The sequence below is a fragment of the Actinophytocola xanthii genome, from assembly GCF_001921205.1.
In the GTDB taxonomy this organism is placed as follows: domain Bacteria; phylum Actinomycetota; class Actinomycetes; order Mycobacteriales; family Pseudonocardiaceae; genus Actinophytocola; species Actinophytocola xanthii.
Genome location: NZ_MSIE01000014.1, coordinates 114,243 through 170,493, shown reverse-complemented (window position 1 = coordinate 170,493; position 56,251 = coordinate 114,243). Strand labels below are relative to the sequence as shown.

Below are 56,251 nucleotides of genomic sequence, written 5' to 3'. Positions count from 1 at the left end.
ACCGCGGAGAGCCGCGGTCCGGAGGCGGCGAGACGAACGCGGTCGCGGCCCAAGTCCTTGGCCTCGTAGAGCGCGGCGTCGGCGGCGAGCAGCAAGCCCGTGCGGTCGGTGCCGTGCTCGGGGAAGATTGCCGCACCGACCGAGGCGGTGAGCCCGCCGATGACCCGCTCGGTGCCGTCGAGGTCGGGGGTGGTCACCTCGACCGCGGCGATGGCGCGCCGGATCCGCTCCGCGGCCGGGAGCGCGTCGTCGACGCCGAGGCCGGGCAGCATCACCGCGAACTCCTCACCGCCGTACCGGCCGACCATGTCGTGCCCGCGCACCGAGTGCCGGATGGCCTCGGAGACCGCGCGCAGCACGGCGTCGCCGGCGAGATGCCCGTGCTTGTCGTTGACCCGCTTGAAGTGGTCGAGGTCGATGACGAGCACGGCCGCGGTGTCACCGAGCCGGCGAGCCCGGTCGAGCTCGTCGGTGACGAGCTTCGCCCAGAACACCGCGTCGAACAGCCCGGTCTTGGAGTCGTTGCGACTCGCGTCGCGGAACTGCGGCAGCAGCAGGCCCATGTGCAGCCCGAGCACCGTCAGCACGAGCAGCGGGGTGAGCCATGGCTGCACGGTCATCACGACCGAGACCCCACCGCCGAGGCCCACCGCGCCGGCCATCATCAGCTGGTCGGTCGCACTGCCCAGGGCGTTGCGGGCCGGTCGGTCGAGGTTGGTGGCGAGGATGGCCGCGACCACGAGCACGTAGTTGACGAGCCGGTAGACCACTGCCGCGGTGACCACCGCGAGCAGGCCGACCGGACCGTCCAGCACCAGCGCGAACGGGTGGTCATGCCCCGGGTAGATCGCGGACAGCACCAGGTAGGCGCCAATGCACGCGATCACCACCGTGGCCGCCGAGAACACCTTGCGGTACACCAGGGCCCGGCGGCGGTAGACCCGAACGTAGGCATGCACGTAGCCGACGCCGATCAGCAGCGCGGTCAGCGACGGCGGCAGCAGGAGCACCCCGGCGAACAGCCAGACCGAGAGCAGGTGGTTGTACGGCGCTCCCTCGTCGGCGACCTCCCGGACGCGCTCGATCCCCCGGGCCGCCTCCTGGTAGGCGAGGGCCGCCCCCAACAGGAGGGCGAACCAGATCCAGTCCTGGCGGGCGAGGGAGTCCAGGCTCCCGCTGACCGGGATGGAGACCAGCGCGATGGCCTCGACCGCCAGGACATATGCCAACATAGGTCGCGACAACGACCAGACACGCCAACGACGGGGCGAGATCCTCTCCCACCCTCGGCCAGGGTCGGGACGATCCTCTCCGCGCACCACCGAAGCCCCCTTCGCGACGGAAGATCCAACGGTAACCGCTCGGACGCGTACTGTCAGGGCTCCAAAAGAGTGACCGCAGCGCACCTACCCCCCAGGAGATGCCATGTTCGCAACAGTGACCACTAAGACCGGCCGCCCGCGCGACCACCGCACCGGCCGTCCCACCGAGTGGCGCTGAGCTGAGTCGACGACAGGGCGCGCGCCGCCATCCGGGGAGCGGCCGTACGCCCCGTCAGGCAAGGCCGAGCGGGAGGCGGGCCAACGGCTCGACCAACTCCCGCTCCTCGTAGGACAGGTGGGACAGCAGGGTGTCGGTGAGCAGATCGACCGCGTCGCTCAGCTCGCCGATCCCCTCGGGGCTGCTGACCGTGGCCACAAGCGCCGCGTCCACCCGGTCCAGCACGTCATGGATCACCCGGTGCTCCTCGGACAACCGGTCGAGCACCGGGCCCAGGCGCGGGTCACCGCGCCTGATCTGGGGGAAGAACGACTGGTCCTCGAGGGTGTGGTGCATGGTCACCACCCGGCAGTAGCTCTCGCAGAACGCACCGAGCGTCCAGTTGTTCTGCCGCATCGTCATCTGGTTGATCTCCGAGCGCGCGGCGCCGACGTCCAGCGTGCCCTCCGCGACCTGCGCGACCAGTGCCCGGACCCGGGTCAGCTCCTGGCGCAGGTGGTCGTGCACGTCTATCAGGTGCTGCGCCCCGGCCCGACCGCTGTCGGTGTAGGTGGCGTCGGCCTCGGCCGCGGGGCCGGTCGGTCGCCGCGACTCGTCCCACACCCGGGTACCGGAGCGCCGGACGCCGTCGTCGGGGGTCGGGGTCACGCCGAGGTGCTCCGGCAGTCGGGAGGTCACCGGCTCCGCCTGCGCCTGCGGCTCGGCGGCGGGCGGCGGCTCGTCGTCCTGTGCGCGTTCCCGCGCCACCAGCTCCCGCACGCCCGGCGCGACCTCCTCGGCGAAGCGACGCAGGTCCTCGTCGCCGTCGGGCTCGACCATCAGCACGAACCCGGAGATCCCGTCGGTCAGCGCGAGCTCGGCGAGCTGCTCCACCCAGACCTTGGCCGGCCCGCGCAGGAACTCCGTGCCGCTCCCCTCGAAGGTGCCGGCGATGTTGTAGAGCCGGCGGATCGCCGACGGGGACCGACCGGCCTCGGCGGCCGCCTCGTCGATCACCTCGTTCATGCCGGCGAGCTGCTCGGGCGGCGCGTAGGGCGCGCTGGGCAGCCAGCCGTCGGCCAGCCGGCCGGTGAGCGTGAGCATCCGCTTCCGGTACGCCCCGAGCCAGATCCCGATGTCGTGCGCGGGGAACGGGCCGGGATGCGCGCCGGCCAACCGGTGGTGGCGTCCCTCGATCCGCACCCCGCGTCCCGGCGTCCACAGCGCGCGGATGACCGCGATGGCCTCCTCGAGGGCGGTGACCGCCTCGCCGGGGGTGCGCCGCGGACCGCCCATCGCCGCGATGGCGTCCCAGAACGCGCCGGTGCCCAGGCCCAGCTCGACCCGGCCGCCGGAGAGGATGTCGAGGCTGGCGGCCGACCGGGCGAGCACCGCGGGGTCCCGTAGCGGGAGGTTGGCGACGTTGGGAAACACGTGTACCGACGTGGTGCTCGCCGCAATCACCGACAGCAACGTCCACGCGTCGAGGAAGGCCGCCTGGTAGGGGTGGTCCTGCACGCTGACCAGCTCGAGGCCGAGCCGGTCGGCGATGCGGGCGAGCGTGAGCGTGTCGCCGGCGTTCTCCGCCGCGGGCGGCAGGAAGACACCGAACTCCAGGGGGTGGCCATAGTCGGGCATGGCATCAGTATGCCACGAGATATTCTGTCTGACAGACGTTCTAAGAAGCCGCGTATTCTGGGCTCATGCCCGCACTGGACGGCGACCTCGGTTGGACGCTCGGCGTCGTGTTCCGCGCCTACCTCAAGGCCAGCGACCGGGTCATCGCCGACGTGCCGGGCGGGCACCGTGGCTACCAGGTGCTCACCGCGGCCGCGCGGGACGAGGCCCCTAGCCAGTCCGCGCTCGGGGAGCGACTGGGGATCGACCGGACCGTGCTCACCTACCTGCTCGACGACATGGAGCGGGCGGACCTGGTCGCCCGTCGTCCCGACCCGGCCGACCGGCGGACCAGACGCATCGAGGCGACAGAGGCGGGCCGCGCCCTGCTCTGTCGACTCGAGGAGCGGCTGCACCACGCCGAGGCACACGTCCTCGCCGGCCTACCGCTCGAGGACCAGGCGACGCTGAAGGCACTGCTCACCACGCTGGCAGCCCATGTCAACGCCCTCGACCCGGTCCGCGACACGTGCGCCGTGGTCGAGGACGTCACAACCAGGTGAGGCGGCCAGCCCCGGGAGCGGCGGCGCTCAGCGCCTGTAGCGGCGGCGCGACCCCGTCGCCGGAACCTCGACTGCGGTGTGCTCGGTCACACAACCATCCTGCCACAGGACCAGTTCCTCCGGCCATGTGCAATTGGTCTAGACCCTTGACAAGGAACAGCCGGACTGTCTAACTGGCATGACGGACAACGATCCCCAACGGGGAGGAGATCGCCGTGTCTCGCCGAACGCTCGGCCTGCTCGCGCTGCTGGCCATGCTCGCGCCCTTCGCGCTCATCGCCCCGGCCACCGCCGCACCACCGACGGCGGCCGCCACCCACGGCCAGCTCCACGTCTGCGGGGTGAGACTCTGCGACGACCAGCGTCGGGCAGTACAGCTGCGCGGGATGAGCACGCACGGCCTGCAGTGGTACTCCCAGTGCGTGAACGACCGGTCGATGGACGCACTCGCCGGCGACTGGGGCGCCGACGTCATGCGAATCTCCATGTACGTCCAGGAGGACGGCTACGAGACCGACCCGGAGGGCTTCACCAACCGGGTCAGCACGCTGATCGACGAGGTCACCGAACGCGGCATGTACGCCATCGTCGACTGGCACATGCTCGACCCGGGCGACCCCTACCACAACCTCGCCCGCGCCAAGACGTTCTTCACCGAGATCGCCCGGCGGCACAACGCGAAGACCAACCTGCTGTACGAGATCGCGAACGAGCCGAACGGCGTCCCGTGGTCGCGGATCAAGAGCTATGCCGAGGAGCTGATCCCCGTTATCCGCGCGGTGGACCCGGAGACGCCGATCCTCGTCGGCACCCGTGCCTGGTCCTCACTCGGCGTCTCGGACGGCGCGAACGAGTCCGAAGTGGTCGCTGATCCGGTGAACGCCTCGAACATCATGTACACGTTCCACTTCTACGCGGCCTCGCACCGGGACGAGTACCTCGCCGCACTTTCCCGTGCGGCTGACCGGATCCCGGTGTTCGTCACGGAGTTCGGCACGCAGGAGTACACAGGCGACGGACCGAACGACTTCACGATGGCCCAGCGCTACCTCGATCTGATGGCCGCCAAGCAGATCAGCTGGACCAACTGGAACTACTCCGACGACTTCCGCTCCGGTGCGGTGTTCGAGACCGGCACCTGCCCGAACGGTCCGTTCACCACGCCCGAGCGGCTCAAGCCGTCCGGGGAGTGGATCCGAGCCCGAATCAGGTGAGCGCAGTGCTGCCCGCGCTGCTCCTGCTGACCGGCCTCGTCACCCCGCCCGCGCCCAACGCGGCGGAGGTGGTCGAGGTGCACGACGCCGCCTCGCTGCGCATCGCCCTGCGCGAAGCTGGTCCAGGCGACCAGATCCGGATGGCCTCGGGTGTCTACAACGGACGTTTCATCATCGAGGTGGACGGCACGTCCGGGGCACCGATCACGTTGACCGGCCCTCGGAACGCGGTGATCGACGGCGGTGGCACGGCGTCCGGCCGCGTGGTCACCCTGCAGGCCGACCACTGGCGGCTGAGCGGTTTCACCGTGACCAACGGCCAGAAGGGCATCATGGCCCTGGGTGCCAACCACACCGTGCTGGAGCGGTTGCGCGTGCACCACATCGGCGACGAGGCCGTCCACTTCCGGGACAACAGCTCGGACAACGTCGTCCGCGACTCGGAGATCAGCGACACCGGCCTACGCGAGCCCGGGTTCGGCGAAGGTGTCTACTTCGGACAGGCCGTGAGCAACTGGGTCGACGGCCGGGCCGACCGCAGCGACCGCAACGCCGCGGTCGGCAACCACTTCGGACCGAACGTGCGGGCCGAGGCGGTCGACGTCAAGGAGGGCACCACCGGCGGTCAGGTGCGCGGCAACACCTTCGACGGCACCGGGATGACCGGGGCGAACTACGCGGACAGCTGGGTGGACCTGAAGGGCAACGGCTACCTCGTCGCGGACAACCGCGGGACGAGGGCGCTGCGGGACGGCTTCCAGACCGGCGTGATGCTGGACGGCTGGGGTCGGGGCAACACCTTCCGCGGCAACACCGCCGACGTGCGAGGACCCGGCTACGGGTTCAACATCAAGCTCGTCGGCGGGGACCCGCTGGGCAACGTGGTGTGCTCGAACAACGTGGTGACCGGCGCCGCGTCGGGCGTCGCCAACATCGCTCGCACGTCCTGCTGAGAACGCCCGGGTGGTGTTGACTGGGACCATGCCGTTGCAAGGTGAGTACGAACCCAGCCCCTCCGACTGGGCGCGTGAGCAGGTCGAGCTGTACGAGAGCTCCGGTGGCACCGAGGGCACGACCCTGCGCGGGATGCCGGTCGTCGTCATGACCACGGTCGGCGCCAAGAGCGGGAAGCTGCGCAAGACCCCGGTCATGCGGGTCGAGCACGAGGGACGCTACGCCGCTGTCGCCTCGCTCGGCGGCGCGCCGAAGAACCCGGTCTGGTACTACAACCTGGTCGCCAACCCGCACCTCGAGCTCCAGGACGGCCCGGTCAAGAAGGACATGGTCGCCCGCGAGGTCACCGGCGAGGAGAAGGCCGCCTGGTGGGCCCGAGCCGTGGAGGCCTACCCGGACTACGCCGACTACCAGAAGAAGACCGACCGCGAGATCCCGGTCTTCGTGCTCGAACCGGTGTCCTGAGGCCGGAGCCGGTGGTCGCGGGCCCGACGCTCATCGCGCCGCGCCCGCAGCCGCCGGCATCCCGGTGCGGATCAGTGTCAGGCCGGCTCCCGCCACCAAGGCCAGCGCGACCGCGGCCACCTGGCGCACGGCCTGCTCGTCGGCCAGTGCCCACAGCGCCGCACCGGTCGCCACACCGAACGCGGCACCGAGCTGACGGACCAGGTTCGACGTCGCCGCGGTCAGCCCGAGCCGAGCACGCGGGGCGTTGCCCATCAGCAACACCTGAAGCTGTCCGTTGAACAACCCGAACCCGGCGCCGACGACGGCAAGCCGCCAGAACAGGTCACCCGGCCCACCGCCGGCCAGGAGCAGCAGCACCAGTCCCGCCGCGACCACCACGACCCCGGCCGCCGCCACCGGCCGCGTGCCGACCCGGTCGGCGACCAGACCCGCACCGTAGCTGGTGAGCAGGGCGGCCACCGGGAATGCCAGCAGCACCAGGCCGGCGGCACCCGGCGTCGCGCCGAGCCCGCGTTGCAGGAAGAACGGCAGGACGAAGGTCACCGCGAACAGCCCCGCGTAGACCAGGACGAGCGCCACGTGCGGACCGAGCACGCCGCGCGTGCCAAGCAGCTCGCGCACCGGCCCCGAGTCCGGGCCGGCGACCCAGGCTCGCAGGAGCGGGACGGCCACCAGAGCCACCACGAGCCAGACCCAGCCCTGACTTACGGAGAGTGACAGCGCGAGGAGTACCGCGACCGCGCCTCCACCGAACGTGGCCGTCTCGACCAGCCAACGACGCGCGGGCCAGGTCAAGTGATCGCCGAGCGGCAGGTTACGAGCGGTGAGCAGTGCGACAGCGGCGACAGCCGGAACAGTCAGGGAGAAGACCCACGGCCAGCCCCATGTCTCCACTATCCAGCCCCCCATCACGGGTCCGGTCATGCCGCCGGCGGTGCCGAAGAGCATGACGGTGGCGAAGGCTCGCCCCCGGATCTCGGGCCGCACCGAGACAGTGGCGAGCACCGGCGAGAGCGCCAGCAGCACGGCGGCGAACGTCCCCTGCACCACCCGGGCGGCGATCAGCCAGCCGATCCCCGGCGCGAGTGCGGCGGCGAGGGTGGCCGCACCGAAGCCCAGGCAGCCCAGCCGCATCGCACGTCGCCGGTCGACGGCGTCCACCCACCGCCCCGCACACAGGCCGAGCGCGATGACCGGAGCGAGGTAGCCCAGCACCACCCACTGCGCGAGCGCGGTGGAGGTGTCCAGCGAGTCCTCGATCGACGGCAGCGCCACGTTGACGATCGTGGCGTCCAGCTGCGCGACGAACACCGCGAGCCCGGCAGCCACCACCAACCCCCACCGGTTCCGTTCCACCCCGACTACCCTCCAGCTGCCCGGACAACTTTGCTTTGCAAGCAAAACTATTAGGAAGACAGAGCTATTGTCAACGGACGGACTAGAGCTGAAGGACGCCGTACGAACCCTGCTGCTCCTGCTCCCCCGGGTGGTTGGGCGCCTCAAGCGCGCCACCCCACCGCCGGAGCTGGCCGGCTTCACCCTGGCGCCGCGACACCTGTCCCTGTTCTCGTACCTGTTGTTCGACGGCCCGATGCCGGTGAACGAGCTGGCCAAACGGCTCCAGGTGGCGCCCGCGACGGTGAGCCTCATGGTCGGCGAGCTGAGCCGCCAGGGGATCCTCGAACGCCGAGAGGACGAGGCCGACCGCCGCCGCACGATCGTGAGCATCCCCGCGAACCGTCGTGGGGCGGTGGAGAACTGGGTCGCCTCAGCGGCCCGGGCCTGGCACGCGGCGCTGGAGCCCCTCTCCCCCGAGCAGCGGAGGCTGTTCGTGGAGACCCTGGGGGTGTTCGAACGCGAACTGAACCGGGACGGGTAGGAATAGACCATGAATCAGGAGCAGTGGACCGCGGTCGACGAGTACATCGCCGATCTGCTGGTCGCCCCGGACCCCGCACTGGACCATGCCCTGGCGGCGAGCGACGCCGCCGGCCTCCCCGACATCGCGGTGGCGCCCAACCAGGGCAAGATGCTGTACCTCCTGGCCAAGATCCACGGCGCCTGCCGAATCCTGGAGATCGGAACCCTTGGCGGCTACAGCACCATCTGGCTGGCCAGAGCGCTCCCCGAGGATGGTGCCCTGGTAACCCTGGAGTACGAGGAGAAGCACGCCCAGGTAGCGCGAGAGAACATCGCGAGGGCCGGCCTGTCCGACCGGGTTGAGGTGCGTGTCGGACCCGCCCTGGACACCCTGGCGGTTCTCGGCCACCAGGAGGTCGCCCCCTTCGACCTGGCGTTCATCGACGCCGACAAGCCCAACAACCCCGGCTACCTCACCTGGGCTCTCAAGCTGGTCCGCCCCGGCGGCGTCATCATCGTCGACAACGTGATCCGCAACGGAAAGGTGGCGGACGCGACCTCGACCGACCCGGCGGTCCAGGGCACGAGAGAACTGGCCAGGATGCTGTCCGAGGAGAAGCGCGCCACCGCCACGATGGTCCAAACCGTTGGCAGCAAGGGTTACGACGGCTTCGCCCTGATCCGCGTGGAGGAGTAGGGCACCCAGTCGCATGGTGCGGCCCAGGTCGGCGGCGTTCGGATCAACGGCCGAGAGAGCACCACGAATTCCCGAAACTTCCGAAATCGCACCCCCCGAACGAGTGATCACCCGACGGAGCGGACCGGCTCGGCAGCGGAACCCCCTTCGCCCCGCCCGCCGGGGCCCGCCCAGGTCGGTTGGGCGGGCCGGCTCAGCGGTCGGTGCCGCCGCCGCCGAGCCGGCCGCGGAAGTGCCGCAGCATCGAGAACGCCGGCACGGGCGAGCTCGCCAAGCACGGCTCGCACGGCATACCGGTGGGTGATGCCAGCACTTCCCCGGACCCGGGCGCGATGCGCAGTCCGCAGTATGCGGTGAGGAACCGCGGCATCGCGTCAGCTTCCGGCAGCGGCACCAGATGGCACGTCCGCCGGGCCTCGCCGATCATCGACCCGTCCGGCTGCCGGGGTTTCAGTCGAACCAGGATCAATGCCCGGGTCATGTGAGAAGATTAGGCCTTCAACAACCCGGGGCGAAAGGAAATTTCTCCAAATTTCTTCTGCCCTGGAAATCTCTCGCCGCGCCGCGAGACTATTCACTGCCGGACCCCATCTCTGCCGAAAGATCTTCGATGATGCGCTTGATGATCTCTCGTGCTTGCCGTCCGTAGGACGCCGCGGTCGCCATCGACTCGAAGATCGCCCGGTACAACTCGATCTCCTGGGGCTGGGCCAGGTTGAGCTCGGCGGAGAATATTTCGACCATCACCCGCTCGTCGTCCAGCAACCAGAACCCGTGCGTGGGGGCCACAGCGTAGGGTGTCTCGAAGCCGATGATGCCGAACTTCACGTTCGGCAGCGCGGACAGCGCGATGAGCCGGTCGAGCTGGCCGAGCATCACCTCGGGCGGGCAGAGCCGGTATCGGAGCGCGGCCTCGGTGAGGACAAAATGAAATCTTTTGTCCGTCCGATACAAAATTTCCTGGCGCCGAATTCTCGCCTGCACGGCCTCGTCAACATCGGTTCCGACCTTCAACACCTTCACGCTCTGCGAGAAACGGGCGCGGGCGTATTCGGCCGTTTGCAGCAGTCCGGGAATGAACGTGCATTCCAGGGCGCGGAACAAGCGCGTCTTGGCGTCGAGCGCGGCGAGCTCGGTCTGGTGTGACCGGAGCCCGCCACGCAGCTGCCGCTGCCACTCGATGTGTTGGACGGTGAGCATGTGCAGCGAGGCGAGCAGACCCTCCATCTCGTCGTGGCTGTCGGTCGCCCGGATCCACGCCTTGATGTCGTCGTCGGTCGGGGCCTGCCGCCCGTTCTCGAGCTTGGAGACCTTCGACGGGGGCCACGCAAGCGACTCCGCGAGCTGCCGCCCGCTCAGTTCGGCATGACGGCGCAGCTCGCGGAGTCGCTTGCCAAGTGCGAGCCGAGCCTCGTGCAGGCTCGACACCCCGCTCGTTCTGTTAGGTGGCACGGAGCATGTCCTGTCGCCCGGCGCGGTGCCCGCGACAGCGCGCCACGGATGATACCTACACAGCGTAGCGGCCGAAGGGTGCCATCAAGAGAAATTTCTCGGAATATCTTACCGATACTCCCCAACCAGAGCACGGCCGTACATGCGGAGCACGTCCTCGGGTATCTCGATGATCGCCTCCCCGGCCGGCACGGGACCCACGTCCGCGAGGGCCTGGGGATCGGTCACGACCCATCCCTGGGCGATGTAGGTGCGACGATCCGTCCGGTCGGTCGCGAACAGCGTTGGCGACTGACCCTCCTGCGACAGCGGGTCCTTGCCAAGAAAGCGCGCGCGCACGGTGATCTCCGTTTCTCGAAAAGCTGGGAAATTGCCTAGATCGTGAGCGTCGTGGCGGCGGACGTCAAACCGGACCGGCCCCCCTGCGCTGAGCGGTACCGATCGTGGAGGTCGACCGCACGTATTCGGCGGGTTGAAGACCGCTCAACGAAAGAACCCATGTGTGTCACACGGGCATAGTTTGAAACGGTGCCGGCTCCTGCGTCGGCATCGACGTGAGCGAGGCGAGCATGGAGCACTGGACAGGCGGCGAAACCTGGCGAGGACGCGCCGGCCACCCGACCCTGCGCGCGGTCGCGGGCCACGCGGTGCGCGTCCTCCCCCGGCGTGACGACGGGTCGATCCACCACGACCTACCCGGCGACGACCGGCCCCGGCATCCGTCGGTCACCCCGGTACCGGCCGAGGACGACGCGCCCACGGGCATCCGCGTGCTGGTCGTCGGGGACGACGTCCTCGCTCGGCGAGGGGTGCTCGCGGCGCTCGACGCCGAGCCCGGCATGGTGGTCGTCGGTGAGCACGGCCCGGGCCCGGCAGTCCTCACCACGCTCGCCGAGCGGGAGCCCGACGTCCTGTTGCTGCACAGCCTCCGGGCCGACGCCGCGGCACCAGTACTCACCGCGGTACAAAACCTGGTGCGCCATTCGACCCGGGTAGTCCGGGTGCTGCACATCGGCGTGCGCGCCGGTGACACGCTCCCCGGACCGGAGGACGCCGTGTGCGGGAGCCTGCCTGCCTCGGCGACCCCCGAGGAGGTCGTGGCCGCGGTCCGCGTCGCCGCCGCGGGCTTCGAGCTGACCCGTCCCGGTCCGCCCCGGACACCGACCGGGGGCACCGACCGAGGACGCGAGCCGGCCGGCCACGACGGGTTGAGCGACCGCGAGTGCGACGTGCTCACGCTGGTCGCCAAGGGGATGTCCAACGCGGAGATAGCCGGGGCGCTCACGGTCTCCGAGCACACAGTCAAGTCGCACGTGCGCAACCTGCTCGGCAAGCTCGGCCTGCGCAACCGAACCCACGCTGTCATCTACGCGTTCGAGTCCGGGCTCGTCGCCGCCGAGCAGAGGGCACCGCGCTGAGATGCGGCTGGAGATCCTCGGACCTCTCGATCTCTACGACTCGTGGGGCGAGCTCGTCGAGGTCACGGGAGTCAAGCAGCGTGCCCTGCTCGCGACCCTCGCGGTACGGGCCGGGCAGGTCGTGTCGGCCGAGCGGCTGATCGCCGAGGTGTGGGGCGAGCACCCGCCGGCCAACTCGGCGAACGCGCTACAGGCTCACATCCGCCGGCTGCGCAAGGTCGTCGAGGTCGCCTCCGGCGAACCGGACCGGATCGTGACCCGGCCGTCCGGCTACCTGCTGCACCTGCGCCCCGGTGAGACCGATGCCGCGGAGTTCCTCGCCCAGGCTGGGCGGGCCAAGGAGATCGCGGTCGCCGCTCCCGGAGCGGCGATCCCGTTGCTGCGGGGGGCTCTGCGCCTGTGGCGAGGTCCGGCGCTGGAAGGCTCGGTGACCGGCGACGTGTGCGCGCGGGAGGCCGTCGCACTCGAGGAGCACCGGCTGACCACGCTGGAGTCGCTGTACGACGCGAGCCTGCGCGAGGGCCGGCACGCCGAGGTGGTCGGCGAGCTGACCGAGACGACCGCCGGCAACCCGATGCGCGAGCGGTTCTACGAGCAGTTGATGGTGGCCCTGGCCCGCAGCGGGCGGCAGTCCGACGCGCTGGCCGTGTACGACCGGGCGCGGCACCGGCTGCTGCACGAGCTGGGGGTCGAGCCGGGACCGGCGCTGCGGGCCAGGGCGCGCTCGCTCCGGTCCGACCGGGCACCCGAAGCCGCGGAGGTCCACGCCCGGGACGTCGCCGACACCGTCGACCTGAGCCGTGAGCTCGCCGAGTTGCAGCAGCGGCTCGAGACGCTGGCCGAGCGCCAGGAGGTACTGCTGCGGTCGCTGCACGAGCGCGGGCACCAGCAAGCCGACCAGCGCGGGAAGTAACAGTGCACGCCGCAGGACACGGGTTCGCCCACCCGCCGGTGAGGGGAGATCGTCCCCTCACGGACGGGTGGGCGAGTTCCTCCAGGAGTACGAGGCCAGGGACGCCCGCCGGTGTGACGGGGGCGGTGCGCCTGCGACGCAGGTCGTGCGTCCTCGCGAGTGCCCGAGCCTCGGCCGGAACGGCGGTCTCAGGGGGTGTACAGGTTCAACGTCCCGTCGACCATGCGGACACCGCCCTGGTCGAAGGCGAGCCGGACGGTCGACGTGCCGCTCATCGGCACCGCGGTGACCGTGCACGGCTGGTCGAACTCGATGTAGTGGTGGAAGTCGAGCTCACCACCCACCGGGATCGCGTTGGGCTGGTTGCTCACCAGCAGGGCCGCCTGGCGCCCCGCCTCGATGATCGCGTTGCCCGGGACGTGGTCCATCGGGTGGTCGTAGATGACGTCGTGCTCCGGGTCCACCCGCAGCAGCCAGGTGCTCCGGGCTGCCGTCTCGGCCAGCATGACGTCGATCGGGGCGCACCGGCCCACCAGGTCGTGCGGCACGGGGGAGCTGTCGGCAGGAGCCGCGGGCACGGCGTCGCGATACTGCCCGCGCAGCCGCGCGTAGCCCGGAGCCGACACGCAGCTCCAGCGGTAGGCGGCGGAGCCGATCAGTACCCCGTCGCGGTAGCACTCGGCGTCGAACAGCATCCCCGCGAAGCTCCTGGCGCGCCGCTGGATGTCGCGGGCGGTCACCACGAGCGTCACGTCGACCGGGTCGGAACCGTTGGTGCGCAGGCCCTCCGGGTCCGCCACGTGGAACCGCTTGTCCCGGGTGAGGAACTTGCACGCCCTGGGGATCTCGTAGCCGGCGTGGGCGATCAGCACCCCCGCCTCCCGCACGCTCTCCAGGAACAGCAGCGGGTCGTGCAGATCAGCTGCCACTGGGCGGTAGAAGCTGTGCGAGCCCGGCCAGCGGACTCCAACCTCGAACTTGTCCTCGGCGAGCACGCCGAGATACGTCACGAAGACGTCGCTACTGTTGATCCGGCGAATCAGGCCGGGCGGAACGGACTGCGTGATGAGCAGCGGTCCCGCGCTCCATAAGTCCGCCTTCGACGACTCAGCCTGGCCTTTGGTCATCGTGGTCATGCCGAACCTCTCATGAGTCTGTGGCTTCACTGCCCGGTGGCTGGATGGCAAGCCGAGCGGCGCGGCTGTCGGGGTGCGCCGGCTCTGCGGTGAGTCGGGGCCAGTCGGATCTGCCGCTCGAAGTTCGGTTAGTTTCGAACGTGGCGTTGGCCACAACAGAACCATACCTACCACCCGGTTTTTTTTCGAGGGGTCATTGTGCCGCTCTTGAGCTACTCTGGAGCGGAGGTCGACCGGCACTCGGGACTTCTGGGTGACGCGATCGGCCCAGCGTCCAGAGGTGGCATGCTGGGGGCCGGCGCACGACGCGACGCCACCAGAGGGAGGTGCGGCTTGGCGCGGCAAGACCGGGCAGAACGCACTAGAAACGCGATTCTCGACGCGGCAGCGGAGGTGTTCGACGAACGCGGCTTCGACGGGGCCAGCCTGTCGGACATCCTGGCCAGGGCCGGCGTGACCAAGGGTGCCCTGTACTTCCACTTCTCCTCGAAGGAGGACCTGGCCCGGGCGCTGGTCTCCGAACAGTGGGGCGCGATCGACACGCCGCTCTCCGAGGAGGCCGGCCTCCAGGACGTGATCGACATGAGCCACGCCCTGGCGCACAGCATGTGGACGAACGTCCGCGTCCGCGCGGGGAACCGCCTGGTCATCGAGGCGAACTTCGCCTCGCCGGAGGCCGCGGTGTACGAGCGCTGGATCGACATCGTCGACGAGCTGCTGGTGAAGGCCAAACGACGCGGTGACCTGCGCCAGGAGTGGGACACCCGCGACGTGGCGAACTGGGTCTCGGCGACGTTCATGGGTGTGCAGACCCAGTCCGCCGTGCTGACCGGCCGGGACGACGTGCACGAGCGCCTCACCATCATGTGGCGGATCGCCCTCCCCGGCCTGGTCCCACCCCGCCGGGTAGCCCGCTTCGTCCCCGCGGGAACCATCACCTGGGACAGCGAACCCAGCTCCACTGCCGCCGCCACGGCCTGACCGGCGCGACCTCGCACCGGCAGCCGAGGTCGCCCGTCCTCATCCGGTAGCGGCGGTCTCGTTCGCGCTCCCACCGTGTCTGTCACCCGAAGCGCACGGACCGTGGCTCCCCTACCGCGGCTCACCCTCCGGCGTTGTGGAGACAGCTGTACCCACCTCATCCCGACAAGGGTCCATCTGAGACCGCACGCGTACACCGTTCAGCCGTCGGCGGCCCGCCGTTCGGCTCCCCCAAAGAAAATCCTATACCGTGCCGACGCGGAACGATCTTGGCTCAGCTCCCCCCGTTCACCACACGACGATGCGCCGTTCAGCTCACCGCGTCCCCGCTGTTCGCCGAGCGAGCCGTGCACCGAACGTCGGACGGTCTCACGCCGGGCCGTAGCGCTCCCGGTGCACAAACCTCGCCAAAGGCTTACGTCCCACCGGTAACCGCTCCAGCGGCAGCCGGTTGTCGACCGTCCGCTCCACGCTCACCAGGCGCGCGCCGGCATCCGCCGGGTACCCGGCGACCACCACCCTGGGCATCACCCGGTCCGCCGGAACACCCAGTACCGCCTTGGCCGCTGCCTCGGCGCCGTCCTTGAAACCCACCAGGCTCGCGCCGAGCCCGTGGGCCGAGGCGGCCAACAGCACGCGCTCACACAGCCGCCCGCCGTCGAAGCCGGCCGCCGGCGAGTCCAGGACCACGGCGATCACCAGTGGCGCGTCGACCAACGGGGCGTGCCCGGGGCTTCCACCGGCCTCCGCGAGGGCACGTCGCGTCGCCGGGGACTCGACCACGACCAGCTCCCAGGGCTGCCGGTTGGCCGAACTTCCCGTCCAGCGAGCGACATTCAGCAGATCGTCTACCACTTCCGCCGGCACCGGTCGGTCCGTGTAGCGGCGCACGGAGCGCAGGTCACGCAGAAAGCGAATACGATCTTGAGAAGTGCCCATCGTTTCCTCCCAGAACTGCCCTGTGGGCGCCAAAACCGGACTACCATGCCGACCGGTACGTAGGTACGTCAAGGAGTTGACCCCGGTGGACTACCCTCCACTCGGCCGATCCGGCCTCCAGGTCTCCCGGGTCTGCCTCGGCACCGCCAACTTCGGCACCGCCTGGGGACTGGGGGTACCGGAGGAGGAGGCGCGTCCGATCATCGACGCGTACCTCGACGCCGGCCACAACTTCCTGGACACGGCGGACAACTACAACGCCGGCGAGTCCGAGCGTATCGTCGGGGCCGCCGTCAGGGATCGGCGCGACGCGGTGGTGATCGCCACCAAGGGGTACCAGCCCCACGGTCCCGGCCCGAACCGCGGCGGGCTGTCCCGCGTCCACCTGACGCGCGCGCTGGAGGCGAGCCTGCGCCGGCTGGGCACCGACTACGTCGACCTTTACCAGTGCCACAAGTGGGACCCCGGCACCCCCATCGAGGAAACCATGGCCACCCTCGACGGCTTCGTCCGCGCGGGCAAGGTCCGCTACCTCGGCGTTTCCAACCTGACCGCCGCCCAGCTCGTCGAGGCGCAGTGGGCCGCGGAACGGGTCGGCGGCACGCCCGCGGTCAGCCTGCAGGCCCAGTTCTCCCTGGTGTGCCGGGACATCGAGGCGGAGATTCTCCCGGTGTGCGCGGCCCACGGGGTGGGCGTCCTGGCCTACGGCGTTCTCGGCGGCGGCGTTCTCGGCGGGCGTTACCAGCGGGACGCCGCGCCGGCGCCCTCCACCCGGCTGGGAAAGGTGCTCGCCCTCGCCACCGACACCGCGCGCCGGTGGGTGGACGACCAGCTCAACGAGCGCCGGCTGGCGGTGGCCGAGGAGGTTCACCGCGTGGCCGACGAGCTCGGCACCACGCCGGCGGCGGTCGCCGTCGCCTGGGTGCTCGACCGGCCCGAGGTGACTTCGGTCGTGCTCGGCCCCCGCACGCCCGAACAGTACGAGACGTCGTTGCCCGGCTTCGAGCTCGACCTGCCTGTCGAGGTGCGCGCCCGCCTCGACGGGGTGTCCGGCCCCGCGCCCGTACCCGTCGACGGTCGACTCCCCCTGCCCTGGTGACACGACAACGGTCACCGAACCGGTCAGTTGAGGGCGACGCGGCCTCTCGGATCGATCTTCTGCACATCACCCTCGGCCGCGAGACCAGGCAGGATCAGCGTCCACATCTCGCGCAGGCTCTCGCGGACGCTGCCCTGCCTGATCCCCGACCACCACAACATCTCCACGCCAGCGCACATCGTGAGCACCAGCGTGCTCGCCTGCTCGATCGCCACCGACTCGTGGAGGTCCCCCGCCTGCTCAGCACTGATCAGCATCGTCTCCACCGCCGAGAGCAGATCGACGTAGAAGTCCAGAAAGGGAGCACCGCGGTGTCCGCACTCCCGCGCCGTGCGCAGACTCGCCCGCACGACCGGCTCGTGTTCGAGCCAGTGCCCGATCTCGTGGGTCAGGTCGACCAGCGACTGCAGCACGTCGGCCCCGTCACCGAGGGCGCGGTAGACCGCACCCCGCAACATCGTGCACGCCTCCGCCTGGATCGCACCCGCCAACTCGTCCTTGGAGGAAAAGTGGAAGTAGAAGGCCCCCTTGGTAACCCCCGCGGCCCGGCTGACATCCTCCAGCGTGGCACCTGAGAACCCGTTGCGGTCGAACAGCTCCGCCGCCGATCGCACGAGGTGCAACCGGGTGTTCTCAGATCTTGACTGTTTGGTCACGACACGTCCCGGGCCACTATCCGCTCAACGGATGAACGGAATCTCCATGCGAGGGATCACTCCCTGGCTCATATGCCGAAGCAGGACGCGTCGCCGCGACCTTACCCCCGGTCCGTCCGGCGGCGCCAACGGGTCATCCCGCCCGGTCCAATGCCGCAGGCTCGGTGCCCACCTCGGCCAACCGCCGGTCCGACATCAGGATCGCGTGCTGCAACCGGCGCAGGCTGGGCGACGGCTCCAGCCCCAGCTCGTTCACCAACCCGGTACGCATCCTGCGGTAGACGTCGATGGCCTCGCCACGCCGACCCGACCGGTACAGCGCGAGCATGAGGTGCGCGTGCAGTCCCTCATGGGTGCGGTAGCGCCCCACCAGCCCGGCCAGCTCGCCGAGCAGCTCGTGGTGGCGGCCCAGCCGCAGGTCCGCATCGATGCGGCGGTCGAGGACGTTGAGCCTGGCCTCCTCGAGGCGGTGCGACTCCACCTCGAGCAGGGGACCGGTCTGCACGTCCACCAGGGCGCGGCCCCGCCAGATCGCGAGTGCGTCACAGAAGTGGCGCGAGGCGGTCTCGTAGTCGCCCATCTCCCGCGCCCGGTGCCCCAGCGCGGCGAGCCGGTCGAACTCGCGCACGTCGACCCGTCCCCCCATGGTGTCCAGCAGGTAGCCCCCGGGGTAGGTGACGAGGACTCGCTTGGCGTCGGTCGGTCCATCGGCGTCCGACTGGTCGAGCGCGGTGCCGATGAGGTTACGCAGGTGCAAAATGTAGGTCTGCACCGTGGTGTTGGCGCTGCGCGGGATGTCCTCGCCCCACAGCTCCTCGAACAGAGACGCCATCGGCACGACCTGGTCGGCATGCACGGTGAGCATCGCCAACACCTTACGGGGCTTCGCGGCGGTCGGAACCACCGACGTGCCACTTTGACGCGCGACTAAGGGCCCTAATACGTCAATGTCCACTTCGGTCTCCTGTGGCCTGTGGCGACCGCCTGCCAACCGGTTTGATCGACATCGGCTCGGCCGCGCCTCAAGACTACAAAACCGACCGACCGGTTTGTCAATAGAAACCGACCGATTGGTCTTTTTACCTCTGGGTTAAGGATTCCGCAGGTCAGCGCAGTAGTCACCCTGCGCGGTTACCTCTCGGTAGAGCCGCGCAGGGTGTCACTATGGGTTGCTCAGGTTGCTACGACAACCACTTATCCGAACGCCTGCCGCCGCCCTCCGTCCGGGCGGAGGTCCAGGGACGGGTCGTGGTTGAGGATCGCCTGCATCCGGTCCTGGAGCATCGAGGAGGGCTCCATCCCCAGCTCGTCGACCAGCCGACGCCTGACCAGGTTGTACTCCCGCAGGGCGTCGGCCTGGCGGCCGGACCGGTACAGCGCGACCATCAGCATCTCGGCCAGCCGCTCCCGCCACGGGTAGAGCATGGCCATCTTCTTCAGCTCGCTGATCACCCCACCCTGGATGCCGGCGACGATGCTGGCCTGGAACCGGTCCTCGACGGCGGCCAACCTGCTCTCCTCGTAGTGGAGTACCGAGCTGTGGCACATGGGACCGCCGGAGACGCCCTCCAGAACCGGGCCGTCCCACAGCTCCAGCGCCTCGCCGAGCAGGTCACGGGCACGGACCGGGTCCGCGGCCAGCTCGGCGTGAGCCAGGGCGACCAGCCGTTCGAACAGCTTGGCGTCGACCTCCTCCGGTTCGGCATGCAGTACGTAACCGGTGGGCAGGGTGACCAGGCGCTCCCGGGCGAAATCGTCACCGAAGGTACTCCTGAGGAGTTTTCGCAATCTGGTGATCAACGCCTGGAGCGCGTTGTTGGCCTTCGCCAGCCCTCGCCCCTCCCACAACTCCTCGAAGAACTGCTCCTTGGTGACGACCTTTCCGGAATTGATCAACAATGTCGCAAGCAACGTGCGCTGACGGCCGCCCTGAATCGCGAGCAGCCGCCCATCCCGCACCAATCCAACCGAACCAAACAACTTGAAGATCACCGTGCGCTCCGGCACCGGTGACAGGTGCCTGTCCTCCATCACGCCCCGCCTCCCTGTTCAACTCGCCTCCGATGCTTGGTGAGAGACCTGACACACCGGTGACACTCGCCTGACCGCGCGAGCCATCCACGAGCCGGCCGTCCGCTTCGCGCCCCACCAGCACGCTCGGAACGAATCGATAGGGCTACAGCGCGTTCGACACTCGAAAGATTCGGGCAAACGCGGCAAGGCTCGCCCCTTCGGAGAAGGCCACGTACTCCGGCAGCACCACCTGAGGTGCCCACTTGAGCTTGTAGGCGAGCTGGGTGGCGGCGGGGTACACCGCCGAGCCCCGGGTCGCGAGCTGTCCGGCCAGCCAGCGGAACCACCGGCTCGCCGATGCGTGCTCGTGCGCGGGGTCGAGGCCGGTGAACGGGGTGAAGCCGAAGTGCAGCCAGGAAGCACGCTCCCCGCGGAACACCTCGAGCGCCGCGGCGTTGACCGCCTCCATGACACCCGGCGGTCCGTCGGGATCGCGGCGGGACAGGTCGTGCAGCCAACCGGGCCGACTGCCGTAGGCCGGGGAGTAGGAGATGTACCCGACCAGCTCGCCACCCACCGTCGCCACGAACAGGCGCCGGTAGCGCTGGACCGCGCCGCCGTGCTGGCCCACGAGGAACTCCAGCGGCCGGGCGTGCCGCCCCTTGGCCCGCAGCCAGACCCGGTCCAGCTCCGCCACACGCTCCCGCCACGGGTCGAACGGCACCTCGGCCACCTCGACACCGGCGCGGAGCGCCCGGGAGATCTTGTTGCGCAGCCGGACGAACCGGGAGCCGCGGAGCGTGAACGCCGCGAGGTCGACCGCGTAGGAGGCACCGATCTGGTTCACCGTGTAGCCCGCGGCCGCGTACAGGTCCACGTCCGACCGCTGGAGCTGGACGGCGACCACCCGACGACCCCGCGCCCGCGCATGCTCGGTGAACCGCCGCAGCAGCATGGCCCGGTCGGGCCCGAACGGAGCAGCGAACTGCACCAGGTGCCGCCCCGACTCGCGGTGGGCGACGACCCCGTCCTGGCCGGGCGACGCGAAATACCGGTTGCCGCCGTTCAGGGCGAGAAAAGCGCTCGGATTGTCCGAATATCGGACCAGCAAAGAGTGCACCGAATCTGCCGGCATCGTTTCCAGCATGCCCTTAACCATCCCTGACCCACCGCTCCCGTCCGGCTGATACCTTGCCTCATCTGCCCCGCCACCTGCGGCGATGGGATCGATTATCAAGCTCGATCGACCGTGTGAACAACGGCGCGCGACCCGCGGGTCAGGCCGTCGTCAGCCGGGAAAACGCTTCCCGAGCACGCTGTCAGCGGCATATCAGAACCCTTTGTCAGACTCAAATTCGAGTCCGCCTGCACAACGGCAAAGGAACGTTCTACAGTGACGCTGAGCCTGCCTGACGCCGACGTGCCGGCGTACGACGTACCGGTTCCGACGTTCCGGTCCTACGTCGGTGGCCGCGACGTGGACTCCGCACACCACCTCTACACCGTGCACAGCGGCTCGGTCCTCACCGACGTCTTCGCGAGCCTCACCCGCAAGCGCCGGCTCGAACGGGGCGAGGACGTCCCGGCGACCGACGTGGTCGGGCGGTGCGCGGTCGCCGACGCCGAGACCGTCGCCGCCGCGACTGAGGCGGCGGCCGCGGCGGCACCGGAGTGGGCGGCAACACCCCTGTCGACCCGGATGGCGCTGGGCGAGCTGGTCCGGGAACGCCTGCTGGCACGCCACGAGGAGCTGGTGGAGCTGCTGGTGGCCGAGGGCTCGCCGGTCGCGCTCGCCCGCTGGCAGGTCGCCGGGCTCGTCGAGCTGTTCAGTCCGGAGACCCTCGCGTACTGCGCGGGGCAGCTGCACAGCTCCGTACGCATCGGCCGACGGGAGCTCACGGTCCGCCGGGTCGCCGACGGCGTCGTATGCGTGAACCCGCCGTCGAACGCGCCGGCGGCCAGTGCCCTGTTCGGGATCACCGCCCTGCTGGCTGGCAACGCGGTTGTCCTGCGCGCCCCGCGCAGCGCCCCGCTCGGCGTGCTGTTCGCCCTGCGCGAGCTGGTGGTGCCGGCGCTGACCGAGCTCGACGCGCCGGCCGGGACGCTCAACTTCTTCTGCGCCCGCCCCGGTCCGGTCCTGCGTGCCTGGCTGGAGGACCCGCGAGTGGACGACATCTTCTTCACCGGGGACGTGGAGCGCGGGCTCGAGCTGGAGCGGGAGTGCGTCGCGCGGGGGAAGAAGCCCATCCTCGAGCTGGCCGGCAACGACTGCGTCGTGGTGTGGCGCGATGCCGACCTCGACCTCGCCGTGGAGGCGCTCACCGAGTGCTTCTTCGGCTCGGGCCAGATCTGCATGGCCCCCAACCAGGTCGTCGTCCACCCCGAGGTCGCCGACGAGCTGCTGGCGCGGCTGACCGAGGCCGCCGGCCGGATCCGGCCCGGCTACCCCTGGCAGGAGGGCGTGCTGCTCTCCCCGGTGCTGCGCAGCGAACGGTTCTTCGCCTATCTCCGCGACGCGCTCGAGCGGGGGGCGAGCCTGGTGCACGGCGGCCGGCGGCTCGAGGTGGACGGCGAACCGTCCGACACCGGCCCGTTCCTGGAGCCGACCGTGCTCCGGGTGGACGGCCTGGCCGGCTGCCGGGAGATCGACGCCGTGGCGACCGAGACGTTCTTCCCCCTGCTGCCCGTGATCGTGGCGGAGCCGGGCCCCGACCTGCTCGACCGGGTGCTCGACCACGTCGGGACGAACCCCTACGGGCTGCGGAACTCGCTGTGGGCCGACGACGAGGCAGTCGTCGACCGGTTCCTGGCGCGGACCCGCAACGGGGGCCTGCTCAAGATCAATGACTCGCACCTCGGCTGGCTGCCCTACCTGCCCACCCACGGCGGGACCGGGCTGACCGGCGGCGTGTTCGGGGAGGCGAACTACCCGATGCTGCGTAGCTCGCACCTCCAGGGCGTCTCTCGGGCTACCGGGATCAGGCCGCGCGACGCGGTCTTCGACGCCTACCACAGGCTCGACCGACAGGGGAGATGACATGCAGTTCATGGAGGCCGACCGGCAGGTCTGCGACAAGCTGCTGCCCGGCCTGCGCCAGCAGCTGACCGAGATCCCGCTACCCGAGCTGGAGTCCGAGGACAGCGCCGCGATCGAGATCTTCCGGGCGCACGGCGGGACGAACCTGTTGGTGCCGCGGAACTACGGCGGTCTGGACGCCTCGCCGCTGGAGGCGGCGAGGGTCGTCCGCGCGTTGGCGGCGACGGCACCGTCGATGACCGTGGCGACGATGATGCACCACTTCTCGCTCGGCACGCTGTTCGCGCTGGCCGAGCTGGTCCGCACCGAGTCGGACGGGGAGGACCTGCTGCTGCGGCGGGTGGTCGGCGAGCGGCTGCTGGTCGCCTCGGGCTTCGCCGAGGGCCGCTCGGCGCAGGGCATCCTGGCGCCGACGATGACCGCCGTGCCGGTCGACGGCGGATACCTGGTGAACGGCGCGAAGAAGCCGTGCAGCCTCTCGATCTCGATGGACCTACTCACCGCGAGCGTGGGTGTCGAGCAGCCGGACGGGACGACCGCGATGGGTCTGCTGCTGCTCCCCGCGGACTCGCCCGGCATCTCGGTGCACCCGTTCTGGTCCACGTTCGCCCTGGCCGGCGCGGAGAGCAACGAGGTGCGGCTCACCGACGTGCTGGTCTCCCCCGAGCAGATCATCGCCCCGGAGCCGGCCCTCGCCGACGCCATGGACCGGCTCACGACCGTCGGCCTGATCTGGTTCCAGCTCAACGTCTGCGCCGCCTACACCGGCATCGCGAGCCTGCTGGTGGAGAAGGTGCTGCACGGTGCGCGCGGCAGCGTGTCGGACCGGGCGGCGCTGGCGGTGCGGATCGAGTCGGCGGCGGCGCTCACCGAGGGCCTCGCCCGGCGGATGATGGCCGGGGAGACCGACAACGACGCCCTCGCCACCTCGCTCGTCACCCGCTTCGCGGTTCAGGACGCGGTGACCGCGGTCGCGAGCCAGGCCGTCGAGCTCCTGGGCGGAATGGCCTTCGTCGCCACCACCGACATCGCCTACCTGGTCGCGGCCGTCCAGGCCATCGCGTTCCACCCGCCCTCGCGCACCAGCGTGGCCGGCGGGCTGCTGGACTACTACGCGGGCTACCCGATGGTCGTGGCCTGATGCCCACCGCTCTCGAGGCTCCGGCGGAGGCGGTGCTGGCCGGCTACCGGCGGCACCTCTCCTCGGCGCGGGCCGCCCTCGGCGAGATGTTCGGCGGCGACGTCGAGGTCTCCGCGTCGGGCGCCTGGGTCCGCACGGCCAGCGGCCGCGAGCTGCTCAACTGCGGTGGCTATGGCGTCTTCCTGATGGGCGCCCGGCACCCTCGGGTACTGGCGGCGGTCCGCGCGCAGCTCGAGGAGAACCCGGTCGCCACCCGCCTGCTCCTCGAGCCGCAGGCCGCGCTCGCCGCCGAGGCGCTCGCCGGCACCACCCCGGCGGGACTGGACCGGGTGCACTTCGCCTGCGGCGGCGCGGAGGCCGTGGAGGCGGCGCTCAAGCTGGCGAGGGCCGGCGGGAGACGACACATCGTGTCCATGGTGGACGGTTACCACGGGAAGACGCTCGGCGCTCTGTCGGCCACCGCTCGGCCGGTGTTCCAGCACCCGTTCCGCCCGCTGCTGCCCGACGTCAGCCACGTCCCGTTCGGTGACGCCGACGCGCTCACGACCACCCTCGCCTCGCTCGGGGGCGAGGCGTGCGTGATCGTCGAACCGGTCCAGGGCGAGGCCGGGGTCGTCGTTCCACCGGCCGGCTACCTGCGCGAGGTGGCGCGGGTCTGCCGGCGGTACGGCGCCTTCCTGGTGCTGGACGAGATCCAGACCGGGCTCGGCCGGCTCGGCACCTGGTGGGGCGCGGACCGCGAGGGTGTCGTCCCGGACGCCCTGCTCGTGGGCAAGGCGCTGGGCGGCGGAGTGCTGCCGGTGTCGGCCGTGGTGGCGACCGAGGCGGCCTTCGCGCCGTTCGACCGCGACCCGTTCATCCACACCTCGACGTTCTCCGCGGCGCCGCTCGGCATGGCCGCCGCACGGGCCGCGATCACGGCCATCCGCGAGGACGACCTGGTGGCGCGGGCGGCGCGGTTGGGTGAGCGGCTGCTGGCCGAGCTGCGCCGCCTGCTGACCGACGTGCTCGGGGATGCCGTCGCCGAGGTCCGCGGCGTGGGGTTGCTGATCGGGGTCGAGTGCGCGGTGGAGGGCCTCGCCGGCGAGCTGCTGCTCGAGCTGATGGCGGCCGGCGTGATCGCCAACCACTCGCTGAACTCCGAACGGGTGCTGCGGCTCACGCCGCCCGCCCTGCTGGACGACCGCGACCTGCAGTTCCTGCTGGACGCGTTCGAGCGCGCCGCGCGCGCGGTGCTGGACTGAGGAGGACGGATGCGGAACGTGGCACTGACCGTGCACATCGCGGAGCGGGACCCGCGCACCGCGCTGGCGCGAATTGCCGAGTTCGAGCGGTTCCCGAGCCTGGCCGCCGACGTGCGGCAGGTCGAGGCGCACGAGCACGGCACCTCCTGGGTGGTGAACTTCCGCCGGGGCCTGCTGCGGTGGACCGAGCGGGACGCGGTCGACACCGGCCGGCTGCGGATCGAGTTCGAGCAGTCGGACGGCGACTTCGCGTCGTTCTCCGGGTCCTGGCAGCTGGTACCCGGCGTCGGCGGCTGCGTCGTCCGGTTCACCGCGTCCTGGGACTTCGGCATCGAGAGCCTCGCCGGGCTGATGGACCCAATCGCCGAGCGGGTGATCAAACGGGTGGTCCGCGACGTGCTGGCCGGGCTGTTCGGCGTTGCCTCGGTGCTCGGCGGCGGCGAGGCGCTGACGGATCTGGACCGGGCAGCCTGATGGACGCGGTCAACCGGTTCGACACCCGGGTCACCCACGGGCTGATGCGCCTGGAGCAGGCGATCGCGCTCGGCGTGTGCGTGACGCTGTTCGTGCTGCACCTCGGCGAGGTGCGGTGGCTGCCGGCGGTGCTGCTGTTCGCCTACATCGACCTCGTGGGGTACCTCCCCGGCGCACTCGCCTACCGGCGCAGCGAGACGGGGCGGATCCCGAAGGCCTACTACGTGCTCTACAACCTGACCCACAGCTTCGCCACCCAGGCGGCGCTGGTCGCGGTGTGGGTGCTGGTGGCCGGGTGGGAATGGGCGCTGCTGGCGATCCCGATCCACCTCTGCGGGGACCGGGCCCTGTTCGGCAACACGCTCAAGCCGTTCGCCGTCCGGTTCGAGCCCGAACCGCACCCCGCGTTCGTCCGCCTGGCCGCCGAGGTCGAGGGCCGGGCACTGCGCCCCGTGACAACACGAGGGCTGGCAACGTCATGAGCACCCCGACCGGGCCCGTGGCCCTGGAAACCAGTTGGGATACCGCTCCCAGTCTGCTCGAGGGCGCGGTCAGCACGGAGCTGACCGCGCGCCGGGCGAACCTGCGGTACTGGCTGGAGAACGTGGCGCAGGGGACGCTCGCCGGTCGGCCGGACGGGTACGACCCGGCCCTGGCGGTGCCGGCTCTCATGCGCTCCCCCGGACCGCTGCGGGAGGCGATCGCCCAGGAGTACGCGTTCCGTTCGGTGGCCGAGGACAAGGCGGCCCGCGCGCTGTCGTACCTGGTCGCCTCGGCGCCGGACACCGCGACGATGGAGTTCTACGCCACCCAGCTGCTCGATGAGGCACGGCACGCGATGGTGTTCCGCAACCACCTGCTCGCCCTGGGCGTGACCGACTTCGAGGCGGTGGCCGGCGCGGACGTCCGCGCGGTACTCGACCCGCTCGAGGAGTTCGGCCTCGCGGTCATGCGCGAGGACTTCGTCGGCGGAGTGGTGATGATGGCGATCATCATCGAGGGGGCACTCGCGCCGGCCGCGGAGCTGTCCGAGCGCAAGTGGCGTCCGCTGGACCCGGTCGCGGCCGAGATCGACCGCGGTGCCGGAATCGACGAGATCCGGCACCTCACCGTCGGAGCGTCGATCGCGCGGGAGCACCTGCTGGCCAACCCCGGTGACCGGCCGAGGGTGGTCTCGCTGATCCGTGCGGGCATGCACATGTGGACGGTGCTGCCGGTGCACGAGATCGTGCTGCGCCGCGAGGTCCTGTTCCAGCAGGGGCTGACCGAGCACGCGGACGTCGTCGGCGACTACGAGATCTGGCCGGGCCGCCGCCTGGTCGACACCACGCCGGAGGAACGGCTGGCCACCGCCGATCGGTGGTCGGCCGAGATGAAGGAGTCCCGGCTCCGCTTCATCGGTCTCGAGGAGGCCCTGCGGTGAACGCGACAGCGCGAGTACTTCCGTTCCCCGGCCCCGGCGGCACGGCGGCCGTCCTGACCGGGCTGGGCGCGTGGGTGCCGCCACGGGTGCTCTCCAACGCCGAGATAGCCAGCCGGTTGGACACCTCCGACGAGTGGATCCGGGCACGGACCGGAATCCACCAGCGCCACATCGTGGATCCGGGCATGTCCACCTCCGACCTGGCGGTGGAGGCCGGTCAGCGCGCGCTGAAGTCCGCGGACACCGACCGGGTCGACGCGCTGGTGCTGGCCACCACGACCCCGGACCGGCCCTGCCCGGCGACGGCCCCCGACGTGGCGTACCGGATGGGGCTCGAACGCTGTGCCGCCTACGACGTGAACGCGGTGTGCACGGGCTTCCTGTACGGCCTCGCGTCCGGCGCGGGCCTGATCGCGGCCGGGGTCGCCGAGCAGGTGCTGGTCATCGGCGCGGACACGTTCTCGACCATTCTCGACCCGGACTGCCGTAACACCGCGGCGATCTTCGGCGACGGTGCCGGCGCTGTCGTGCTGCGGGCGGGATCGGCGCACGAGCCGGGCGCACTCGGCCCGTTCGACCTGGGCAGCGACGGCCGCGACGCGGATCTGATCATGGTGCCGAGCGGGGGCTCCCGGCAGCGATCCACCGTGACGCCGGCGCCGGCCGGCTCGGAGTACTTCACGATGGCGGGCAAGGCCGTGTTCCGCAAGGCGATCTTCCAGATGGCGGGCTCGGCGCAGGCCGTGCTGCGCAAGGCCGGCATCGGACTGCACGACGTGGACCGGTTCGTGATCCACCAGGCGAACGTGCGGATCATCAACGGCGTGGCGGACATGCTCGGCGTGCCCGTCGGGAGGTTCGTGCGCAACATCGACCGGTTCGGCAACACCGCGGCGGCATCGGTGCCGCTGGCGCTCACCTCCGCGACCGAGAGCGGGGAGCTGCGGGCGGGGCAGCGCGTGCTGCTCGGCGCGTTCGGCGGCGGCCTCACCTGGGGCTCGACCGTGTTGCGCTGGCCGGACATCGAAGCCATGTAGTGGAGGAAAACGCCATGTCGCCAACGGTTCTTCAGCGCCTGTCCGGGATCCTGGTGTCCTACTTCGGGGTCGAGGAGCACGAGGTGACCCCGGACGCCACGTTCGCCTCGCTCGACCTGGACTCCCTCGCGATCGTCGAGTTCGCCATGGTGGCGGAGAAGGAGTTCGGGGTCGTGCTCGGCGAGGACGAGGTCTCACCACGGGCCAGGATCGGGGACGCGGTGGCGGTGCTCACCGCGAAGGGCGCCGCCGGCAATGACTGACACCGCCGAGGAGTTCCACGCCGCGGTGACCGGTGTCGGTCTGGTCACCCCGGGCGGGGTTGGTGTCCGTCCCAGCTGGCAGGCGATCCTGGCCGGTCGCCCCACCGCCTCGCGGGACACCTCGCTCGACGGCATGTCCGTCGACATCACCTGCCGGATCCCCGGCTTCGACGCCGACGCCCTGCTCGGCCGGCGGAGAGCCTGGCGGCTGGATCGGTACGTGCACCTCGCGCTGGTCGCCGCGCGGGAGGCGCTCACCGACGCCGGTCTGGACCCGGCGGCCTGGGACGGCACGAGGGTCGGCGTGGTGATGGGGAACGCGCTCGGCGGCGTCGGCACGTTCACCGCACAGCACCGCACGATGCTCGCCGAGGGCGCTGACAAGGTGTCCTCGCTGCTCATCCCGATGATGGGGGTGAACATGGTGGCCGGCTACCTGGCCATGGACTGCGGCGCGCACGGGCCGAACCTGGTCACGACGACCGCCTGCGCCTCCGCCACGACGGCGATCGGCACCGCGCGGGACCTGCTGCGGGCCGGGCGGTGCGACATCGTGCTGGCCGGCGGGGCCGAGGCAGGTCTGTCCCGGCCGATCGTGGCCGGGTTCACCAGGATGGGTGCGCTGTCGGGTCGGGTCGACGACCCGGCCCGCGCCTCCCGCCCGTTCGACCGCGACCGGGACGGGTTCGTCGCCGCCGAGGGCGCCGGCGTCCTCGTGCTCGAGCGGCCCGAGCACGCGCGGGCGCGCGGCGCCCGCGTCCTGGCCAGGGTCAGCGGCTACGGGGCGTCGGCCGACGCCCACCACGCCACAGCGCCGGACCCGGCCGGCACCGCCGCGGAGGCCGCGATCCGCGCGGCGCTGGCGGACGCGGGCCTGAGCGCGTCCGATGTGGACCATGTGAACGCGCACGGCACGTCGACGGCCGCGGGTGACGCCGTGGAGGCCCGGGTGCTTCGGCGAGTGTTCCCCCGACGACCGGCGGTCACGTCGGTCAAGGGGGTCACCGGTCACCCGCTGGGTGCGGCGGGAGCCATCGAGGCCGCCTGTACCGCACTGTCTATTTCGGAATCAGTGGTGCCGCCGACGGCCAACCTCGAGTCCCAGGACCCGGAGCTCGACCTCGACGTCGTGCGCGGCGGGCCGCGGACCGTCCCGGTCGCCGCCGCGACGAGCAACTCGTTCGGCTTCGGCGGTCAGAACGCGGTACTCGTGCTGACGGCGAACTGAGGGCGCCATGGTCACGCTCTCCCCCACCGGCGACGAAGGAGGCCCGGTCGTGATCCGTTTCTCCCAGCCGAAGGCGCTGGCGGCCGCCGCCGGCACCAGGCTCGGGGTCTCCGCCTACCGCGAGGTCCCGCAGTGCGACATCGACACGTTCGGCGAGCTGACCGGCGACCGCCAGTGGATCCACCACGACCCGGAGCGGGCGGCGGACGGCCCGTTCGGAGCCACCGTGGCGCACGGCATGCTGAGCCTGTCGCTCGTCGTGCCGCTGCTGTTCTCACTGTTCGTTGTGGACGGTGCGGCGCTCGTGCTGCACAAGGGGTTGGACCGGGTGCGGTTCTGGGTACCGGTGCCGGCCGGCGCCCGGCTGCGGTTGGTGGCCGACCTGGTCTCGGTCTCGATCCGCCCACGCGGTTACGTCGAGGCGACGATCGCCGTGGCGCTGGAGTTGGCCGACGGACCTGTCGCGTGCTCGGCGCGGATTCGCCTGCTCTACCGGGAGGAGGAAAGGTGCACGCTCGCGACAGCATCCTGATCATCGCCAACCCGGCCGCCGGCGGTGTCGGCGCGGACCTCGTGTGGCAGATCGTGCGCCGGTGCGGCCGGCCGGTGTCCGTTCGGTGGACGGCCTTTCCGGGAGAGGGAACCGACATCGCGGCGGCGGCGGCGAACACGGCCGACCTGGTGGTGGCCGTCGGCGGTGACGGCACCGCCCGCGAGGTCGCGGCCGGCCTCGCGACCGCGTGGCGCGCGGTGCCGATGCTGATCATCCCAGCGGGTACGGCGAACTCGCTGTACCGCTCGCTGTGGGGGGCCACCCCGTGGGCGGTGGCGTTGTCCCGCGCCCTGGCCGGCGCCCCCGCCCGCCGACTCGACCTGGCCCGCCTGGACGGGCGCCTGGTGCTGTCCGGGGCGAGCGCGGGGTTCTCGCCGCGGGTGACCCACGCCGCGAAGGCGCGCGGGACGTCCTACCGGGCGGCGATCGAGGAGGTGGCGGCACGCTACCGTCCCTATCCCGGCCGCGTGCTGGTCGACGGCATTACAGTCCATAATGGATCGACGCTACTCGCGAACGTCGGCGGAAGTCGCTACCGGGGTGGGGAGTTCCAGCTGCTGCCGCACTCCGAGCCGGACGACGGCCTGCTGGACGTGTGCGTGATAGGCGGGGAGCACGAGGTTGCCTCGATCCTCCCGCTGACCACCGCAGGCACCCATCTCAACCGTCCGGGAGTGGTCTACGCCAGGGGACGGGTGGTGCGGATCGAACGCACGGACGGCGGGCCGCTCTGGTTCGAGCACGACGGCGAGGTACTGGCGACAGACCGCGCGAGCCGAACGCTCACCGTCTTCCCCGCGGCATTGCTGATGATCACGGCCGCCGAGAGCGCGGCCTCGGCGGCCTGAGGGCCGCGTTACTCGCCCGCGCGGGGCTTGCGCTGATAGACGCAGTGGACCCGGCGGAGCTTGCCGTCGGTGTCGAACAGGGCGTAGTCCACGCCAGCGATCGTGGCCGAGCCGGCGGGGTCGAGCATCGCCCAGGTGTAGCGGGCGCGCTGCCGGTGCGAGAACACCTCACTGGTCCGGCAGAACACGCGGTTGGGGTACTTGTTGCGGATACGGGAGATGTTGTCACTGATGGCGCCGAACCCCAGGGCCTCGACGGCGGGGGCGTGGTAGGTCCCCCCATTCGCCCAGGCCGCCTCGATCAGCACCCGCCGCTGATCGACGTCCGGCTCGTTCCACGAAGCGACGTAGACGTCGACCTGCTGCTGCTGGCTCACGTACCAGGTATATCGTCGAAACCCCTGCCAGGACGAGAGAACGTGAGTGTGCCTCGACCTGAGCGCGAGCATTTCGTCAACCCTGTCAACGATTGTTCCGTCCCCGCCTCGATGATCAGTCGAGTGATGGTCCAGAGTGGACGGGAGCAGCTCTAGCAGCCGAAGGTGCGCCGGTAGTCCTTGGGGGCGACGCCGACGACCCGGTTGAAGTGGTGGCGCAGCAACGCGGCGGAGGAGAACCCGCACTGGTCGGCGATCTCCTCGACCGAGAGCCGGGTCTCCTCGAGGAGTTGGCGAGCGTGCAACACCCGCTGCATGGTGAGCCACCGGTGTGGCGTGGTGCCCGTCTCGGCCACGAACCGGCGCGCGAACGTGCGCTCGGACATCCGCGCCCGCTGGGCCAGGGCGGCCACCGGGTGGTCGGTCGCCAGGTTGGCGACCATCCAGGTGAGCACCGGGGAAAGGCTGTCGGCAGTGCACTCCGGCATCGGCAGCTCGATGTACTGGCGCTGTCCCCCGTCGCGCTGGGGCGGCACCACCATCCGCCGCGCGATCGCGGTCGCCGCGGCCGACCCCTGCTCTCGACGCACGAGGTGCAGGCAGGCGTCGATGCCAGCAGCCGTGCCCGCACTGGTGACGATGTCGCCGTCGTCGACGAACAACACGTCCGGATCGAGCAGCGCCTTGGGGTACCGCTCGGCGAGTTGGTCGGCATGACGCCAGTGCGTGGTACAGCGGCGTCCGTCCAACAGCCCTGCCGCTCCGAGCACGAAGGCACCGCTACACACCGAGAGCAGGGTGGCCCCCCGAGCGGAGGCGGTCCGCAGGCACTCGAGAACCGCGATCGGGTAGTCGTCCTCGTCGCGCATGGTGACCGCCGGCACCGCCACGAGATCCGCGTCCGCGACGGCGTCCAGCCCGTGCTCCGGCGTGATCCGCGCCCCGACACTCGTCCGCAGGGGCCGCCCAGCCTCCTCCCCACACACGAGAAAGTCGACGAAGGGCACCCCCTCATCCCTCCGATCGAGGCCGAAGACCTCGCACAACACCCCGAACTCGAAGGGCGCGACGTCCTCGAGCAACACCGCGGCGACCGTCTTCAGCATGCCCAGAGCCTACTTGGCAGGATTTATACGCACAAGGACAGACCTGCCACTGGTGGCAGGATCAAGCCGAACGCAAACTTAGTGCCATGGAACTTCTCATCACCGCCATCGTCATCGCCCTCGTCATCCACGGCCTGGAGCGCAACCGCATCCGCCAGTCCGCCCTCCACCCCCACCTGGCCGGCAGCACCGACGTCCAGGACCGCGACACCGAACGCACCTCCTGCGAACTCCTCTCCCGTGCGTGACCCCCGGGAGAAGCGAGGGGCGCGTGTTGAACGATCAACGGGCGTGCGGGGCCGGCCTCGATGAGGTCGGCCCCTCTGCTCAGCCCCCGGCCTGAGGCTGGCACGCGGGCGGCTGGCACAGCAGCTTCGCCAGCGCCGCGTAGAAGATGTCGCCGATCTTCGTGGGATCCGGTGTGGTGAACTCCTGCCCACCCGTCGCCGCCGAGATCGCGCGCAGCTCCTCCCGGTCTATGTCGGGGCCGATGCCGATGCCGAAGATCTGTACCGGCCGACGCGGGTCCTGCAGGGCGCCCAGCTCCTTCAGCAGCTGCTGCCGGCTGATCCCGTTCGCGTCCTCGTTCCGACCGTCGGTCAGCACCACGACGACGTTGATCCGCCCGGGCTCGTAGTTCTGCCTCGCCGACCGGTAGGCGGCCAACGTGCTGTCGTACAGCCCTGTCGCCCCGTTCGGCAGCGCGGTCACCTGCGACAGCCGGTCGATCGCCCCGTTGGCCGCGTGCTCGGACACCAGCCGCACGGGAAGCAGCTCGCGGTAGTCGCGGTCCTTCCCGTCCAGGTCCGTCGAGAACAGCCAGATCCCCAACTTCGTCGTCGGCTTCATCAGCCCGATGCCGAGCTGCGCGGCCTGCAGGGTCACCGCCATCCGGTTGCGGCCGGTGCCCGGCACGGGTTCGTTCATCGACCCCGAGACGTCCATCAGAACCTGGATCCGGGCGCTCAGGTTCACCCCGGCCCACTCGTTCAGCACCGTGTCGAGCTCACCCGGGCCCGGCGGTGGCGCGGGCGTCATCTTGGCCGCGTTGGTGCGCTGGTTGGTGTCCCGGTCGCGCAGCATCTCGCCGTCCGGGGTGCGGAAGCCGGCGTCGGTCATCGTGTCGGCGGACTCCTGGGCGATCAGCTCGGCCAGGAAGCGCTCGGCCGCGTCCCGCTTCTCCCGGCCGGTGTCGGGCAGCACGACGTACGGGTAGTCCAGCGACGGCACCGTGTCCGAGGCGTACGCCGCGACCAGCGGGTTGTCCGAGGACCGGACGTTGTGCCGGAGCACGGCCAGCTCGGAGGTCGGGAACCCGTCCAACGGCTGGGCCGCGCTGGTCGTTCCGGGCAGCCGCTCGAACAGCTCCCTCTCCTCGGTGACGGTGTTCGTCGACAGCGCACGCAGCCGGGAGGTGATCGCCTTGGCGGCGTCGGGCACGCCCTGGTACAGGCTCCGCACGCCGAACAGCGCGGACGCGCCGGTCGGTGCGCGGGCCGGGTCGGGCAGGCCGATCCTGAGGTTGGTCGGGGCCTCCGGGCCGAGCACCCGTGACCAGGCCAGCTCCTGGTTCGGCCAACCGAGCCGGGTCGCGGCGTCCTCGGTGAGCGCGAGCACGACGGGCGAGCTGGCGATCGAGGTGCCGTTGATCGGCACGTTCCAGGCGCCCTTCTCCTGGGCACGCTGCAACCAGATCTTCGACTCCGGGATCCAGACGTCCGGCCGCTCGCTCCCGTCGGACACGACGAGCGAGTCGGCGACGGTCGAGGAGTCGCCGCCGGTCACGGCCACGTCGTAGCACGCACCGTCGTCCTTTTCGGACACACGGTCGGCGACCTGGGTGACCACCGGCGCGATGTCCTCGGCGGCGGTCACCTTCACCACCGTCGTCGACTCGCAGCTCGAGGTCCTGAGGCGGTCGCTGAGCAGGTCGTAGCTGAACCAGCCGAGCAGGGCCAGCACGAGCAACACGCTGAGCACGACGACCGGCGACTTGGAGCGCAGGCCACGCGGCTTGGTCGACGAGTGTCGCCCCATCGCGGTCGCCCTCCGGAGTCGGGACAGAGACGTGGTCGAGTCGGAGAAACCCTACCCGGTGTTTCCCCGTTATCGAACAGTGATGAGATCAGGAGTACAGGGATTCGACGTCGGCGGCGAAATCCTTCATGATCACATTTCGCTTGAGCTTGAGCGACGGGGTCAGGTACCCGTTCTCCGGGTTGAACTCGGTGTCCAGGATCCGGAACTTCCGCACCGACTCCGCCGTGGAGACCGCGAGGTTTCCCTCGTCGATCGCGCGCTGGATCTCGGCAACAAGGTCGGCGTCCTCGGCCAGATCGGAGACCGTGGCGTGCTCCGGCTTGCCGGCCGTGGTCTTCCAGTAACCGAAGTAGTCGGCGTCGATGGTGACCAGCGCGGCGATGTACTTCTGCCCGTCGCCGACCACGAGGGCCTGTCCCACCAGCGGATGCGCCGAGATGCGGTCCTCGATCACGGACGGCGCGACGTTCTTGCCGCCGCTGGTCACCAGGATCTCCTTCTTGCGGCCGGTGATCTTCAGGAAGCCCCCGCTGTCGAGCTCGCCGAGGTCGCCGGTCGCGAACCAGCCGTCGCCGTCGATGGCCTCCCAGGTCGCCTGCTCGTTCTGCCAGTAGCGGGGGAACAGCCCCTCGCCGCGCAGGTAGATCTCCCCGTCCTCACCCACCCTGATCGCGGTGCCGGGCAGCGGCCTGCCGACGGTTCCCGGCTTGTAGAACCCGGGGGCGTTGACGAACGAGGCTGCCGTCGACTCGGTCAGCCCGTAGCCCTCGAGCACGATGATGCCGACGCCGCGGAAGAAGTGGGTGAGCCTGGTGCCGAGCGCCGCTCCGCCCGAGATCGCGTACCGCACCTGGCCGCCGAGAGCGGCACGCAGCTTGCTGTAGACGAGTTTGTCGAACAGGGCGTGCTTGAGCCGGAGCCCGAGGCCGGCCTTCCCGCCGGCCTCGCTGTAGGCGATGGCGGTCGCCGCGGCGGCGTCGAAGATCTTGCCCTTGCCGCCGACGTGAGCCTTCTGCCGGGCGCCGTTGTAGACCTTCTCCAGGACATAGGGGACGGAGAGGATGAACGTCGGCCGGAACTCGGCCAGGTTGTCGGTGAGGGTCTTCACGTCCGCCCAGTGCCCGAGCGTCGCCCTGGCCAGCACCGCGCCGACCTCGACCATCCGGCCGAACACGTGGGCCAGCGGGAGGAACAGCAGCGTTGAGGGCGTCGCCGCGGTCGCTTCGTCACCCTTGAACATCGCGGCCAGGTACTCCACGGCGTTGCCGACCGAGGCGAACAGGTTGCGGTGGGTGAGAACGACGCCCTTGGGCCGGCCGGTGGTGCCGGAGGTGTAGATGATCGTGGCGAGATCGTCCGGGACGACCGAGCGCCTGCGCTCCTCGACCGCCTCGGTCGAGGTCTCCCGGCCGGCGGCGACCAGCGTGTCCACCGCGCCGCCGTCGATCCGCCAGACCTGCTTGAGGTCGGACAGCGCACCGCGTACCGCGTCCACCTTCTTCTCCAGGGCCGCGTTCTCGACCACGACGGCCACGGCGCCGGAGTCGGACATGATCCACTCGATCTGCTCCTCGGAGGAGGTCACGTAGATCGGCACCGACACAGCACCCGCGGCCCAGACGGCGAAGTCGAACAGCGTCCACTCGTAGCAGTTCGCGGACAGGATCCCGACCCGGTCGCCGGCGCCGACGCCCTGTGCGATGAGTCCCTTCGCGACGTCGATCACCTCAGCGAGGAACTGCGCCGCCGTGACGTCCCGCCACGCGCCGCCGACCTTGCGCCGGAACGAGACAGCGTTGGGCGCCTCGTCGGCGTTGGTGTAGACGATGTCGGCCAGGCCGCCACGGTCCGGCACGGTGGCCAGCGGAGGGACGGCGAGTTCGCGCATGATCAGCTCCTCGAGCACGGGCGAGGGTGCGACGCTGGTCCCAGCCGTCCTCAGCGACGCATTACCTCGGAGTAACCCTCGCTATCTTGCCCGCGATACGCGCCGAGAGCCACCCCCGACTACCAGGGGTGTCGCGCCGGTTTCGGGAGCCGCGACGACGAGGGCGCGCCCGGGACGGGGTCCCGGACGCGCCCTGGTGTCGAGATCAGACGCTGAGCTTCCAGCCGTCCAGGGTCCCCGTGTCGGCGGCGAAGACGTCCCGCACCCGCAGCTGCCAGGTGCCGTTGGCCGTCTCGCTGGCGAGGTTGACCGCGTACGTCTCGTTGACGTTGTCGGCCGAGTCGCTGCCGCTGGTGTTCTTCAGCCGGTACGTGCTGCCATCCGGGGCGACCAGGTCGATCTGCAGGTCACCGCGGTAGGTGTGGGTGATGTTGACCTCCACCCGGCTGCCCGAGGATGCCGCGCCGGTGCAGCCCGCGATGTCGATCGGGCTGTTCACCGCGGCACCGGCGTCCGGGATCGCGACCCGGGTCGTGCTGGCGACCGTGGCGCAGGTCGGCGGCGGCGTCCCGCCGCCCAGGGTCGCCGCCGCGGCGGCGATGGCCGAGGCGAAGTGGCTGGTCTGGGCGTACACACCCGGGTTCTCCGGCCGCGCGCAGCCGATGCCCCAGCTGGTGATGCCGACCTGGACCCACGCGCCGGCGTTGTCACGACGGAACATCGGACCGCCCGAGTCGCCCTGGCAGGTGTCCACGCCGCCGTCGTCCCAGTTGCCGGCGCAGATCTCCTCGGCCGGCACCAGGTCGGAGTAGGCCGACTGGCACTGGGCGTCGCTGATGAACGGGACGTCGGCCTTGAGCAGGTACCGCTGCTGGCCTCCGCCCTCGGTCGCCGCACCCCAACCGGCGACGGTGAACGTGCCGTTGTCGTAGGCGGGCGTGTCGGCGACGGCCAGCGTCGGCACGTCGACCGCGCGCTCCAGGCGGATCAACGCCCAGTCGTCACCGTCGGGGTTGTTGTAGCCCGGCGAGCGGTAGACGTAGTTCGACCGGACGGTGATCCGGTTCGGGTCCTGCAGGTCCACCGCACCCAGCGTGGCGGTGATGCCGGTGTTGTTGCCGGTCGCACCGACGCAGTGCGCCGCGGTCAGCACCAGCTGCTGGGTGTACATGGCGCCACCGCAGCCCATGGACAGCCGGACCATCCAGGGGAACTCGCCCTGGGCGGCCCGCACGCCACCGACGACCTGGGGCTGAACGTCGTCGCCCGTCGCGGGCGGCGGTGCGGCGACGCTCTGCCCCGCGGCGGCGCCGAGCACCGCCGCGGCCCCGACCGCGACGAGGGTCGCCCGGCCGGCCAGCCGTCTCAGCGTGGATTTCCAGGAGTGGATCATTGATCACTGTCCTTTCCGGTCGTGCCTGGGAAATCAGAAGGTGATGGCCCAGCGGTCGAGGTAGCCCGTGTCGGCCTGGTAGAGGTCGCGCAGCCGCAGCCGCCAGGTACCGTTGGCGACCTCGCTGGACGCGTTGACCGAGTAGGTGGCGACGAGGTTGTCGGCCGAGTCGCTGCCGCTGGTGTTCTTCAGCCGGTACGTCGTGCCGTCCGGGGCGACGAGGTCGACCTGGAGGTCACCCCGATAGGTGTGCTTGATGTCGACCGCCACCTGCAGGTCACCGGGGGCGTTGCCGGCCACCCCGGTCACGTCGATCGTGCTGTCCACGGCGGCACCGGCGTCCGGGATGGTCAGGTCCGTGGCGTTCTCGAAGGTCGGTCCGGGAGGTGGCGGCTCGCTGCCGTCGCAGGTCTCGCCGATCACCCGGTACACGCAGTCGGAGTACTCGAGCAGCCGCAGCACGGCCTCCCGGTTGCGCGAGGTCTCCCGGGCGATCACCTCATCGGGCGGGTAGAAGCCGTTGAGGCCGCCGGAGGACGGGTACATCTCGAAGGTGTAGGCGAAGATCCGCTGGTCGCCCCACAGCCAGTCGTCGATCGAGCCGTCGGTGATGTACAGGTCCGAGGCCTGCTCGGGCGTGTAGCCGTTGGTGCTGGCCATCTGCTGGCCGAGGGTGGCGAACGCGTTGCGGTCCCGCGCGGTCAGGCCGGGCGCGGTGTCCGCGGTGGTGTAGCCGTAGGGCCAGAGCACCAGCTCGGAGAACGTGTGGAAGTCGATGTTCGTCTTGATCTGCTGCTCGCCGCCGACGACCCGGGTGCGCACGAAGTCGGCGACCACCTTGACCTCCGGCGCGGACTCCGGCGCGGTGCCCCGGTAGGTGTCGCTGGAGGGCGAGCCGGACGAGCCGCCGCAGCACCCCCACTGGTATGCCCAGTTGCGGTTCATGTCGGTGCCGATCGCCGAGCTGCCGGAGTTCGGCTGCCGGTTCTTGCGCCAGCCGGCGTAGGACCCGGTGCTGATGTCGTACTCGCCGCCGTCGGGGTTCATGTCCGGCACGATCCAGATCTCACGGCTGTTGACCATGTTCGTGATCCGGCTGTCGGTGCCGTACTTGTCGGTGAGCTCGGCGACCAGGTACAGCGCCATCTCCACCGTGAGGTGCTCGCGGGCGTGCTGGTGGTGGGTGAACAGCACCTCCGGCTCGTCCTCGTCGGTCGCCACGTTGTCGGAGATCTTCATCGCGACGATCTCGCGGTTCTGGTACGAGCGGCCGATCACCCGCTTGCTGATCAACGTCGGGTGGTCGGCGACCGCGGCGTTGAGCACCGCCGTCATCTCGGCGAAGTTGTGGTAGTTCGAGTCGGCCGGCGGGAAGTCGAACGCCGTGACGTCCTCCGCCTCGTGGTCGTGGCCGTGGCCGCCGGGGGCGGGCTGTGCGTCGACGTGCAGGCCGAGCGCCTCGATGGCCCGGACCTCCTCGGCGGTGGCGGTGACGTTCAGCGCGCCGTGCTCGACGGAGTTGATCGCGGCACCGGTCTTGGCGACCGCGTTGCGCGTGTGGCCGTCGATCTCGCCGGTGACGTAGTACTCCGAGGTGGTCCGGTCCGCGGGCTCCTCCGAGGCCGCGTTGCCGGTAGAGGACAGGACAAGGGACAGGGCGAGCAGCGCCCCGGCCATGATGGACGGGCGTGTGTGTCTCACGCGTTCCTCCCGCAGGGGACGCCGACGGTGTCGGCGCTGGGGTGGGATTCGGTTGTGCGGGAGTGGTCCATACCCTCGCGGGTGCCCTCGCGGCCACGTCCCGTAGCTGATGTTCACGAAAGTCGCAGCGCGCCACAAGAGGCAAACGGGGCGTTACGGGTCTCGGCTTGTTACCAGTTCACAGACAACTAACGCAGTCCGATCATGCGCATGACCCGCAGGGACCTGGCCATGACCGCGGCGTAGAACCGGTAGGGCAACCACCGCGGGGGATTGAGTACGGAGCGTCGCTGGGTCGCGACCGTCTGTGCCTCAGTGTACTTCAACAGCCCCTCGGCGCCGTGCCGGCGGCCGAGCCCTGAGGCACCCATCCCGCCCATCGGCGCGTCGGTGCTGCCGTACGCGGCGGTGAACCCGTCGTTGACGTTGACCGTGCCGACCCGCAGCCGCGCGCCGACCGCGGCGGCACGTGCCCGGTCCCGGCCGAAGACGCTCGCGTTGAGACCGTAGCTCGACTCGTTGGCGAGCGCGACCGCCTCGTCGTCGGAGCCGAACGGGTACAGCGACACGACCGGTCCGAACGTCTCCTCCGCATGGCAGACCATGTCCGGCGTGACGTCGGTGAGCAGCGTCGGTTCGTAGAAGTACGGACCGAGGTCGGGCCGAGGACGCCCGCCGGCGAGCACCGTCGCCCCCTTCGCCCTGGCGTCGTCGACGTGCTCGGAGACGGTCTTGAGCACGCGGGCCGAGGTCAGCGAGCCCATGTCGGGGCCGTAGTCGTAGCTGGCGCCGAGCCGCATCCGGTCGATCTCGGCGGTGAACGCCGCGACGAACCGGTCGAGGATCGAGTCGTGCACGTAGATCCGCTCGAGCGACAGGCACAGCTGGCCGGCGTTGGCGAAGCAGCCGCGGACGGCGGTGCGTGCGGTCTCGTCGAGGTCCGCGTCGTCGAGGACGATCATCGGGTTCTTTCCGCCGAGCTCGAGCGAACAGCCGACCAGCCGGCGTCCGGCACGCTCGGCGATCTGCGCTCCGGTGCGGGTGGAGCCGGTGAAGCCGATGAAGTCGCAGGTGTCGACGACCGCGCCGCCGACCGTGGGGCCGTCGCCGAGCACGACCTGGAGCAGGTCCGCCGGCAGGCCGGCACGGTAGAGCAGGTCGGCGCCGAACAGCGGGGTGAGCGAGGTCTGGCTGTCCGGTTTGAGCACGACCGCGTTGCCCGCGACCAGCGCCGGGACGAGGTCGCCGATCGCCAGCGCCCAGGGGTAGTTCCAGGGCGCGATGATGCCGACCACGCCCTTGGGCTGACGCAGCTCGGTCGCGCCGACCAGCCCGGGGAGCAGGCCGGCCCGGCGTCGCGGCCTGAGCAGCCGGGGGGCCGTGCGCAGGTAGTAGCTGGTGACCAACGCGGGCTCGCAGAGCTCCTCGAAGGCGTCGCGCCGCGCCTTGCCGGTCTCGGCCTGGAGGAGGTCGACGACCGTGTCCCGCTCGCGGAGCAGGAGGGTGTGGAACCGCTCGAACACGGCGAGCCGCTGGTGGAGGGGGGTGGCTGCCCATTCCGGCTGGACGGCGGCGGCGCGGTCGTAGGCGGCGCGGACGTCGGCCGGGCTCGACTCGGGGAGGGTGGCGAGCGTGCCGCCGGTGAACACGGCGGTCGTGGTGAACGTGGCGTCGCCCTGGGCGGCGACCCGGTCGCGGAGGCGGGTGAGGAGTTCGTCGGTGAGCGCGGGCGGGCGGATCACAGGGTGTCCCGGTCGGTGGTCGGGGCGCTGGCGGCGGCGCGGGCCTCGTAGGCCTGGCGGGCGTCGTGGCTGGCGTCGGCGAGGATGCGGTCGCCCTTGAGCGAGCGGACCAGCCACTCGGCGGCGGCGCGGGGCAGGAGGCGGGTGACGCGGTTCATCGCGTTGAGCGAGGCGGGGACGAAGACCTCGAACCTCGGACGGCGCAGGGCGCCGACGATGGCCTCGGCCACGTCCGAGGGGTCGGCGGCCTTGAAGAACCGGGCGTCCTGGAGGCCGGCGGCAAGCTCGGTGCGGACGACGGCGGGCATGACGACGGTGATGTCGATGCCGGAGCCGCGCAGCTCCATGCGGACCGCCTCGGAGAGTCCGACCACGCCGTGCTTGGTGGCGCAGTAGGTGGCGGCGCCGGCGAAGCCGGCCTTGCCGGCGGCGGAGGCGATGTTGACGATGTGGCCGGAGCGGCGGGGGCGCATCCGCCTGACGGCCTCGCGAGTGCCGTGGATGACGCCGTGCAGGTTGATCTCGAGCTGGTGCAGGGTGGTGCGGTCGGACTCGTCCTCGAAGGGGCCAAGCGGCATGATGCCGGCGTTGTTGATCAGGACGTCCATGGGGCCCAGGCGGCCTTCCGCTTCTTCCACGAACTTGGTGAAGCCCGGGCGGTCGGTGACGTCGAGCGGGAACGCCGTTGCTCCGATTCTGGCCGCTGTGGCCTCGGCTTCGGCCAGGTCGAGGTCGCCTACGGCGACCTTGGCGCCGGCTCTGACCAGGGCTTGGGCCGTGGCGGCGCCGATGCCTCGGGCGGCTCCGGTGATCAGGACGACCTTGCCGGTCAGCTCGCGCGCCATCTGGTTTCTCCAGCCTCGCAACTTACAATCCAACAGGAATGTATGTTGAGGGTCTCAGGCGGTTGCCGGGTGCGCAAGCTCCCTGGGAGGCGATCTTGACCCTCGGGGGGTGGGCAGGCATCGTGTGCGGGTGAGTGGTCCTCGGCATCGGAGTGGGCGGCGGGGTGGGGTGTCCCTTGTTGCCCTGGTCGCATTCGGGGTGGCGGGGGTGCCGTTCCTGGTGCACGTGTTCGGGGTGCTGAACGGGTATTTCGGGCAGGACGACTTCATTCTGACCTATCGGGCGGCTCATGGGGCCGTGTACGACCCCGGGTTCCTGTTTCAGGACTACAGTGGACATTTGCAGCCGGGGTCGTTTTTCTATGCCTGGCTTGTAACCTCCTTGGCGCCGTTGAACTTCACCGTGGCCGTGGTGCCGTTGTTGGTGGTGCATGCGGTTACGTTGTGGTTGTGTTGGCGGGTTCTGACGTTGTTGTTCGGGGTGCGATGGGCGGTTCTGGTGCCGTTCGCGCTGTTTGCGGCGTCGCCGTTGATCCTGTTTCCCACGGTGTGGTGGGCTTACTCGCTCCAGTTGCTTCCGGTGTTGTTGGCGCTGTTCGGAGCCCTGTACGCGCAGGTGCGGTATCTGGACAGCGGGGCGTGGTGGTACGCGGCGCTGGGGGTGCTGTGGACGGCGGTGGGACTTGCCTTCTACGAGAAGGCGGCGTTGATTCCCGCCGTGTTGTTCGCGGTGACGGTGTTCCGGGGGCCTCGGGAGGAGGGGGCGATCGTTGGGGCGCTGTCGCGGCATCGGTGGGTGTGGCTGGGATATCTGGTGGTACTGGGCGGCTACCTGGGGCTGTATCTGGCGCTGACCGACACGCCGGCCAACGCCGAGCCGGTTTCCTCTCGGGACGTGCTGACGTTCGTTTACCGGTCTGTTGTCGACACCTTTCTGCCGGGGTTGTTCGGAGGGCCGCTCACCGAGCCGGCGGGGGGTGCGGCGTGGGTGACGCCGCCGTTGGTGGTGCGGGTGGGGGCTGTCCTCGTGGCGGTGGGGGTGGTCGTGGCCAGCGTGGTGCGGTCGCGGCGGGGGGCGTTGTTGCCGTGGGTGTTCCTGGGGCTCTATCTGGCGGTGGATCTCGCGTTGGTGGCGGGTACTCGGCTTGGGGTGCTGGGGCCGGCGATCGGGACGGATCCGCGGTACCTGGCGGATGTGGTGCCGGTGGCCGTGTTGTGTGGGGCGTTCGCGTTCTTTGGCGGGAATCGGGAGGAGACGGAGACTCGGGAGGGCGACGGGCGGCGCGGGGTGGGGAGGCGGATGCCAGTCGCTGTGGTGGGGGTTTGTGTGGTGCTGGTGGCCGGGGGTGTCGCCAGCTTCGTGCGGGTGGCGCCGGCGTTGCAGTTCCGGGAGGCGCGGGAGTACGTGGCCACGGCGCGGGCGGCGTTGGCGGAGCAGCCGGGGATGGTGCTGTTCGACACGGGCGTGCCGGGGGCGATCATGATCGACTGGTTTGTGGCGGACGCGTTCACCTCTCGGGTGGTGGGGCTGGTGCCGGAGTCGCCGCGGTTCGATCGGCCGGCGGAGGAGCTGTACCAGCTCGACGGGAACGGGACGCCGCAACCGGTGATCAACCTCGACGACCCGACTCGGGCTCTGCCCGGGCCGGAGCCGGACTGCGGTTACCTGGTCGGCGAGGAGCCGGTGCGGATTCCGATGGAGGACACGGTCTCGGGGCGTCGGATCGTGCGGATCGGGTACTACACGGGCGACTCGGGTGAGGGCACCGTGACGGTGGGCGACACGCGGGTCCGGGTGCGGTTCACCGAGGGGTTGCACGTGGTGCACATCGTCGCCTCGGGGGTGTACGCGCATGTCGAGATACGACGGACGTTGCGGGTCGCGCCGTTGTGCGTCACGGACGTGACGGTGGGACTGCCGGGCTAGAACGGGCTAGAACGGGTCGTAGGGGCCCTGGTGGCCAGCCCAGGCGGCGACCTTCGACAACCGCAGGCGTAGCAGCACCTTCAGGAAGACGTTCCCCACGAACCACGGGAGTTGCTGCAATACGCGGAGGCGGTCGGCCGGGCCCGGGCGGCGGAGGACGAACCTCGCCAGGGAGCGGCTGCGATCGACGTAGGTGAAGCGGTTGCCGAACAGCACCTTGTGCAGGGTGCCGGCGGTGACGCCGATCGACGAGAAGCAGTCGTGGACCAGGATCTCGCTGCCTGGCGGCATGTGGGCCGACCAGCGCAGGTCGTCTACATAGGTCCAGTAGTCGTGTTTGCCGTCCACATACAGCAGGTCGAAGGGCCTGGACCAGGTGTGGCGCAACTTCGTGGAGTAGCCGACCACCAACTCCACGACATCATCCAGGCCCGCCTTGGCGATGTTGCGTTCGAAGAGGTCGCGTGTGGACGCGCCACCGAACAGGCGACCGTCAACGAAGGCGTCGATCGCCACCACCCTGGCACCGACCGCCCTCGCGGCGTGGCCGAGAACCACCGTGGAGCGGCCCTGGTGACTGCCGATCTCGACCACCGTCGAGCCGGCGGGCAGCCGCGACACCGCCTCCCACAACATCCTGGCCTGGCCTTCGGTGAGCCAGCCGGGGACGCCGGACACCGACGCCCACGCGTCCTCGAAGTCCACCCGCGATCGACCGAGATCCGTCACGAGCACCTAGGATTCCAGCGATGTCAACCGTCGGCGCCAGGACGGGCCGGTTGCTGCGCAACCCGGCCGCCTGGGTGATGCTCGGGCTCACGCTGCTGTCGGTGCTCCAGCGCCCTGGCCGCACGACGTTCGACACCAAGCTCGACCTCGCGGTGGACCCGGTCGCGTTCCTCGCCAGGGCACTGCACCTCTGGAATCCCGAGGCCACCGGCGGCGAGCTGCAGAACCAGGCCTACGGCTACCTGTTCCCGATGGGCCCGTTCTTCGCCGCCGGGCAGCTGCTCGGTGTGCCACCGTGGATCACCCAGCGGGCCTGGTGCGCGTTGCTGCTCTGCCTCGCGTTCGGCGGGATGTTGGCGCTGGCCCGCGCGTTGCGGGTCGGCACGGAGCCCACCCGCTTCGCCGGTGCGCTCGCCTACACCCTCGCCCCCAGGATGCTGACCGAGATCGGTCCGCTGTCGGCCGAGATGCTTCCCGCTGTCGCCCTGCCGTGGGTGCTGTTGCCGCTGGTCAGGGCCGGTCGCATTGGCTCGCCGCGGCGCGCGGCCGGGCTGTCGGCGCTGGCCGTGCTCTGCATGGGTGGGGTCAACGCGGCAATGGTGCTGATGGCGCTGGTACTGCCGGCGCTGTGGCTGCTGACCCGCCGCTGGACGGCCGAGCACGTCCGGCTCACCGCCTGGTGGGGTGTGTCCGTGCTCGCCGTGTGCCTGTGGTGGGTCCTGCCGCTGCTGCTGCTCGGCGAGTACAGCCTGCCGTTCCTCGATTACATCGAGTCGGCGACCAACACGACGGCGCCGATGTCGCTGTGGGAGGTGTTGCGCGGCACCAACCAGTGGGTCGCCTACGTCGTCGCCGGCACGCCGTGGTGGCCGTCGGGCTTCATGCTGATCGACAACCCGGCGCTGATGCTGGTCACCGGGTTGGTCGCCGCGGTGGGCCTGTTCGGGCTGGTGCTACCCCGGCTGCCGGAGCGGCGCTTCCTGACCCTCGGCGTGGTCACCGGGCTGGTCCTGCTGACCGTCGGCTACGTCGGCACGCTGGACGGCCCGCTGGCCGTGACCGTGCGCGAGCTGCTCGACGGACCGCTCGCGCCACTGCGCAACGTGCACAAGTTCGAGCCAGTGCTGCGGCTCCCCCTGACACTCGCGTTCACCCACGCCCTCGTCGGGCGGCTGCCCGGGCTCGCCCGCGGCACCTCGGCGCTGCGGGCCACGCGGGCGCGGGTGGCCGTCGGGTGCCTGCTCGTCGCGCTGATGGCCGCGCCGGCCTGGCTGCTGACGCTGCGCCCAGGCCCCGGCTGGGCCGAGGTGCCCGACCACTGGCGCGCGGCCATGACCTGGCTCGCCGACCGCGACCCCGACGCACGCACGCTGCTGCTGCCCGGCTCCGGCTTCGGCGACTACACCTGGGGCCGCACCGTCGACGAGCCCGCCCAGGCGCTGGCACGCGCTCCCTGGGCGGTGCGCAGCCAGATCCCGCTCGGCTCCGAGGGCAACACCCGGCTGATGGACGCCGTGGAGGAGGCGCTGACCGACGCCCGCGGCTCACCGGCGCTGTCGGAGTTCCTCGCCCGCGCCGGGTACCGGTTCCTCCTGATGCGCAACGACATCGACCTCGAGGGAACCGGCGCGCCGGATCCCGGCGCCGTGCGGGCCGGGCTCGCCGGCTCCTCCGGGCTGTCGCGGGTCGCCTCGTTCGGGCCCTCAGTGGCACTTCCCGACGTTGGCCGGGCACCGGCGCTCGAGGTGTACGAAGTAGACACCCCGGTACACCGGGCGACCCTCGTCTCCACTTCGGACGTGCCGACGGTGAGCGGCGGACCGGAGTCGTTGCTGCCACTGCTGGAGTCCGGGCTGTTGGACGCCGGCACGCCGACCGTGCTCGCCGGTGACGGGGGCTCGGCGGACGCACGGGAGTGGCTGGTCACCGACGGGTTGCGGTACCGCGAGCGCAACGTCGGCCGGGTGCGGGACAGCCTGAGCCAGACGCTGGCCGCCGACGAGGAGCCGCGGCAACGGCGCCCGTCCACCGACGTCCTGCCCTTCCGTGGGCGCGAACACCAGACGGTGGCCGCCTACCGCGGTATTCGCGGGGTCTCCGCGTCGACCTCCATCGCGTTCGCCGACGCGGTCGGCGCGTCCGACCCCTCCGGGCTGCCGTTCGCGGCGGTCGACGGCGACCCGCTGACCGCGTGGCGCTCGTCGAGCTTCACCGGCCCGGACGGGCAGTGGCTGGAGGTCGAGCTGGACACCCCCCTGCCGGTCAGCGAGGTGGGCCTGCGCGCCGTCGACAGCCTGCGGGTGGGCTGGCCGGTGACCCGGGTCCGGATCACGACCGACACCGGAAGCACCGAGCACGACGTCGCCCGGGGCGGCGGCGAACAGCGCTTCCCCACCGCGGCCGGGCTCACCAGCACGGTCCGGGTGACGGTGCTCGGCGTGGCCGCCGGACGCCAGACGGGCAACGTGGCCATCTCGGAGCTGTCGGTCCCCGGGGTGGCCCCGCTGCGCGCGCTGCGCGCGCCGGCCGACGCCACTCCCGAGGCCGGCCAGCTCACCGCGTACGCGTTCAGCCGGGGAACCGCGCCGCGCTACGCGTGCGTGGGCGGCCGCTGCTCGGCGGACCGGGCACGGGTGGGTGAGGAGCCCTCCGGCGTGCACCGGCTGTTCTCGACGTCCTCGAGGAGGATCTACCGGATCGAGGGGACCGTGCTCCCCGCGACCGGCGGCACCGTGCCGGCGTCCCCGCCGGGGATGACGGTGTCCGGTTCCAGCCAGCTCGCCGGCGACCCGACCGCCGGCGCTCTGTCCGCTGTGGATGGTGACTCGACGACCAGCTGGGTCGCCGACGGGACCGACCTGCGGCCGACACTGCGGCTGTCCTGGGACTCGCCCCGCGCGCTGACCGGCCTCCGCCTGACCACCTCGGCGGAGTCCGGCGGCGCACGGCCGACCGACGTGTTGCTGACCGTGCCCCGGGGGTCCCAGGCCGTGCCGGTCACCCCCGACGGGGTCGCCCGCTTCTCGCTGACGACCGACCGGATCGAGATCAGCGTGCTCGGCACGGATCAGCGGATGCCGGGGCCGGCCGGCATCACCGAGCTGACGCTGTCCGGTGTGGACCTGCCAGCTCCCCCGGTCTCGTTCGAGGTCCCGTGCGGCTCGGGCCCGACCGTCGAGCTTGACGGGTTCGTCTACCAGACCTCGGTGTCCGGCTCCCTCGCCGACTACCGCGCGCACCGGCCGTTGCGCTTCACGACCTGCGGCGACCTCGGCGGAGAGGCGGAGCTGACCGCGGGCGAGCACGAGCTCCGCACCACCCCGTCGGCGTCGTTCGTCGTGCAGGACCTGCGGCTGGCGCCGGTCGCCGCACCGGCGACGCCCACCCGGCGGGAGCACGAGGTGACGCGGTGGGAGGCGACGCGCCGGGAGGTCACGGTCGGCGCGGGCCCGGAGGCCGTGCTCGCGGTGCCGGAGAACGCGAACGAGGGCTGGACGGCCACGATGGACGGCCGGCCGCTCGAACGGACCAGGGTCGACGGCTGGCAGCAGGCCTGGCTGGTGCCGGCCGGCGCCGGTGGCACGGTCGCACTGGAGTTCGTGCCGGACGGTGACTACCGGCGAGGCCTCATGATCGGCGGACTGACCGCCGTACTGCTGGCCGGGTCCGTACTCGTGCCCGCGCGGCGCAGGCGGCAGGTCGACGTGCGTCCTGGCGGACGGCGCTGGGTGCCGGTCGCGCTGGTCGCACTGCTCGCGGTGCTCGGCGGGATGCTGCCGTTGGTCCTGCTGATCGCGTGCCTGCTGCTGCGGCTGCTGTGGCCGCCGGCGCCCCGCTGGCTGGTGCTCGCGGGTGCGGGCGGGGCCACCGTCGTCGCGCTGACCGGCCGGCTGCTGGACCACGGGCAGGCGTGGGCGTACGGCTGGCCGGCGCAGTCGGCGTTACTGCTGGCCGTCGCCGCCGTCGTGTCCACCCGCGTCGACTGGTTCGACCCGCCTGGATCTCAGCTCGACCAGCGCCCCGCCGGCGACGAGCAGGCCGGTGGCGATCCCGGCGGCCGCGACGACCTCGGTCAGGCCGTCGTGCAGCCAGAGGCTGACGAGCAGCACCTCGACCCCCACGGCGAGCCAGATCAACACGGTCGACCGCCGGTCGGCGCTCGCGATGCGGGAGAACAGCAGGATCTGGGTGAGCGAGAGCAGTGACCCGACGACCGCGAACGCCCACACCGGGAGGCTGCTGCCCGCGTAGTCGGCCCCGCCGACGACCCTGACCACCGTCGGGCCCGCGGTGGCCGTACCCAGCACGACGACGGCGTCGAGGCCGGCGCAGATCGCGAGCGCCCGCGGCACGAGCCGGCGCCGGCTCGCCTCCTCGGCGAACCGGGGCAGGACGAGGACGGCCACCGCCTGCGGCAGCCAGTAGGCGATCTTCGTGATGATCGCGCCGACCGCGTACTCCCCCGCCTCGCCGGCCGGGAGATGGTGGCGGGCGAGCACGAGGTCGAGGTTGACCAGCAACACGAGCGCGAGCATGGCCTGGACCGCGTGCAGCACCTCGCCGACGTGCCCCCGGTGGTGGCGGCTCGGACGGGGGCGCCCGACCACGAACCAGCCCAGCGCGGCGACCGCCAGCGCCCCGAGGGCGGTGCCGGCCAGTGCCGCGGTGGCGTCGCGAAAGACCACAAGCCCGACGAGGGTGCCGCCGATCCTCCCGACGGCCTCGCAGGCGAGCAGGCCGGCCAACGCGGCGAACCGGTTCGCGCCCTGCAGCATCCCGTACCAGAGCCCGATGAGCGTGATCGACGTCAGCGAGACCGCGACGAACAGCGCCGGCAGGACGCTGCCCAGGTGCAGCAGCACGACCAGCAGCGGCGCGGCGGCGAGGGCGACGGCGGTGACGACCGCGCTTGTCGCGAGGCCCAGCGAGAACAGCTGGCCGCTCTCGCGGGTGCGTGCCACGCGCAGTGCCGTCACCGTCTGCAGGCCCATCGCCGGCACCGCGCCCACGACGAGCACCGCGAGCAGCGACCCGAGCTCGCCGAACGCGGCCGGCGCCAGCATTCGCGCCGCGGCGACGTTGAGCAGGTAGGAAGCGGCCTGGGTGAACGCGACACCCACCGAGACCAACAGGGCCGCCACCCGAACCCGCTCCGCGACGACCACGAGCGGACTGTAGCCCGCGCGGGGCCTGGAAAGTAGCGGTACGCCGGTGAAAAGATCGACAAGTGGACCGCGCGGTCCGCCGGAGGAGGCCAGGGAGGCGGCATGCGCAGGGCTCGGCGGCTCGCGCTCGTCGGCGTTGCGTCGGGGATGGCGCTGCTGGTGCTTGCGCCGGTACTGGGCCGCGGGTTCGTTCTGGTGTACGACATGGTGTTCGCCCCGCGGCAGTGGTTGCTGCCGGACTCGGTTGGGCTCGGGTCCGCGCTGCCCCGGTCGGTGCCGGCGGACGCCGTGGTCGCTCTGGTGACGAGCGTGCTGCCGGGCGACCTGGTGCAAAAGCTGGTCCTGCTGGCCGCGCTGGCCGCGGGTCCGGTGGGGGCGGGTCTGCTGGTGCCGACCCGGTCGGTCGGGGTGCGCGTGGTGGCGGCCGTGGCCTACGGGTGGAGCGGCTACGTCGCCGAACGGCTGTTCATCGGACACTGGCCGTACCTGCTGGCCTACGCGTGCCTGCCCTGGGTGGCGCGGGCGGCGCTGGCCCTGCGCGGCGACGGCAAGCAGGTGCCGGTCGAGCCCGCGCCCGACAACGACGAGCAGGCAGCCGGCGAGCAGGCAGCCGACGAGCAGGCAGCCGGCGAGCAGGCAGCCGGGGAGCCGCAGCGGGTCGCCGTGGGCGTGCGGGCGTGCGGGCGGCGGGTGGCCCTACTGGTTCTCGCCTCGGCGCCGGCCGTGCTGACGCCGTCCGGGGGGTTGCTGGCGGCGGCGGTGGGGGTGGTGTGCGGCGGGCGGCGGGGGCTGCTGGTGACCGTCCCCGTCGCCGTGGTGCTCAACGCGCCGTGGTGGGTACCGGCGGTGACCCATCCCGGCGGCGGGCTGTCGGCGGTGGAGGGCGCCGACGCCTTCGCGGCTCGTGGGGAGGGCTGGGGCGGGGTCCTGGTCAGCCTGCTCGGGCTGGGTGGAATCTGGAACGCGGAGGCCACCCCGGCCAGCCGCGCCAACCCGCTCGTTCCGGTGCTGGTCCTGGCGATCGTCGCGGTGGCGGCCCTTGGCTGGCGGGAGTGGTCCCGGCGGTGTCCGGGCGCGCGAGGGCTGGTGCTGCTCGGAGTCGCGGGGATCGCGCTGGGCGCGCTCGGGGCGTCGGGCCTGCTGGGGTGGGTGGTCGCGAACGTGCCGGGGGGCGGACTGCTGCGGGACTCGCAGAAGTGGGTGGCCTGGTGGGCGTTGCCGCTGGCCGTGGGGTTCGCGTTGGGAGCGGGGGCGGCGGCAGGGACCGTGCGGCGCCACGGCGGGCTGGTGCTCGCGGGCGCGGCCGTGCTGCCGGTGGCGATGATGCCGGACCTCGCCTGGGGCGGCTGGGGGCGACTGGAAAGCGTCCAGTACCCGCGGGACTGGTACGACGTCCGGAGCGTCCTGCTCGAGGACCGGCGAGCCGGTGACGTGCTCGCGTTGCCGCTGTCCGCGTTCCGGCGGTTCGGGTGGAACGAGGGCCGCACACAGCTCGACCCGGCACCGCGGGTGCTGCCTCGCACAACGGTCATCGACGACACGTTGTTCGTCTCCGGGCGGCCCGTCGCCGGGGAGGACGAGCGGGCCGCACGGGTGCGCGCGGTGGTCGAACGAAACGGGGATCTCGCGGCGCTCGGGATCGGCTGGGTGCTGGTCGAGCACGGGACGCCGGGCCCGCCGACCGAACGGGTCACCGCCCGGCTCGAGCGGGTGTACCAGGGGCGGTGGCTCGACCTGTACCGCGTCCCGGGGCCGGTCGCGACGCATGCGTACCCGACGGCCCCGCGCGCAGCGGTGCTCACGGCGGACCTGGTCGCACTCGCAACCGTCGCACTCGGGCTGTTGTGGGTCGTCTTACCGGCCGGTAGCCTTAGCGCGTCCGGAACCCGTCGTCGGGAGTAGGCACCGTGGGAAAGCTGGTCGGCGCAATCGCATCCGTTCTGGTCGGGCTCGCGCTCGCGACGGGGGTCGCGGTGGCCGTGTCCTCGGTGTCCGCACCGGACAAGGGCGTCAACCTCAACGACCCTGCCAGCCCGAACAACTCCGGAGGCTCGGGCAGCAAGTCGGTCAACTACGGCTCGACGCCCTGATCACGTACCGGGTCGACCGCCAGTGGGTCGAGCGGTCGTCGACGGTCGCCGTCGCGAGCACCGCTCCCCCGGCCGCCCGGACCACCCGCGCCAGGCGCGAAGGCCGGAACCGGGTCATCCGCATCGGCGCCGGGTAGCCGAGCAGCCGCCGCTGTCCCAGCCGGACCAGCGGCCCCGGCACCAAGCGCCACACCACGCCCTTCGCCGTCCACAGCGGACGCGTCGTGCACTGGAGCAGGGCGACTCCGCCGGGTGCGAGCACCCGGACGAACTCGCGGAGGTAGGTCTCGATCACCGCCGGCGGCAGGTGCTGGAGCACCAGCTCGGAGTAGACCAGATCGAACCGGCCGTCCTCGAAGACCGACAGGTCGCTGCTCTCGTTCAGCACGAACCGGCAGTTCTCCGGCGGTGCCAACCGCCGCGCCGCGGCGAGCATCGGCGGTGACACGTCGACCCCGACGACCTCGTCGGCGTGTGCGGCCAGCGCCTGGGTAAGCCGACCCGCGCCGCAGCCGAAGTCCAGCACCCGACCCCATCGCGGGCCGACGCCCAGCGAGGACAGCCACGCCACGGCATCGGCGACGGCGGCCCGCCCGGTCGCCAGGAACGCCGAGGGCTCCCAGCGGCCACCGCGCTTGTCGGCGGCCACGTACACCGCCCACAGCGGGTCCTGCTCACCAAGCCGGACCCAGTCCCGCCGCACCTCGTCGAAGCTCACGTCCGGCATTAAAACCGACGCTGCCCGACCACCTCCGACAGCACCCGCGCGAAGGCGTCGGCGCTGTGCTCCCAGGCGAACGTGGCGGCCCGGGCCCGTCCGGCCTCACCGAGCGAGGTCCGCAGATCCTCGGCGGCGAGGAGCCGGTCCACCTGGCGGACGAGGTCGTCGCGGTCAGCGGCCAACAGGCCGGTCTGACCATCCACAATAGACTCCGCGACGCCACCGGCCGCGTGGTAGGCGACCGACGGCACGCCGTGCGCGGCCGCCTCCACGATCGCGATGCCCCAGCCCTCCTTCACCGACGGGCACAGGTGCACCCACGACCGGGCGAGGATCTCGTGCTTGTCCTGCTCGTCGACGAAGCCGTGCAGGGTGACCCGGTCGGCGAGGTCCAGCCGGCGCACGTGCTCGGCCACCTGGGGCAGCCACCAACCGTGGCCCACCACCTCGAGCCGCAGCTTCGGCCACCGGCCGGACAACCGTGCCACCACGTCGACCGCGTGCTCCACCCGCTTGTGCGGCACCAGCCGACCGACCACGACCAGCGTCGGATCTGGATCGCGCTGGGCGCGGACGGGAGGCGGGGCGTCCAACCCGTTGCGCACCACCGTCGTCCGGGCGGTCGCCACGCCGAGACCGGCAAGCTCGCGCCGGGTCTGTTCGGACACGGTGACGTAGCGGCAGCCCCGGTACAGCAGCGGCGCGACGCGGGACTCGACCCACCAACCGACCCGACCGAGAACCGGACCGAGTACGGCCCGCCACTGCTCGCGGTGCACGTGATGCACCAGGGTCACCACCGGACACCGGGCCACCAGCCGGGAGAAGAACGGCAGACCGGCCTGGACGTCCACGACCACGTCGGGCCGCAGGCGAAGCACGGCGGCCATCGCCCGCAGGTACACCGTCCACCGCCCACCACGCCGGCGGAACCGCACGCCGTCGACCCACTCGTCCGCCGGGGCGTTGTCATGGGCCGCGCACTGCACGGTGACCCGGTAGCCGCGTCGGACCAGCCCCTCGGCGACCCGCTCGTTGAACCGCTCGGAGCCGCCACCCTCCGGGTGTCTGGTGTCGCGCCAGTTGACGAGCAACACCGACGGGCGATTCGCACGCTCGCGGCTCATCGTTCTCCAGCGGGGTGATACGTTACCGACGGGTACAGTGGATCAAATTATTGGCGAGGGCGATACCCCCAATGGCACGGAGCCGCCGAGGAACCGATTCAGAATCGCCGCCCGGTCGCCGGGAAGCGACACTGACCAGATCTATCCGTCTATTTCGGGCATTCCTCAGAGAACAGTCCGATCCGGACTACTTCTACCAGATCCTGGCCGAGGACTCGGTGCGACAGATCTCCACCTACGCACCCCTGGCCGGGCGTTCGGTGCTCGACGTCGGCGGTGGTCCCGGCTACTTCGCCGACGCCTTCCGCGGGGCGGGCGCGTACTACGTCGGGATCGACCCCGACGTCGGCGAGCTGTCCGCGCGAGGCGAGCCGGCGGCCGGCATGATCCGTGGCAGCGGCACGGAACTGCCCGTACGCAGCGGTTCCTTCGACGTCTGCTACTCGTCGAACGTGCTGGAACACGTCGCCGACCCGGCCGCGATGCTCGCCGAGATGGTCCGGGTCACCAGACCGGGCGGGACCGTGTTCGCTTCGTTCACCCCCTGGTTCTCCCCCTGGGGAGGACACGAGACGGCGCCGTGGCACTTCCTCGGCGGGCACTTCGCCCGATGCCGCTACCTGACCAAACACGGACGTGAACCGAAAAACCGGTTCGGCGAGACCCTGTTCGCATTCCGAGTGGCACCGGCAATGCGTTGGGCACGGAACTGCGCGCAGGCAAGAATGGTACGAGCACTACCTCGATACCACCCGTGGTGGGCAACCTGGATCGTGCACGTACCCGTCCTGCGTGAATTCGCCTCCTGGAACCTCGTCCTGGTGCTCGAAAAGCACTAACGGTCCGCGTTCACCGGCTGGCGCTGCACCGAGGAGACGTCCCCGGAAGCCCGGCGGCGGCCGCGGGTGCCGCCGGTGGTTGCCAGCAGGACAGCGCCGGCCACGACCAGCACCGCGCCGCCGATCCACATGTAGAGCGGCCACTCGGTCAGCAGGCGCAGCTTGCCCATGGTCTCCTCGGCCTTGGCCACGTTCCCGTCGATCGTGGCCTGGTTGAACCCGAGCGTGCCCTGGAAGACCGTGGTGCCCTCGCCGACGTCCTCCCCGGGGGTGAGCAGCTCCTGCTTGCCCTGCTGCTCGCCGCGAATGATGATCCCGGTCTGCGGCTCCACCCAGACGGTGCGCCGGACCTGGTAGTACATCTCCACGTCGACCGAGGCCTGGTCCGGGAGCTCGACCAGCGACCCCGGCACCTTCCGGTCGGCGATCTTGGTGGGCTCGACGTCCATCACGAACTTGTAGACCTCCAGGCCCTGGAGGTCGTCCACACCCTCGAACCGGGCGTCGACCGTGGTCCGGGCGGTGAGGTCGTAGTAGCGGTAGTCCCGCTCCTCGGTGCCGAACGGGAACTTGAAGCTGATACCGGGCTGCTGGAGGGTGTTGCGGTCGGAGGTGACGCGGTTGCCCCGCTCCTGCTCGACGTACTGGCCCTCGCAGGGCACGACCGCCTCGCTGGTGAACCGGTCGATGCACAGCGAGCGGACCGAGGCGTTCACCACGATGTCGCTCTCGTCGTCCACCGTCCTGATCGCCTCGACGTACACGGCGACATCGCCGCCCTCCTCCACCTCGGGCGCGGTCAGGTCACCGGTGACGTAGGTGGTGGAGGTGAGGCTCAGGTTCTGCCGGATCTCGGGTGAGGGCGCCCCGTCCACGGTCTCCACCACCAGCGCGGTGATGCCGTCCCCCTGGGCGACCGACGTCGACTTCTGGTCGAGAGGCACCTTGGCGAGCTGCGGGTACGCGTAGAAGCGCAGCAACAGGCCGAGCGCCACGGCGAACACCCCGAGACCGAGCAGGACGAAGCTGAGGATGCGGCGCAACGCTCCTCCTCCTTGAGGGTCGTGACGTGATTCGGGCTAAATTACCCGACGGTAACCTCAACGCAAGCTCCAATCGGAGTAGTGCGCCCAGGGGTGGGCCCCTCGCGCCGAGCCGCATCCCGCGATGATCTGTGCATGCGATGCGACGTGTGGTGGGCCCGTCCGGCCGCGGCGAGCCCGCGCCTGCTGGCGCTGCTCGACGAGGCCGAGCGCGAGCGGTACGGCAACTACCGGCGGGAGGTCGACAAGCTGCGCTTCCTCACCGGCCGAACGCTGATCAGGGCCGTGGCCGCGCAGTGGCTCGGGACCGCGCCGGAGGAGGTGGCGCTGGACGCGAGCTGCTACGACTGCGGCAGGCCGCACGGCAAGCCACGGGTGGTGGCGCAGGGCGCCCCGCAGGTGTCGATCTCGCACTCCGGGCAGTGGGTGGCGCTCGCGGTCGTGGCGGAGGTGCCGGTCGGCGTCGACGTCGAGGAGATCCGGGCCGCCGAGGTCGCCGACCTGGCCAGGATCAGCTTCTCGACCGCGGAGCGGACCGCGTTCGCCCGGTTAACCGAGCCGGAGCAGCGGGCGGCGTTCTTCACCTACTGGGCGCGCAAGGAGGCCGTGGTCAAGGCCACCGGCCGGGGCATGTCGGTCGCGATGAGCAAGTTCACCCTCACCGCCCACGACCAGCCCCCGGCCGTGCTGGCCTCCGAGACGCCGGAGGTGGACCCGGCCAGGGTGCGAATGGCCGACCTCGCGCCCGGGGAGGGCTACCGGGCGAGCGTGGCCGTGTTCGCCGACGAGCCACCGGAGGTCGTCGAACGGC

52 protein-coding genes and 2 pseudogenes (2 of these 54 only partly in view) are annotated in these 56,251 nt (G+C 71.0%); 28 read left to right on the top strand and 26 right to left on the bottom strand.

Annotation, left to right across the window (positions count from 1 at the left end; translation table 11 throughout):
- A protein-coding gene (locus BU204_RS10070) for a GGDEF domain-containing protein (RefSeq protein ID WP_075125318.1) crosses the window boundary here: on the bottom strand, positions 1 to 1,232 show its 5' portion. The gene continues 22 nt to the left of window position 1, outside the view; the window shows 1,232 of its 1,254 coding nt (coding positions 1-1,232); its start codon is at positions 1,230 to 1,232; its stop codon lies beyond the left edge, outside the window.
- Positions 1,233 to 1,554: 322 nt separating this feature from the next.
- The gene (locus tag BU204_RS10065; protein WP_075125317.1) at positions 1,555 to 3,117 is read right to left on the bottom strand and encodes an LLM class flavin-dependent oxidoreductase; all 1,563 of its coding nucleotides are present in this window, start codon (positions 3,115 to 3,117) and stop codon (positions 1,555 to 1,557) included.
- A gap of 65 nt (positions 3,118 to 3,182) precedes the next feature.
- Between BU204_RS10065 and BU204_RS10060 the strand changes: the two genes are divergently transcribed.
- The 4 genes from BU204_RS10060 to BU204_RS10045 all read left to right on the top strand — a co-directional run bounded on the left by BU204_RS10060 (position 3,183) and on the right by BU204_RS10045 (position 6,292).
- On the top strand, positions 3,183 to 3,659 hold the full coding sequence (locus tag BU204_RS10060) for a MarR family winged helix-turn-helix transcriptional regulator (protein ID WP_075125316.1): 477 nt from the start codon (positions 3,183 to 3,185) through the stop codon (positions 3,657 to 3,659).
- Between the two features lie 215 nt (positions 3,660 to 3,874).
- The gene (locus tag BU204_RS10055) at positions 3,875 to 4,873 is read left to right on the top strand and encodes a glycoside hydrolase family 5 protein (protein ID WP_233159915.1); all 999 of its coding nucleotides are present in this window, start codon (positions 3,875 to 3,877) and stop codon (positions 4,871 to 4,873) included.
- Positions 4,870 to 5,826, top strand: coding sequence for a right-handed parallel beta-helix repeat-containing protein (locus BU204_RS10050; protein WP_233159913.1), 957 nt, complete (start codon positions 4,870 to 4,872; stop codon positions 5,824 to 5,826). Before BU204_RS10055 ends, BU204_RS10050 begins: the two co-directional genes overlap by 4 nt.
- A gap of 28 nt (positions 5,827 to 5,854) precedes the next feature.
- Positions 5,855 to 6,292 (top strand): nitroreductase family deazaflavin-dependent oxidoreductase, encoded by a 438-nt coding sequence (locus BU204_RS10045; RefSeq protein ID WP_075125315.1) that lies wholly within the window; start codon positions 5,855 to 5,857, stop codon positions 6,290 to 6,292.
- A gap of 30 nt (positions 6,293 to 6,322) precedes the next feature.
- On the opposite strand, the gene BU204_RS10040 is transcribed toward BU204_RS10045, so the two are convergent.
- Positions 6,323 to 7,651, bottom strand: coding sequence for an MFS transporter (locus BU204_RS10040; RefSeq protein ID WP_075125314.1), 1,329 nt, complete (start codon positions 7,649 to 7,651; stop codon positions 6,323 to 6,325).
- 67 nt (positions 7,652 to 7,718) lie between these two features.
- Between BU204_RS10040 and BU204_RS10035 the strand changes: the two genes are divergently transcribed.
- Both BU204_RS10035 and BU204_RS10030 read left to right on the top strand, forming a co-directional pair.
- Entirely contained in the window at positions 7,719 to 8,174 is a 456-nt protein-coding gene (locus BU204_RS10035; protein WP_075125313.1) for a MarR family winged helix-turn-helix transcriptional regulator, read from the top strand.
- 9 nt (positions 8,175 to 8,183) lie between these two features.
- Positions 8,184 to 8,852 (top strand): O-methyltransferase, encoded by a 669-nt coding sequence (locus BU204_RS10030; protein ID WP_075125312.1) that lies wholly within the window; start codon positions 8,184 to 8,186, stop codon positions 8,850 to 8,852.
- Positions 8,853 to 9,045: 193 nt separating this feature from the next.
- On the opposite strand, the gene BU204_RS10025 is transcribed toward BU204_RS10030, so the two are convergent.
- From BU204_RS10025 to BU204_RS10015, 3 genes are all read right to left on the bottom strand, one after another.
- Positions 9,046 to 9,333 carry a hypothetical protein gene (locus BU204_RS10025; RefSeq protein WP_075125311.1) on the bottom strand — a complete coding sequence of 96 codons (288 nt, stop codon included), beginning with the start codon at positions 9,331 to 9,333 and terminating at the stop codon, positions 9,046 to 9,048.
- Positions 9,334 to 9,422: 89 nt separating this feature from the next.
- Entirely contained in the window at positions 9,423 to 10,280 is an 858-nt protein-coding gene (locus tag BU204_RS10020) for a helix-turn-helix domain-containing protein (RefSeq protein WP_233159911.1), read from the bottom strand.
- A 132-nt stretch (positions 10,281 to 10,412) separates the two neighbouring features.
- Positions 10,413 to 10,643, bottom strand: a complete 231-nt coding sequence (locus BU204_RS10015) for a hypothetical protein (RefSeq protein ID WP_075125309.1) — start codon at positions 10,641 to 10,643, stop codon at positions 10,413 to 10,415.
- Between the two features lie 230 nt (positions 10,644 to 10,873).
- Between BU204_RS10015 and BU204_RS10010 the strand changes: the two genes are divergently transcribed.
- Positions 10,874 to 11,722, top strand: a complete 849-nt coding sequence (locus BU204_RS10010) for a response regulator transcription factor (protein WP_083661167.1) — start codon at positions 10,874 to 10,876, stop codon at positions 11,720 to 11,722.
- Position 11,723: 1 nt separating this feature from the next.
- Entirely contained in the window at positions 11,724 to 12,635 is a 912-nt protein-coding gene (locus tag BU204_RS10005) for an AfsR/SARP family transcriptional regulator (RefSeq protein ID WP_075125308.1), read from the top strand.
- A 188-nt stretch (positions 12,636 to 12,823) separates the two neighbouring features.
- On the opposite strand, the gene BU204_RS10000 is transcribed toward BU204_RS10005, so the two are convergent.
- The gene (locus BU204_RS10000) at positions 12,824 to 13,771 is read right to left on the bottom strand and encodes a ScbA/BarX family gamma-butyrolactone biosynthesis protein (RefSeq protein ID WP_158073428.1); all 948 of its coding nucleotides are present in this window, start codon (positions 13,769 to 13,771) and stop codon (positions 12,824 to 12,826) included.
- Between the two features lie 333 nt (positions 13,772 to 14,104).
- On the opposite strand from BU204_RS10000, the gene BU204_RS09995 reads away from it, so the two are divergent.
- Complete coding sequence (locus tag BU204_RS09995; RefSeq protein WP_075125307.1) at positions 14,105 to 14,752, top strand: ScbR family autoregulator-binding transcription factor; 648 nt, start codon at positions 14,105 to 14,107, stop codon at positions 14,750 to 14,752.
- A gap of 369 nt (positions 14,753 to 15,121) precedes the next feature.
- Here the strand turns inward: BU204_RS09995 and BU204_RS09990 are convergent, their stop codons facing one another.
- Positions 15,122 to 15,691, bottom strand: a complete 570-nt coding sequence (locus BU204_RS09990; protein ID WP_083661165.1) for a nitroreductase family protein — start codon at positions 15,689 to 15,691, stop codon at positions 15,122 to 15,124.
- Positions 15,692 to 15,776: 85 nt separating this feature from the next.
- On the opposite strand from BU204_RS09990, the gene BU204_RS09985 reads away from it, so the two are divergent.
- Positions 15,777 to 16,790, top strand: coding sequence for an aldo/keto reductase (locus BU204_RS09985; RefSeq protein ID WP_075125305.1), 1,014 nt, complete (start codon positions 15,777 to 15,779; stop codon positions 16,788 to 16,790).
- Positions 16,791 to 16,813: 23 nt separating this feature from the next.
- Here BU204_RS09985 and BU204_RS09980 read toward each other — a convergent pair whose 3' ends face one another.
- From BU204_RS09980 to BU204_RS09965, 4 genes are all read right to left on the bottom strand, one after another.
- Positions 16,814 to 17,446: a ScbR family autoregulator-binding transcription factor gene (locus tag BU204_RS09980; RefSeq protein WP_083661164.1), complete on the bottom strand. Its 633-nt coding sequence runs from the start codon at positions 17,444 to 17,446 to the stop codon at positions 16,814 to 16,816.
- Between the two features lie 133 nt (positions 17,447 to 17,579).
- Positions 17,580 to 18,350, bottom strand: coding sequence for an AfsR/SARP family transcriptional regulator (locus BU204_RS09975; RefSeq protein ID WP_269844635.1), 771 nt, complete (start codon positions 18,348 to 18,350; stop codon positions 17,580 to 17,582).
- Between the two features lie 290 nt (positions 18,351 to 18,640).
- Positions 18,641 to 19,477 carry an AfsR/SARP family transcriptional regulator gene (locus tag BU204_RS09970; RefSeq protein ID WP_083661163.1) on the bottom strand — a complete coding sequence of 279 codons (837 nt, stop codon included), beginning with the start codon at positions 19,475 to 19,477 and terminating at the stop codon, positions 18,641 to 18,643.
- A gap of 145 nt (positions 19,478 to 19,622) precedes the next feature.
- The gene (locus BU204_RS09965) at positions 19,623 to 20,594 is read right to left on the bottom strand and encodes a DUF2156 domain-containing protein (protein ID WP_075125358.1); all 972 of its coding nucleotides are present in this window, start codon (positions 20,592 to 20,594) and stop codon (positions 19,623 to 19,625) included.
- 258 nt (positions 20,595 to 20,852) lie between these two features.
- Here BU204_RS09965 and BU204_RS09960 point away from each other — a divergent pair, with 258 nt between their 5' ends.
- The 11 genes from BU204_RS09960 to BU204_RS09910 are packed head-to-tail and all read left to right on the top strand — an operon-like array spanning position 20,853 to position 30,707.
- Positions 20,853 to 22,496, top strand: a complete 1,644-nt coding sequence (locus BU204_RS09960; RefSeq protein WP_198942819.1) for an aldehyde dehydrogenase family protein — start codon at positions 20,853 to 20,855, stop codon at positions 22,494 to 22,496.
- Between the two features lies 1 nt (position 22,497).
- Positions 22,498 to 23,637 (top strand): acyl-CoA dehydrogenase family protein, encoded by a 1,140-nt coding sequence (locus BU204_RS09955; protein ID WP_075125302.1) that lies wholly within the window; start codon positions 22,498 to 22,500, stop codon positions 23,635 to 23,637.
- The gene (locus BU204_RS09950) at positions 23,637 to 24,881 is read left to right on the top strand and encodes an aspartate aminotransferase family protein (protein WP_075125301.1); all 1,245 of its coding nucleotides are present in this window, start codon (positions 23,637 to 23,639) and stop codon (positions 24,879 to 24,881) included. Before BU204_RS09955 ends, BU204_RS09950 begins: the two co-directional genes overlap by 1 nt.
- A gap of 9 nt (positions 24,882 to 24,890) precedes the next feature.
- Positions 24,891 to 25,355 carry a type II toxin-antitoxin system RatA family toxin gene (locus BU204_RS09945; protein WP_075125300.1) on the top strand — a complete coding sequence of 155 codons (465 nt, stop codon included), beginning with the start codon at positions 24,891 to 24,893 and terminating at the stop codon, positions 25,353 to 25,355.
- Positions 25,355 to 25,837, top strand: coding sequence for a hypothetical protein (locus tag BU204_RS09940; RefSeq protein WP_075125299.1), 483 nt, complete (start codon positions 25,355 to 25,357; stop codon positions 25,835 to 25,837). Before BU204_RS09945 ends, BU204_RS09940 begins: the two co-directional genes overlap by 1 nt.
- Positions 25,834 to 26,778: a VlmB-like protein gene (locus tag BU204_RS09935; RefSeq protein WP_075125298.1), complete on the top strand. Its 945-nt coding sequence runs from the start codon at positions 25,834 to 25,836 to the stop codon at positions 26,776 to 26,778. Before BU204_RS09940 ends, BU204_RS09935 begins: the two co-directional genes overlap by 4 nt.
- Positions 26,775 to 27,815 carry a beta-ketoacyl-ACP synthase III gene (locus BU204_RS09930; protein ID WP_075125297.1) on the top strand — a complete coding sequence of 347 codons (1,041 nt, stop codon included), beginning with the start codon at positions 26,775 to 26,777 and terminating at the stop codon, positions 27,813 to 27,815. Before BU204_RS09935 ends, BU204_RS09930 begins: the two co-directional genes overlap by 4 nt.
- A gap of 14 nt (positions 27,816 to 27,829) precedes the next feature.
- Positions 27,830 to 28,078, top strand: a complete 249-nt coding sequence (locus BU204_RS09925) for an acyl carrier protein (protein WP_075125296.1) — start codon at positions 27,830 to 27,832, stop codon at positions 28,076 to 28,078.
- The gene (locus BU204_RS09920; protein ID WP_198942818.1) at positions 28,071 to 29,306 is read left to right on the top strand and encodes a beta-ketoacyl-[acyl-carrier-protein] synthase family protein; all 1,236 of its coding nucleotides are present in this window, start codon (positions 28,071 to 28,073) and stop codon (positions 29,304 to 29,306) included. The genes BU204_RS09925 and BU204_RS09920 overlap by 8 nt, the downstream gene beginning before the upstream one ends.
- A 49-nt stretch (positions 29,307 to 29,355) precedes the next feature.
- Positions 29,356 to 29,838 (top strand): MaoC/PaaZ C-terminal domain-containing protein, encoded by a 483-nt coding sequence (locus BU204_RS09915; RefSeq protein WP_075125355.1) that lies wholly within the window; start codon positions 29,356 to 29,358, stop codon positions 29,836 to 29,838.
- Positions 29,814 to 30,707 carry a diacylglycerol/lipid kinase family protein gene (locus BU204_RS09910; protein ID WP_198942817.1) on the top strand — a complete coding sequence of 298 codons (894 nt, stop codon included), beginning with the start codon at positions 29,814 to 29,816 and terminating at the stop codon, positions 30,705 to 30,707. The genes BU204_RS09915 and BU204_RS09910 overlap by 25 nt, the downstream gene beginning before the upstream one ends.
- A gap of 8 nt (positions 30,708 to 30,715) precedes the next feature.
- Here BU204_RS09910 and BU204_RS09905 read toward each other — a convergent pair whose 3' ends face one another.
- Positions 30,716 to 31,084 (bottom strand): hypothetical protein, encoded by a 369-nt coding sequence (locus BU204_RS09905; RefSeq protein ID WP_075125295.1) that lies wholly within the window; start codon positions 31,082 to 31,084, stop codon positions 30,716 to 30,718.
- A 152-nt stretch (positions 31,085 to 31,236) separates the two neighbouring features.
- The gene (locus BU204_RS09900; protein ID WP_075125294.1) at positions 31,237 to 32,190 is read right to left on the bottom strand and encodes a helix-turn-helix domain-containing protein; all 954 of its coding nucleotides are present in this window, start codon (positions 32,188 to 32,190) and stop codon (positions 31,237 to 31,239) included.
- A gap of 86 nt (positions 32,191 to 32,276) precedes the next feature.
- Here BU204_RS09900 and BU204_RS39970 point away from each other — a divergent pair, with 86 nt between their 5' ends.
- Positions 32,277 to 32,438, top strand: a complete 162-nt coding sequence (locus tag BU204_RS39970; protein ID WP_158073425.1) for a hypothetical protein — start codon at positions 32,277 to 32,279, stop codon at positions 32,436 to 32,438.
- A gap of 79 nt (positions 32,439 to 32,517) precedes the next feature.
- Here BU204_RS39970 and BU204_RS09895 read toward each other — a convergent pair whose 3' ends face one another.
- The 7 genes and pseudogenes from BU204_RS09895 to BU204_RS09870 form a co-directional block, all read right to left on the bottom strand.
- Positions 32,518 to 34,227, bottom strand: coding sequence for a substrate-binding and VWA domain-containing protein (locus BU204_RS09895; protein WP_075125293.1), 1,710 nt, complete (start codon positions 34,225 to 34,227; stop codon positions 32,518 to 32,520).
- Positions 34,228 to 34,315: 88 nt separating this feature from the next.
- Positions 34,316 to 36,118 (bottom strand): AMP-dependent synthetase/ligase, encoded by a 1,803-nt coding sequence (locus BU204_RS09890; RefSeq protein ID WP_075125353.1) that lies wholly within the window; start codon positions 36,116 to 36,118, stop codon positions 34,316 to 34,318.
- 205 nt (positions 36,119 to 36,323) lie between these two features.
- On the bottom strand, positions 36,324 to 36,560 hold the full coding sequence (locus BU204_RS42220; RefSeq protein WP_408607999.1) for a proprotein convertase P-domain-containing protein: 237 nt from the start codon (positions 36,558 to 36,560) through the stop codon (positions 36,324 to 36,326).
- Positions 36,561 to 36,695: 135 nt separating this feature from the next.
- Positions 36,696 to 37,511: pseudogene (locus BU204_RS09885) on the bottom strand (S1 family peptidase); the annotation flags it as partial.
- A 33-nt stretch (positions 37,512 to 37,544) separates the two neighbouring features.
- Positions 37,545 to 39,212 carry a M14 family metallopeptidase gene (locus tag BU204_RS09880; RefSeq protein ID WP_075125292.1) on the bottom strand — a complete coding sequence of 556 codons (1,668 nt, stop codon included), beginning with the start codon at positions 39,210 to 39,212 and terminating at the stop codon, positions 37,545 to 37,547.
- Between the two features lie 188 nt (positions 39,213 to 39,400).
- The gene (locus tag BU204_RS09875; protein WP_075125291.1) at positions 39,401 to 40,954 is read right to left on the bottom strand and encodes a succinic semialdehyde dehydrogenase; all 1,554 of its coding nucleotides are present in this window, start codon (positions 40,952 to 40,954) and stop codon (positions 39,401 to 39,403) included.
- Positions 40,951 to 41,799, bottom strand: coding sequence for an SDR family oxidoreductase (locus BU204_RS09870; RefSeq protein WP_075125290.1), 849 nt, complete (start codon positions 41,797 to 41,799; stop codon positions 40,951 to 40,953). The genes BU204_RS09875 and BU204_RS09870 overlap by 4 nt, the downstream gene beginning before the upstream one ends.
- A 208-nt stretch (positions 41,800 to 42,007) precedes the next feature.
- On the opposite strand from BU204_RS09870, the gene BU204_RS09865 reads away from it, so the two are divergent.
- On the top strand, positions 42,008 to 43,726 hold the full coding sequence (locus BU204_RS09865) for a glycosyltransferase family protein (RefSeq protein WP_143229411.1): 1,719 nt from the start codon (positions 42,008 to 42,010) through the stop codon (positions 43,724 to 43,726).
- A gap of 6 nt (positions 43,727 to 43,732) precedes the next feature.
- On the opposite strand, the gene BU204_RS09860 is transcribed toward BU204_RS09865, so the two are convergent.
- A complete protein-coding gene (locus BU204_RS09860) occupies positions 43,733 to 44,455 on the bottom strand; it encodes a class I SAM-dependent methyltransferase (protein WP_233159907.1) in 723 nt (240 codons plus the stop codon).
- A 20-nt stretch (positions 44,456 to 44,475) separates the two neighbouring features.
- Here BU204_RS09860 and BU204_RS41165 point away from each other — a divergent pair.
- Positions 44,476 to 47,514, top strand: a pseudogene (locus BU204_RS41165) (alpha-(1->3)-arabinofuranosyltransferase); the annotation flags it as partial.
- Positions 47,515 to 48,396: 882 nt separating this feature from the next.
- Here BU204_RS41165 and BU204_RS41160 read toward each other — a convergent pair.
- Positions 48,397 to 49,620, bottom strand: coding sequence for a polysaccharide biosynthesis protein (locus BU204_RS41160; RefSeq protein ID WP_075125287.1), 1,224 nt, complete (start codon positions 49,618 to 49,620; stop codon positions 48,397 to 48,399).
- 102 nt (positions 49,621 to 49,722) lie between these two features.
- Here BU204_RS41160 and BU204_RS09845 point away from each other — a divergent pair, with 102 nt between their 5' ends.
- Both BU204_RS09845 and BU204_RS09840 read left to right on the top strand, forming a co-directional pair.
- Positions 49,723 to 51,522, top strand: a complete 1,800-nt coding sequence (locus BU204_RS09845; RefSeq protein WP_075125286.1) for a hypothetical protein — start codon at positions 49,723 to 49,725, stop codon at positions 51,520 to 51,522.
- Between the two features lie 5 nt (positions 51,523 to 51,527).
- Positions 51,528 to 51,710 carry a hypothetical protein gene (locus BU204_RS09840; RefSeq protein WP_075125285.1) on the top strand — a complete coding sequence of 61 codons (183 nt, stop codon included), beginning with the start codon at positions 51,528 to 51,530 and terminating at the stop codon, positions 51,708 to 51,710.
- On the opposite strand, the gene BU204_RS09835 is transcribed toward BU204_RS09840, so the two are convergent.
- A complete protein-coding gene (locus tag BU204_RS09835) occupies positions 51,688 to 52,428 on the bottom strand; it encodes a class I SAM-dependent methyltransferase (RefSeq protein ID WP_198942816.1) in 741 nt (246 codons plus the stop codon). The two genes, BU204_RS09840 and BU204_RS09835, sit on opposite strands and share 23 nt — an antisense overlap.
- An 8-nt stretch (positions 52,429 to 52,436) precedes the next feature.
- A complete protein-coding gene (locus BU204_RS09830) occupies positions 52,437 to 53,558 on the bottom strand; it encodes a glycosyltransferase family 4 protein (RefSeq protein WP_075125283.1) in 1,122 nt (373 codons plus the stop codon).
- A 143-nt stretch (positions 53,559 to 53,701) separates the two neighbouring features.
- On the opposite strand from BU204_RS09830, the gene BU204_RS09825 reads away from it, so the two are divergent.
- On the top strand, positions 53,702 to 54,397 hold the full coding sequence (locus tag BU204_RS09825) for a class I SAM-dependent methyltransferase (protein ID WP_075125350.1): 696 nt from the start codon (positions 53,702 to 53,704) through the stop codon (positions 54,395 to 54,397).
- On the opposite strand, the gene BU204_RS09820 is transcribed toward BU204_RS09825, so the two are convergent.
- Positions 54,394 to 55,440: a DUF3068 domain-containing protein gene (locus BU204_RS09820; RefSeq protein WP_075125282.1), complete on the bottom strand. Its 1,047-nt coding sequence runs from the start codon at positions 55,438 to 55,440 to the stop codon at positions 54,394 to 54,396. The genes BU204_RS09825 and BU204_RS09820 overlap by 4 nt on opposite strands.
- A 135-nt stretch (positions 55,441 to 55,575) precedes the next feature.
- Here BU204_RS09820 and BU204_RS09815 point away from each other — a divergent pair, with 135 nt between their 5' ends.
- Positions 55,576 to 56,251: the 5' portion of a 4'-phosphopantetheinyl transferase family protein gene (locus tag BU204_RS09815; protein WP_075125281.1), read on the top strand. Its footprint extends 32 nt past the window's final position; only the first 676 of its 708 coding nucleotides appear in the window; the start codon lies at positions 55,576 to 55,578; the stop codon falls past the right edge of the window.

Excerpts from the sequence above, each read along its gene's own strand:
- BU204_RS09990 (WP_083661165.1), bottom strand. The coding sequence starts at position 15,691 with ATGGGCACTTCTCAAGATCGTATTCGCTTTCTGCGTGACCTGCGCTCC.
- BU204_RS09900 (WP_075125294.1), bottom strand. The coding sequence starts at position 32,190 with ATGCTGAAGACGGTCGCCGCGGTGTTGCTCGAGGACGTCGCGCCCTTC.
- BU204_RS09940 (WP_075125299.1), top strand. The coding sequence starts at position 25,355 with ATGGACGCGGTCAACCGGTTCGACACCCGGGTCACCCACGGGCTGATG.
- BU204_RS09925 (WP_075125296.1), top strand. The coding sequence starts at position 27,830 with ATGTCGCCAACGGTTCTTCAGCGCCTGTCCGGGATCCTGGTGTCCTAC.
- BU204_RS09845 (WP_075125286.1), top strand. The coding sequence starts at position 49,723 with ATGCGCAGGGCTCGGCGGCTCGCGCTCGTCGGCGTTGCGTCGGGGATG.
- BU204_RS10010 (WP_083661167.1), top strand. The coding sequence starts at position 10,874 with ATGGAGCACTGGACAGGCGGCGAAACCTGGCGAGGACGCGCCGGCCAC.
- BU204_RS09935 (WP_075125298.1), top strand. The coding sequence starts at position 25,834 with ATGAGCACCCCGACCGGGCCCGTGGCCCTGGAAACCAGTTGGGATACC.
- BU204_RS10000 (WP_158073428.1), bottom strand. The coding sequence starts at position 13,771 with ATGACCACGATGACCAAAGGCCAGGCTGAGTCGTCGAAGGCGGACTTA.
- BU204_RS09950 (WP_075125301.1), top strand. The coding sequence starts at position 23,637 with ATGCCCACCGCTCTCGAGGCTCCGGCGGAGGCGGTGCTGGCCGGCTAC.
- BU204_RS09890 (WP_075125353.1), bottom strand. The coding sequence starts at position 36,118 with ATGCGCGAACTCGCCGTCCCTCCGCTGGCCACCGTGCCGGACCGTGGC.
- BU204_RS09955 (WP_075125302.1), top strand. The coding sequence starts at position 22,498 with ATGCAGTTCATGGAGGCCGACCGGCAGGTCTGCGACAAGCTGCTGCCC.
- BU204_RS09970 (WP_083661163.1), bottom strand. The coding sequence starts at position 19,477 with ATGGAGGACAGGCACCTGTCACCGGTGCCGGAGCGCACGGTGATCTTC.
- BU204_RS10030 (WP_075125312.1), top strand. The coding sequence starts at position 8,184 with ATGAATCAGGAGCAGTGGACCGCGGTCGACGAGTACATCGCCGATCTG.
- BU204_RS09870 (WP_075125290.1), bottom strand. The coding sequence starts at position 41,799 with ATGGCGCGCGAGCTGACCGGCAAGGTCGTCCTGATCACCGGAGCCGCC.
- BU204_RS09895 (WP_075125293.1), bottom strand. The coding sequence starts at position 34,227 with ATGGGGCGACACTCGTCGACCAAGCCGCGTGGCCTGCGCTCCAAGTCG.
- BU204_RS10045 (WP_075125315.1), top strand. The coding sequence starts at position 5,855 with ATGCCGTTGCAAGGTGAGTACGAACCCAGCCCCTCCGACTGGGCGCGT.
- BU204_RS10005 (WP_075125308.1), top strand. The coding sequence starts at position 11,724 with ATGCGGCTGGAGATCCTCGGACCTCTCGATCTCTACGACTCGTGGGGC.
- BU204_RS09830 (WP_075125283.1), bottom strand. The coding sequence starts at position 53,558 with ATGAGCCGCGAGCGTGCGAATCGCCCGTCGGTGTTGCTCGTCAACTGG.
- BU204_RS10025 (WP_075125311.1), bottom strand. The coding sequence starts at position 9,333 with ATGACCCGGGCATTGATCCTGGTTCGACTGAAACCCCGGCAGCCGGAC.
- BU204_RS10060 (WP_075125316.1), top strand. The coding sequence starts at position 3,183 with ATGCCCGCACTGGACGGCGACCTCGGTTGGACGCTCGGCGTCGTGTTC.
- BU204_RS09920 (WP_198942818.1), top strand. The coding sequence starts at position 28,071 with ATGACTGACACCGCCGAGGAGTTCCACGCCGCGGTGACCGGTGTCGGT.
- BU204_RS10065 (WP_075125317.1), bottom strand. The coding sequence starts at position 3,117 with ATGCCCGACTATGGCCACCCCCTGGAGTTCGGTGTCTTCCTGCCGCCC.
- BU204_RS09945 (WP_075125300.1), top strand. The coding sequence starts at position 24,891 with ATGCGGAACGTGGCACTGACCGTGCACATCGCGGAGCGGGACCCGCGC.
- BU204_RS39970 (WP_158073425.1), top strand. The coding sequence starts at position 32,277 with ATGGAACTTCTCATCACCGCCATCGTCATCGCCCTCGTCATCCACGGC.
- BU204_RS09965 (WP_075125358.1), bottom strand. The coding sequence starts at position 20,594 with ATGCCGGCAGATTCGGTGCACTCTTTGCTGGTCCGATATTCGGACAAT.